This is a genomic window from Streptomyces sp. NPDC058326, assembly GCF_042879855.1.
Lineage (GTDB): Bacteria > Actinomycetota > Actinomycetes > Streptomycetales > Streptomycetaceae > Streptomyces.
Map to the genome: position 1 here is coordinate 67,845 of NZ_JBHVZO010000007.1, position 57,671 is coordinate 125,515.

Genomic DNA, 57,671 nt, shown 5'->3' on the forward strand with positions numbered 1-57,671 from the left:
TCTTCCAACCCCCGGCGTCAATTTTAACCCACCCGGGGGGGCGGCGGGGGGGGGGGGGGGGCCCCCCTGGGGGCCCCCCGCCCGCCGCCCTCGGCCATCACCTGCCCTTCGGACCTGGCGGCGGGTGGTGCGCCGGTGGAGCGGGTCGGATTACTTGACGACGCCGAGCGACGCGTAGTCGTAACGGCCGTTGTACGCGTCGGCCGTGTAGACGTTGGTCAGCCGGGAGCTGCGCCAGATGATGTTCTTCTCGTGGGTGAAGGGCAGGTAGACCGCGGCCTCCGAGACCTTCGTGTTGATCTGCTTGTAGAGCTCGCCGGCCTTGTCGGGGTCGGTCTCCTTCAGCGCCTGGTCGAAGAGGCCGTTGATGGCCTTGTCGTTCAGCTCGGAGAAGTTGTTGTTGCCGCTCTCGAGGATGAAGCGGCCGTCGACCAGCGGCTGCAGGAAGCCCTGGCCGGACGGGAAGTCGGCGCCCCAGCCCATGATGATGATGCCGTAGCCCTTGTCCTTGACCACCTTCGGCGAACCGATGATGCCGGAGGTCTGGGCGCCGTCGAACAGGTCGATCTGGGCGTCGATGCCGGCGGCCTTCAGCGACTGCTGGAGGGACTCGGCGGTCGCGATCTCGATCTTCTTGTTGTTGCGGACCGCGATGGTGGTCTTGAAGCCGTTCGGCTTACCGCACTTCTTCAGGGCCTCCTTCGCCTTGGCGAGGTCCGGCGCGCCGCCCAGCTTGCCGTACGGGTCGGCCTTCGGGTCGGCGCCCTTGATCGCCGGCGGCAGCATGTTGGAGGCGATGTCGCCACCGGCCTGCGGGCCGCCACGGGCGGTCTGGAGGGACTTGGAGTCGGCCGCGTAGATGATGGCCTTGCGGCACTCGATGTTGGGGATGACCGTCTGCGGGAAGACCGCGTAACGGATGAAGCCCGTCTGCGGGTTGTCGACGTTCCCCTTGTGCTGCTGGAGCGCCTTCTGGCGGGCGGCGGAGCCGATGCCCGTGGCGTTGATGTCGAGGTCGTACTCGCCCTCGATCAGACGGTTGTCCATGTCGTCGGCGTTCGTGGTGAACGTGACGCTGATCTTGTCCGGGAGCGCCTTGCGGATGGTGTCCGTCTTCGCGTCCCACTTGTCGTTGCGGACGAGCTTGATGGACTTGTTCGGCGTGTACGAGTCCCACTTGTACGGGCCGGAGGAGAAGGGCTTCAGGCCGTACTTGGCCTTGGTGTCCTTGTCCTGGCGGACCGGGGAGGCGGCGGGCATGGCCAGCATCTGCAGGAAGTCACCGTTGGCGACCGGCAGCTTGAAGATGATGGTCTTGTCGTCCGGGGTCTCGATCGCCTTCAGGCCGAGCTTGTCCGCGGAGGTGTCCTTGTACGGACCCTTGTACTCGCCCTTGGGGTCGAGGACCTGCTGGAGGTAGATCGGGCCGCCGGAGATGACGTCCTGGGCCCAGATGCGCTCGATGCCGTACTTGATGTCCTTGGAGGTGATCGGCTTGCCGTCCTCCCAGGTCACCCCGTCCTTCAGCGTGAAGGTGTACGTGAGGCCGTCGGCCGAGACCTTGCCGGCGTCGGTGGCGAGGTCCGGGACGAGCTCGGTGGAGGCGGCGCCCGGCTCGGCCTTGAAGGTGACCAGCTGGCGGGTGTAGTAGCGGGCGAAGTCCCACACGAAGCCGTAGTAGCCGCGCTGCGGGTCCCACGAGTCGGCCTCCTGCGAGCCGATGAACTTCAGCTCGCCACCCTTCTTGTCGGAGGGGTTGGCGACCTTGTTCACCGCGGCGTTGAAGCCGGCCGCGGCGCCCTTGCCCTTCTCACCGCCGTTGCCGGTGTCGCCGCCGCAGGCGGTGGTGACGACCATCGTGGCCGCCGCGAGCAGCGCGCCTGCGGCGATTCTGCGCCTCTGAGAGCTCATCAGACTCATGGGTCTCGCAACCTCCGGGTAGTGGCGGCCGATACGGCGGTCCGCCGATTGGGGTGAGCCTCCTGTCGCCAGCGGCAGGGGCGGGTCTTGCGTGTCGTCGGCGAACGGTCAGCGGGAGCCCTTCGGGTCGAGCGCGTCACGCACGCCGTCGCCGAAGAGGTTGAACGCCAGAACGGTGATGAAGATCGCGAGGCCGGGGATCACCATGAAGAGCGGGTCCGCCTCGTACGTGGTGATGGCCGTCGACAGCATCTGCCCCCAGGAAGCGGTGGGAGGCTTCACGCCCGCGCCGAGGAAGCTGAGGGCCGCTTCGGTGAGGATGTTGGTGGGGATCATGAGGGTCGCGTAGACCGTGATCGGGGCGATCAGGTTGGGCAGCAGCTCGCGGCGCAGGATGTAGAGCCGGCCGGCGCCCAGGCTCTGGGCGGCCTCGACGTACTCGCGGTTGCGCAGCGAGAGGGTCTGGCCGCGGACGATGCGGCCCACGTACGGCCAGCCGAAGAAGCCGATGACGAGGACGAGGGCGGCGATGCGGACGCCCGAGCCGTCGAGGCCGAGGAGTTCGTTCGGCAGGACGGAGACCAGGGCGATCGTGAAGAGCAGCTGCGGGAAGGCGAGCATCACGTCCATGACCCGGCTGAGGACCGCGTCGATCCAGCCGCCGAAGTAGCCCGCGATGATGCCGAGGACCGTGCCGAGGACGACGGCGAAGACCGCCGCGAGGAAGGCGACGAGCAGCGAGATCTGGGCGCCGTAGACGATCCGGCTGAAGACGTCGCGGCCGTTGACGGGCTCGACGCCGAGGAGAAACTCGGAGCTGATGCCGCCCCAGGAGCCGATCGGGGTGCCGAAGAGCGGGTCGATCTGGTCCTCGTGGAACTCGTTCGGCGGGTGGCCGAGGAGGCCGACGATGACCGGCGCGAAGAGCGCGACCAGAACGAGGAAGAGGACGACGAAGGCGCCCGCGAGGGCCAGTTTGTCGCGCTTGAGGCGGGTCCAGGCGATCTTCCAGGGCGAGCGGCCCTCGATCGCCTTGCCGGAGTTGTCCGGAGTGCCGGGTGCGTCGGGCGTAGCGTCGACGGTGGCGGTCGACTCGCCCGCACTCGTCTCGCGCAGTGGTGCCGTCATCGTGGTGAGGACCCCTCTCGGCCGCCGGTAGCCGGCCCTTGCCCGCCGCGGGTAGCGGCTCGGTGGAACAACCTGCTGGGCACCTGCTCGAAAGGAGCCGAACGCCCGGTGTTCCGGGGAGTCTTCAATGCGTTTGTGATCACCCGCCAGCCCTGACGGGGAATGTTTGCTCAAACGTGATGCGGTGCTGTGACTTCCGTTATCCGGACGTCGCGATCACGTGAGCGGACCATCTCGGGGCCTCTTCCCCTCAATCGGACATGTCGCTCAACTGGGCGCTCGAGGTGGTTAATCAGGGCGAACGACGGCCTCCGGAGCGGACTCCGGAGGCCGGTGGGATGCGATGTGAGAAGAGAGGCGTCTCAGTATCCGGACGGAGCCGGGGGCGGGTAGCCGTATCCGGGGACGGGCGCGGAACCGCGCCCGGCGTGCGCCTCGCGGTCGTAGAAGGGCCGTCCGTTCGCCCGCAGCCAGAGCGCCACCGGGTCGTACGCGTCGGAGAGGGCGACCGTCGAGACGGGCAGCCCGTCGGGTACGGCGCCGATCGACTGGCGCATCATCGCGCGGACCGTGTCGACGGCCGCCGCGGAGGTGTCGTACAGATCGAGACCGATGACGAGGTACGGGGTGCCGAGCGCGGGCTGCACCCAGCCGCGGCGCAGCGCCCGGACCGCGGCCGTGCGGTGCGCGTTCTGCGTGAGCAGGGCGTAGAACTGCGGGATCTCCAGGCTGGGCTCGGTGACCCGCAGCGGCCCGGCGGGCATCCGGTCGAGGCCGGTGGCGATCCGGCGCAGATCGGCCCAGGGGATGCCGACGCCGCCGCCGGGGGCGTGCGGATTCAGCCAGACGCCCCAGCGGTCGGGGTAGAGGGCCCGGGCGATCTCCCGGCCGGTGACGAGCTCGTGGGCGCGGTTCCAGCCGGACGCGGCGAGTTCCTGGGCGGAGGTGACGCAGGGCGCGTAGCCGAAGCCGTCGACCTCCATGTTCCCGTACTGGGCGTCGGACGAGCCGGGAGCGCCGTCCCAGAGCAGCATCCAGAGCTCGCCGTCGGCGAGGGCGTGCAGGAGCTGCTCGTACGCGTCGTAGCGTCCGGGTGCCACCTGGCGCAGCATGTGCTCGACCTGTCCTGGCGCAGCGGTGCCTGACGCACTCACCCTGGGTCCCGCCCCTCTTCCGTTCACCACGTTCGTCCAGCTACCGATTCAGTTCAGCTTAAGCAGGGGGCCGGTCACACGGCGGCGCGCTGGTAGAAGGGTCGCACCCGCTCCAGCATCCAGTCGCCGACCGGGTCCTGGGCCATGTCGAGCAGGATGAGGTTGACCGGCCAGGCGACCTCGACCCGGCCGAGGGCGCGGCCCAGGGCGTCCAGGGGCGCGTTGCGGTCGACGCCGTCCCAGGCGGCCAGCTGGACGCCGATGAAGAGGGCGGGTTCGGTGCCCTCGACGCTGGCGAGGGCGCGGCGGGCGGTGGTCACGACGCCGGTGGCGTCGAACTCGGCGGAGGCGGCGGCGAGGAAGTCGACGGGGTCGTCCTGCCAGTCGGGCTCGAAGAGGCGGACGCGGCCGCCGCTCGCGGGGCCGTCGAGCGGGGTGCGGCCGACGCGGCAGAGTTCGGCGACGGCGGGCGGGGGCAGCGGGACGCCGACGGTGCCGCCGGGGTTCACGGCGATGCCGAGCTGCGGGGGCAGGCCGCGGGCGAAGTCGCGGGCGGGCGCGACGGTGAACGACATGTGACTGCCGACACAGGCGAGGAACTGCTGCTCGGAGCTGAAGACGGGGACGTAGGCCGCGCCGTCGATCTCCATGGTGGGGAGGTCGAGGTCGGGGCTTTCGGGTCCGCCGCCGTTGGGCAGGGGCACCCAGATCGGGCTGCGGCCGAGCGTCTCGACCAGGCGGGCGCCGGCCGCGGGGTTGCCGAGGGATGCGGCAAGGACCTCTTCCAGTTCGTTGCCCGGCCACGTCACGTCCACGGTCCCGTTTCCCCTTCTCGCACGGCCTGCCGCACCGGCCGCCCGGCAGCACCCTAACGCCGCCTCGGCGCCGTCGTGGCCAAAAGGGTACGGAACGAAGGCGGGCCGGGGTCGGGGGGTCCGTCAGCAGGTCTCCCGGAATCCGATCTTCCGAAGCGCGTCCGCCGCGTCCCGGTCGAGCAGGGTGGCCGAGGCGCAGCCGTGCGGGAGGCGGCCGGACTCGGCGGCCTCGACGAGCCTGCCGACGGCCCGCCGGTGCCGGGCGAAGGCGTAGGCGGAGACGCCCCGGCCACGGGCGCGCTGCCCCTCGCGGGCGGTGTCGGGGGAGACGTCGAGGAGGAGCAGGTGCAGGGACCGGCCGCGGCGGCGGGCCTCGCGGGCCAGCCAGCCGCGCACCCAGGACTGGGTACCGCAGTCGTGCACGACCACTCCGGCGCCGGTACGCAGGGCGCGGCGCAGCCCCGCGTAGTGCGCGAGCCGGACCAGGGGGCGGTAGACGGCGTACGGCAGGAGGCCGGGCATCCGGGCCTCCCAGCGCTCGCGGGCGTCCTGGGAGTCGATGCCGGTGCCCTCGGCGGCGCGCTTCATCAGGGTCGACTTGCCGCTGCCGGGGAGCCCGGAGACGACCACGAGGTCGCCGGCCGCGAAGGTGAGGGCGCGGGGGGCGCGGCCGCCGCGCTCGCGCAGGTCGCGGAGGAGCCGGCCGCGGCCGCGGGTCCTGGCGCGGGCGCGCTGTGACGGTATGCCGGTACTCGGCGCGCACGCGCCGCTGTGCTGGATCCTCATCGCTTCTCCCCCTGCCGGGCCTTGGGAGACCCTTGCCCACAAAGTGTAAAGAAACGGTAATGGGACACAAGCGATATGCCCCGCCGAGCTCGCGTGCAATGATGTGCCCGCCAGGCGCGCACAGTCGCCACACAATCGCATACCGGCCGCTCGAATCCGCGCGGGAGAGTTCCGGACCGCACCGCGTGTCCGGACGCCGAAGGAGCAAGACCCTCCCTTGAATCTCTCAGGCCCCGTACCGCGCGGATGAGGCAGATCTGAAAAGCGGGACACCCTGCTGTGTCCCCACCCAAGGTGCAAGCCGATCTCTCGGTGACGAGATGCTCTCGGTGAACCTCTCAGGTTCCATGACAGATGGGGAGGACGTCCTCGCCCGTCATGTGTTTCGTCACCGATCACGCCCTTGGGACCCGGGAGCCACCCCATGAGCACTGCCCCCCGCCTCACCGCCCTCGATGCCCTGCATCGTTCCCTGGGCGCGACCATGACCGACTTCGCCGGCTGGGACATGCCGCTGCGGTACGGCAGCGAGCGCGACGAGCACAACGCCGTCCGCACGAAGGCGGGCCTCTTCGACCTCTCCCACATGGGCGAGATCACCGTCACGGGCCCGCAGGCGGTCGAGCTCCTCGACCACGCCCTCGTCGGCAACATCTCCACCGTGGGCAACGGCCGTGCCCGCTACACGATGATCTGCCAGGAGGACGGCGGCATCCTCGACGACCTGATCGTCTACCGCCTCGGCGAGACGGAGTACATGGTCGTCGCCAACGCCTCCAACGCGCAGATCGTCCTGGACGCCCTGGTGGCCCGCTCGGGCGGCTTCGACGCCGAGGTCCGCGACGACCGTGACGCGTACGCCCTGATCGCCGTCCAGGGCCCGGAGTCCCCCGGCATCCTGAAGTCGATCACCGACGCCGACCTGGACGGCCTGAAGTACTACGCGGGCCTGCCCGGCACGGTCGCCGGTGTGCCCGCCCTGATCGCCCGTACCGGCTACACCGGCGAGGACGGCTTCGAGCTGTTCCTGAAGCCCGAGCACGCCGAGGGCGTCTGGAAGGCGCTGACCGAGGCGGGCGCGCCGGTCGGTCTGATCCCCTGCGGTCTCTCCTGCCGCGACACGCTCCGCCTGGAGGCGGGCATGCCGCTGTACGGCCACGAGCTGACCACCGCGCTCACCCCCTTCGACGCCGGTCTCGGCAGGGTCGTGAAGTTCGAGAAGACGACCAACGACGGTCGCTTCGTCAGCCGTGAGGCGCTGGAGAAGGCCGCCGAACGCGCCGAGACCGCCCCGCCGCGCAAGCTCGTCGGTCTGGTCGCCGAGGGCCGCCGGGTCCCCCGCGCGGGCTTCCCCGTCGTCAAGGACGGCGTGGTCATCGGCGAGGTCACGTCCGGCGCGCCGTCGCCGACGCTCGGAAAGCCGATCGCGATGGCGTACGTGGACGCGGCGCACGCCGAGCCCGGCACCCAGGGTGTAGGTGTGGACATCCGCGGCACCCACGAGCCGTACGAGGTCGTGGCGCTGCCGTTCTACAAGCGCCAGAAGTGACGCAGTCGTCTCATCCCCGGTCTCATCCCGCGAGACCCCCGTTCATCAGCACTCCCCCGATCCAGGAGAATCAGGTCATGAGCAACCCCCAGCAGCTGCGGTACAGCAAGGAGCACGAGTGGCTGTCGGCCGTCGAGGACGGTGTCGCCACGATCGGCATCACGGAGCACGCGGCGAACGCCCTCGGCGACGTCGTCTACGTGCAGCTCCCGGAGGTCGGTGAAACGGTGACCGCGGGCGAGTCCTGTGGCGAGCTGGAGTCCACCAAGTCCGTCAGCGATCTGTACGCGCCGGTGACCGGTGAGGTCGTCGAGGCCAACCAGGACGTCGTGGACGACCCCTCCCTGGTGAACACGGCTCCGTTCGCGGGTGGCTGGCTGTTCAAGGTGCGCCTCGCCGGTGAGCCGGAGGACCTGCTCACCGCCGACGAGTACACCGCCTTCACCGCCGGCTAAACGAGACCCTTAGGGATCGATTCATGTCGCTTCTGAACACTCCCCTCCACGAGCTGGACCCGGACGTCGCCGCCGCCGTCGACGCCGAGCTCCGCCGCCAGCAGTCCACCCTCGAGATGATCGCCTCGGAGAACTTCGCTCCGGTCGCCGTCATGGAGGCGCAGGGCTCCGTCCTCACCAACAAGTACGCCGAGGGCTACCCGGGCCGCCGCTACTACGGTGGCTGCGAGCACGTCGACGTGGCCGAGCAGATCGCGATCGACCGGATCAAGGACCTGTTCGGCGCCGAGTACGCCAACGTCCAGCCGCACTCCGGTGCCTCCGCGAACCAGGCCGCCCTCTTCGCCATCGCCCAGCCCGGCGACACGATCCTGGGTCTCGACCTGGCTCACGGCGGTCACCTCACCCACGGCATGCGCCTGAACTTCTCCGGCAAGCAGTTCAACGTGGTCGCGTACCACGTGGACGAGGCCGGTCTGGTCGACATGGCCGAGGTCGAGCGCCTCGCCAAGGAGCACCGCCCCAAGGTGATCATCGCGGGCTGGTCCGCCTACCCGCGCCAGCTGGACTTCGCCGAGTTCCGCCGGATCGCCGACGAGGTCGAGGCCAAGCTGTGGGTCGACATGGCCCACTTCGCGGGCCTGGTCGCCGCCGGTCTGCACCCGAACCCGGTCGAGTACGCGGACGTGGTGACCTCCACCACGCACAAGACGCTCGGCGGCCCCCGCGGCGGCATCATCCTGGCGAAAAAGGAGTTCGCGAAGAAGCTGAACTCCTCGGTCTTCCCCGGTTTCCAGGGCGGCCCGCTGGAGCACGTGATCGCGGCCAAGGCCGTCTCCTTCAAGGTCGCGGCCTCGGAGGAGTTCAAGGAGCGCCAGCAGCGCACCCTGGACGGCGCCCGCATCATCGCCGAGCGCCTGGTCCAGGACGACGTCACCGCCCACGGTGTCTCGGTCCTGTCCGGCGGCACCGACGTCCACCTGCTCCTCGTCGACCTGCGCGACAGCGAGCTGGACGGCCAGCAGGCCGAGGACCGTCTCCACGAGGTCGGCATCACGGTCAACCGGAACGCCGTTCCGAACGACCCGCGCCCGCCGATGGTCACCTCGGGTCTGCGCATCGGCACGCCGGCGCTCGCGACCCGCGGCTTCCAGGCCGAGGACTTCACCGAGGTCGGCGACATCATCGCGGAGACCCTGAAGCCCGGCTTCGACGCCGAGAAGGCCGCGTCGCTGAAGGCCCGGGTGACGGCGCTCGCCGACAAGCACCCGCTGTACCCCGGCCTGAAGTAGTTTCGTACCCTTTTGTTCGTACGAACGTCCGGGGCATCGCGCACACTGAAAGGTGAGCGCGGTGCCCCACCCCATGTCGTGCCCGTTCCCGATCTTCCTGCTCCGTTCTGCACCACCCCGGCAGACAACGGCGTCTAGCCCCCCACAAGGAGTCCCCCGTGGCCATCTCGGTCTTCGACCTGTTCTCGATCGGCATCGGCCCGTCGAGCTCCCACACGGTGGGACCGATGCGCGCGGCACGGATGTTCGCCCGCCGGCTGAAGAACGAGGGCCTGCTCGCCGGCACCGCGAAGATACGAGCGGAGCTGTACGGCTCGCTCGGCGCCACGGGCCACGGCCACGGCACCCCGAAGGCGGTCCTGCTCGGCCTGGAGGGCAGCTCGCCCCGCACGGTGAACGTGGAGACCGCCGACGACGAGGTCGAGCGGATCAAGTCCAGCGGCCGGCTCAACCTCCTCGGCGCGCACGAGATCCCCTTCGACTTCGACGCCGACCTGATCCTGCACCGGCGCAAGGCACTCCCGTACCACGCCAACGGGATGACGATCTTCGCGTACGACACGGACGGCGGCCTCGTCCTGGAGAAGACGTACTACTCGGTCGGCGGCGGCTTCGTCGTCGACGAGGACGCCGTGGCGGGCGAGAACCCGATCGTCCCCGACGACACCGTCCTGAAGTACCCCTTCCGCACCGGTGACGAGCTGCTCCGCCTCGCCAAGGAGACCGGCCTGTCCATCTCCGCGATGATGCTGGAGAACGAGAAGGCCTGGCGCACCGAGGACGAGATCCGCGCGGGCCTCCTGGAGATCTGGCGGGTCATGCAGTCCTGCGTCTCGCGCGGCATGTCCCGCGAGGGCATCCTGCCCGGCGGTCTCAAGGTGCGCCGCCGCGCCGCGAACTCCGCCCGCAAGCTCCGCTCCGAGGGCAACCCGGCGGCGCACTCGATGGAGTGGATCACCCTCTACGCGATGGCCGTGAACGAGGAGAACGCGGCGGGCGGCCGTGTGGTCACGGCTCCGACGAACGGCGCGGCCGGCATCATCCCGGCGGTCCTGCACTACTACATGAACTTCGTGCCCGGCGCCGACGACGACGGTGTCGTGCGCTTCCTCCTCGCCGCCGGCGCGATCGGCATGCTCTTCAAGGAGAACGCCTCCATCTCCGGCGCCGAGGTCGGCTGCCAGGGCGAGGTCGGCTCGGCCTGCTCGATGGCGGCGGGCGCGCTCGCCGAGGTCCTGGGCGGCAGCCCCGAGCAGGTGGAGAACGCGGCCGAGATCGGCATGGAGCACAACCTGGGCCTGACCTGCGACCCGGTCGGCGGTCTGGTCCAGATCCCGTGCATCGAACGCAACGGCATGGCGGCGGTCAAGGCCGTCACGGCGGCGAAGATGTCGATGCGCGGCGACGGCAGCCACCTGGTCTCCCTCGACAAGGTCATCAAGACCATGAAGGAGACCGGCGCGGACATGAGCGTCAAGTACAAGGAGACCGCGCGCGGCGGGCTCGCGGTGAACATCATCGAGTGCTGAGGGCGGTCACAGGGGGCCGCCCGCGAGGACTCGCGCTCCGGGTGGTCCCGGCCTGCCGGGGCGCCGCCGGGCCGGTGCCCCGGACCGTGCGGCGGCCCGCGAGGGGGAACCGTCAGGGCCCGAGGGCGACCGGGTCCGGCACCACGGTCAGCAGCGCCGAGACGACCATGATCGCCGCGAGCACGGACACCTCCACGCGCGCGGGTGCCTGGGCGTTCCCGCCGGCCAGCATCCGCCCCCGGGCGGCGAGCGCCAGCAGGCTCGCCCCGCCGAACAGCACCAGTTTCACGAGCAGCACCCGGCCGTAGCCGGTGCTCAGGACCGCGTCGAGGGGCAGCTTGCGCAGCGTCGAGACGGTGCCGGTCACCGCGAGTGCGGCGTACACCCATGCGGCCATCCGGGCGTACCGGACGAGGACGTCCCGCCCGCCGCCGCGCAGTCTCATGGTGCGGAGCACGTACAGGAGGCTGCCGGCCCAGAGCGAGGCGGCGGTGAGGTGGACCAGGGTGAGACAGGTCCCGAGGAGGGGCTGGTACGTCTCCGGATGGGCCCGCATCGCCTCGGCCCCGACGGCGAGGGCGAGCGGCAGGGCGGCGAGCGCGGGGCGCCGGGAGGCGGCGCAGAGGGCCGCCAGGACGAAGGCGTTGGCCGTGACGAGCAGGAGACGGCCCTCGCGGAGCCCGTAGACGACGGTCGGGCTCAGTCCGCTGACGGCGGTGAAGAGGATCAGGAGCCCGGCCGAGGCGGCCGCGGCGAGGAGGGCGGCGGGGGCGGACCAGGCGCGGGGCCGTGGCCCCTGGCCCGAGAGCCGGCTGCCGGCGAGTTCACCGACGTGCACGGCCAGACCGGTGAGTACGAGGAGCCGCAGCACCGTGGTGGTGCCGGCGGCGGGTATCCGGAGCTCGCCCGTCCCCGTCTGGGCTATGCCGCCGCCCAGCAGGGCGACGACGAGGACGGCGACAGCGGCGAGGACCGCCGCTGTCAGACGGCTCGGGGTACCGGGTGGTCCGGGAAGCGTCACCGGACGATCGTCACCGAGCCCCGGGCGGGCGGCAACTCAGGGTTGCCCGGCCCGCCCGGGCGGCGGGTCAGGCCTTGCTGAGGTGGGACCAGAACTCGTCCCAGGACAGCTTGCCGTCGCTGTTGGCGTCACGCTGCTTGATGAGGGCCTCGGCGACCGTCTCGGTGACGTTGAAGTCGCCCAGCTGCGCCATGACGCTCTTGTACTCCGCGGCGGTGATGAAGCCGTCCCCGTCCACGTCGTACCGGTTGAATGCCGTGCGTGCCGACTCGATGTCCGCCACTGCTTCCGCCCCTTCTTGGTGCTTCTCTGACGGTGGTCAGATTAGCTGGCGCGGCGGTGCCGGATGATGGGGGTATGAGCAACGAGGTGGCACGGATCCTGGCAGCGGCGGCGGACGGGGAGTTCCCGCCTCCGGACGGGTCGACGACGGTGGTCCCGCAGCCGAACCCGCGGGACGCGGGTGTGCTCGCCTTCACCGCCCACTCGGTGGTGTTCACGGACGCCGACCCGGAGTGGATACGGGCCGAGCTGGCGGCCACGTCGAGCGACCCGCTCGCGGCGAGCATGAACCCGGTCTTCCTGGCCGCCCTCATGGCCCGTACCGGCCGCCGGATGCACACGATCGACCTGCTCACGGTGGCGGGCGCCCTGCCGGGTCCTCCCCCGCTGGAGCTCCGCGAGATCGAGGACCCGGAGCACCCGAGGGTGGCGCGGGCGCTGAAGTTCCGCGACGAGGTACGGGTGTGGGCGGCCGACGGCGGGGTGCTGATCCTGGGCCGGGGTGTCGCGGGCCGCTGGGAGGCGGCGATCGAGGTGGACGAGGAGGTACGCCACCGGGGTCTTGGCCGCGCGCTCGCGACGGCGGCGCGGCATCTCACCCCCGGCGGCGTGGTGTGGGCGCAGCAGTCGCCGGGCAACGCCCGCAGCGTGCGGGTCTTCCAGGCGGCGGGCTTCCGTCCGGTGGCGTCCGAGGCGCTGCTCGTGGCCCACTGATCAGGGCCTGTCCGGACGGTCCCGCCCGGCGACTGCTCGCGGCCGACCGGGCTACCGGAAGATGCCGGTGTGGCCGAGGGAGTAGCGGCCCGGCTGGGGATAGACGGCGAGGCCGTGGGGGCCGCCGCCGACCGGGATGCGGGCGAGCTGCTTTCCGGTGGTGGTGTCGATCGCGTAGACCTCGGAGTCGTAGCGGCCGGAGAGCCAAAGGACCTTGCCGTCGGCGGAGACGCCTCCCATGTCGGGGGAGCCGCCGTCCGGGAGCCACCACTTCTTGGTGAGCTTGTTCTTCGCGAAGTCGAAGACGGAGACCGAGCCCTCGCCTCGGTTGGGCACGTACATCTCGCGCGAGTCCCGGCTGATGTAGAGGCCGTGGCAGCCCTTGCCGGTCGGCATCAGGGTGGGGGTGGTGAACTTCTCGCCGTCCAGGACCCACATGCCGTGGGCCATCATGTCGGCGACGTAGAAGGTCTTGCCGTCGGGGGAGATCTTCACGTCCTGCGGCATGGCGCCCTCGAGGGGCAGTTTCTGCTGGCCGATGACCTCCATCTTCTCCGTGTCGACCTTGAGCAGTTCGCCGGAGAACTCGCAGGAGACGACGAAGTAGCGTCCGTCGGCGGAGAAGTCGGCGTGGTTGACGCCGTAGCAGCTGACCGGGACGGTCTTCTTCCGTTCCATGGTGTGCGGGTCGCGGAAGACGAGTTCGCGGTCGAGCGAGGCCATCACGATCGCGTACTTGCCGTTGGGCGTGAAGTAGAGGTTGTACGGGTCGTGGACCTCGACGGGCTTGCCGGCGACGCCGGTGGCGGGGTCGATGGGGGTGAGGGTGTGGCCCCGGTTGTTGTTGACCCAGAGGGTCTTCATGTCCCAGGAGGGCACGACGTGCTGGGGCTGGATGCCGACGGGGATGGTCTCGATGACCTGGTAGGTGGCCGGGTCGATGACGGAGACGGTGTTGGAGTTGGTGTTGGGGACGTAGACGCGGGAGGGGAAGTCCTTGACGACCGGGGAGAGGCGGCCGGGCCGGTCGGCGGCGTAGACGTCGTTCGGGTCGAGGAGCGGCGGCATGCCGGGGAGCCCGGCCGGGGCGGCGGGGGCCTTCTTGACGGGGGCGGCCTTCTTCGCGGCGGCGGCTCCGTCACCCGGGCCTCCGGTGCCGCAGCCGGCGAGGAGAGCGAGGACGGCGGCGGCGAGGAGGGTTCTCGTGCGCTTCGTGAAGTGTCTCTGCGTGGGGTGTGCCATCAGGTCAGCAGCTCCGTGGTGGTGACCGCGCGGAGCCCCCGGCGGTCGAGTTCGGCGAGGAGGAGGGGCAGGGCGGCGGCGGTGCCGGGGTAGCCGAAGTGCAGGCTGACGACGGATCCGGCGCGGGCCGTGCCGGTGACGTTGCGCACGACGGCGGCGGCGCCTGGCGAGGTGTGGTCGAGGGAGTCGACGTCGTACGAGAGGACGTGCGGGTATCCGGCGCGGTGGGCGGCGCGCAGGACGGCAGGGGTGGCGTGCTGGGTGCGGGAGGGCCGGAACCAGGTGCCGATGGAGCCGGTGAGCCGGCGCAGCCGGGTGGCGCAGGCCTCGATCTCGGCGAGGGCCTCGGCTTCGGTCAGGGCGTTGACGTCGGTGTGGTGCTGGGTGTGGTTGCCGAGGTCGTGTCCGCCGTCGACGATCCGCCGGGCGAGGCCGGGGTGGGCGTCGAGCCAGCTGCCGACGGCGAGGACGGTGAGGCGGGCGCCGGCGTCCTCGGCCTGGGTGAGGAGCATCCGGGCGAGGGCGGGGTCGCCCTCGCCGTGGAAGGTGAGGGCGACCCGGGGCCGGTCTCGGGGGCCGTGGGTGATCTCTGCGGGCTGTCCGGGGAGCCGCCGCGGGGCGGGGGCCGCGTGGGGCGCGGGGGCGGGAGGCCGTGGGGTGGGTGCGGCGGGACCCCGTGGGGTGGGAGCGGTGGGTCGGGGGGCCGTGCCGCAGGCGGTGGCGAGGGCTCCCGCGAGGGCGGCGGCCGCTCCCGCGCGGAGGGCTCCGCGGCGGTCGGTCGGCTTCACGCGACCATTTAAAGGCGAGAGTGCCCGATTTATTACGATTACGCCGATTCAGGACGTTTGCGTACCCCGGAGGTGTGTCCACCATGCGGACGAGCCCCGGAAACAATCGATGAACCGCATAGCCATTCACTGTTTGCAAGGCGAGTGCTGCATGTCACCAAGGATTCATCATGAAACTGTCACGGTTTGCCCCTCATTGCACCAGTAGGCGCCTTTGGCGGCAAGGCCCCTTGTCTGCCATAGTCGGAGACACCGACCCCCATTGACCCGGGCCAGGTCGACATAGCGGCCGTGGATACACCCCCCCGTCCACGGCGCACCACACGGAAGCCCCCACGCACCCCACCACGGCGCACGGGGGCTTCCGTGCGTGCGGGGGCGCCGGACGCGCCGGCGGGGAGTCAGCGGTCGGAGACCCGCATCTCGAACCAGGTCGTCTTGCCGCGCGGCGCCAGGTCCACGCCCCAGCGGTCCGAGAGCTTGTCGACGAGGAAGAGCCCCCGCCCGCTCGTGTCGAGCTCGTGCACCGGCATCAGACAGGGCAGTCCGCGCGAGGGATCCCGCACCTCGACCCGGATCCAGCCACGCCGCCGCTGTAACCGCAGCGCGAAGACCCTGGCGCCGGTGTGCCGGACGGCGTTCCCGACGAGCTCCGAGACCAGGAGCACGGCGTGCTCGGCGATCTGCGGGCCGAGACCCCACTGCCGCAGCACGACGTGATGGGTGAGCCTGCGGGCCACCCACGCGGATTCCGGGCGGGACGGCAGCCGGACGTCCTCGTCCGCCGGATTGCCGTACAACTCCACTGCTCCGGCGGCCTGTTCGTCGTCCGCGGCCGGTGACCACCGCGCTGCGGCCGCGCTGCCGCGCTGCCGCGGTTGTTCCCTACCCTCCAGGCCCGCCATGCCCCCCATCATGGCCGTACGGAGCCGTCCGCGGGGGCCGTTCCGACGGATCGGCCCCCGGGACACGCCCGTCAGGCGAACTTCGCCTTCCCGGGGCCCTCCTCGACGAAGCTGCGCATCCCGCGCTCGCGGTCCTCGGTCGCGAACAGGCCCGCGAACCAGGTGCGCTCGATGGCGAGACCGGTGTCGATGTCGGCCTCCAGACCCTGGTCGATCGCCTCCTTGGCGGCCCGCAGGGCGACCGCCGGGCCCTGCGCCAGCTTCGCGGCCCAGGCGTGCGCCTGCTCGTACACCTCGGCGGCCGGGACGACCCGGTCGACCAGACCGAGCGTCAGGGCCTCGTCGGCCTTGACCATCCGGCCGGTGAAGATGAGGTCCTTGGCCTTGGAGGGGCCGACCAGGCGGGACAGGCGCTGGGTGCCGCCGGCGCCCGGGATCAGGCCGAGCAGGATCTCCGGCTGGCCCAGCTTCGCGTTGTCGGCGGCGATCCGGTAGTCGGCGCAGAGCGCGAGCTCGCAGCCGCCCCCGAGGGCGTATCCGGTGATCGCGGCGACGACCGGCTTGGGGATGCGGGCGACGGCGGTGAAGGCGTCCTGGAGGGCGCGGGAGCGCTTGACCATGGCCACGTGGTCCATGACCTGCATCTCCTTGATGTCCGCGCCGGCCGCGAACACCTTCTCCCCGCCGTACAGGACCACGGCCCGCACGTCGTCGCGGTCGGTCGCCTCCTGGGCCAGTTCACGCAGCCGGTCCTGGGTGGCGACGTCCAGGGCGTTCATCGGGGGGCGGTCGAGGCGGATCGTGCCGACGCCTTCGGCGACTTCGAGGTTCACAGTCATGGGAGGAAGGTTAGTGTCCGTTAACGCGGAAGGGCCCGGTGCTGTTGCTCACAGCACCGGGCCCGCACTCCGTCGCGTACAGCTACGCGATCCACTCCGACCAGTCCATGTTCCAGCCGTTGAGGCCGTTGTCCGGCTTGATCTGCTTGTCCTTGGAGTTCTTCACGACGACCACGTCACCGATGATCGAGCGGTCGTAGAACCAGGCCGCCGGCATGGAGCTGTTGCCCGCGCCCCGGGCGTCCTGGAGACCGACGCAGCCGTGGCTGACGTTGGCGGAACCGAAGGTGCCCGCCGCGGCCCAGTAGTTGCCGTGCACGAAGGTGCCCGAGGTGGACAGACGCATCGCGTGCGGCACGTCCTTGATGTCGTACTCGCCGCCGAAGCCGACCGTGGCCCCGTTCATGCGGGTCACCTTGTACTTCTCGCTGATGACCATCTGACCGTTGTACGTGGTCGTGGACGGGGCGCCCGCGGTGATCGGGATCGTCTTGATGATCTTCCCGTCGCGCTCGACCTTCATCGTCTTGGCGCTGGCGTCGACCGTGGAGACCTGACGGCGGCCGATGGTGAAGGAGACCTTCTTCTTCTGCTTGCCGTAGACACCCGGGCGGCCCTCGACGCCGTCCAGGTTGAGCTCGACGGTCACCTTGGTGCCCGCGGCCCAGTAGTTCTCCGGGCGGAAGTCGAGGCGGTCGTTGCCGAACCAGTGGCCCTCGATCCGTACGGCCGGCTCGGCCGTCACCTTGATGGCCTTCTCGACCGCGTCGGGGTCGGTGATGCCCCGGGTGAAGTTGATGGACACCGGCATGCCGACGCCGACGGTCGAACCGTCCTCCGGCGTGTAGTGGCCGATGAAGGTGTTCTTCGGGACCAGGGTGGTGAAGGTGATGTCCTTCGCCGACTCGCGGCCCTCGGCGTCCTTCGCGATCGCGTGGACCTTGTACTGGGTGGCCGCGGCCAGATGGGCGCTCGGCGACCAGCTGGAGCCGTCCGCCGCGATCTCGCCCTCGACCGCCGTGCCCTTGGAGTCGGCGACCGTGACCGTGGTCAGCTTGCCCTGGGCCGCGGTGACCTTGAGGGCCCCGCTGGTGGCGACCGATTCGGCGCCGTCCTTCGGAAGGATCGTCACGACCGCCTGAGAGGCCGCGTTCTCCTGCTTGCCGCCGCCCTGCGCCGCCGGTCCCTGTCCCCCCGTACCGCCCGCTCCGGGCGTCTCACCGCCGCCGCAGGCCGTGAGCACCAGGAGCATCGCTCCCGTCGCGAGGGCCGCCATCCGGACGCCCCCGCGTCGTCGGCCGCGCCGCCCCTTCGCCCCTACCGATGTCCCCGATATCGGCTGCCCGTTCACTGTTTTCTTCTCCCCTCGCACGGCCCGGCACCGCCAAGGCCCCACCCCCGTGCGCATCCACTCGCGCACACGGCGCAAGATAATCACACCGCAGGACACGAAAGATCCTCGTGAATGTCACCGTTCCGTCCCGATCGACCTGCTAAGGGCACGGAAGTGCCGGGCGGTGCGGGAGCGACGGGGGTCGGGTTCCTGAACTGCGGTGCGCGGGCGACCCGGGGTCAGTGCAGAGCGGAGCCGGCCTTCCACCGGTTCCACTCCATGTTCCAGCCTCCGAGGCCGTTGTCGGGAGCGACCTTTCGGTCACGCGAGTTGACCACTTCCACCACGTCGCCGATGAGCGTCCGCTCGAAGAACCAGCCCGCCGGTGACTCGGCGCTGCCGCCCTTCTCGTCCCGCAGCCCGACGCAGCCGTGGCTGACGTTGGCGGAGCCGAAGGTGTCCGGCGAGGCCCAGTAGTTGCCGTGCAGGAACGTCCCCGACTCGGTGAGCCGCATCGCGTGCGGCACGTCCTTGATGTCGTACTCGCCGCCGAAGCCGACCGTGCGCCCGTCCATCCGCGTCACGTCGTACAGCTCGGTGACGACCATCTTCCCGTTGTACGTGGTGGTCTTCGGCGCCCCCGCGGTGATCGGCAGCGTCGCCAGCACCTCGCCGTCCCTCCTGACCTCCATGGTGTGCGCGGCGGCGTCCACCAAGGACACCTGGGAGCGGCCGACGGTGAAGCCGACCGTCTTGCGCTGGATGCCGTACACGCCGGGAGCCCCCTCGACGTCCCGCAGTCCGAGCTCGACGGTGACCTTCGTGCCCGGCTGCCAGTACGCGGCCGGGCGGAAGTCGAGCCGCTCCTTCCCGAACCAGTGGCCGACGACCTCCACCGGCGGCACCGAGGTGATCCGGATGGCCCGCTCGACCTGGGCGCGGTTCTCGATCGGCCTGTTGAAGCCGAAGGAAACGATCATGCCGGTGCCGACAGTGGAACGGTTCTCCGGTTTGAAGTAGCCGATGAAGCGGCTCTCCGGCACGGCGGTGGTGAAGGTGGTGTGCCGGGCCGAGCGGCGGCCGTGCGCGTCGAGCGCGACCGCGTCCACGCTGTACTTCGCGGCCAGCGCGAGCCGGGCCTCCGGCCGGGGCCGCCAGCGCAGCCCGTCGGCGGAGATCTCCCCCGCGACCTCGGTCCGCTGGGCGTCCTCCACCTGGACGACGGTCACCCGTTCGAGCCGTCCGCTGTCCACCCTCACCTCGACCGGCCCGTCGGCCCTCACCCCGCGGCTGCCGTCCTCCGGGCTGACCCGGATGACGTCACCGGGGGCCCTCGCCTTGCCCGGCAAGGACAGGTCGATGCCCCGTTCGCCGCCGTTGCCCGTGCAGCCCACGAGGCCCGCCATCAGTCCCGCCACCGCGAGGGCGTACCTCGCCCGCTTCCATACAAGTGTCACGCTCGGCCCAACGACGGCCACCCTCCAGGGGAAACGTGCGTGCGGGTCATGTTGGGAGCGGGGCGGTGCGGGCAGAACAGGAGGAGGACACGCGCGGGAGCGGCGGCCGGGACGCCGTCGCTCCCCGGTCGTGGGGCCCGACGAGCCGCGGGAGGCCGGGACGGTGGCGAGCGCAGCCGAGCAGGAGGCGGTATCCGAGCATGCCCCGGAGCGGGCCGGCCCCCCGGTGTGGCCGGGTGCGCCGACGCCGCTCGGCGCGCGCTGCCGGGTCGGGCCCGACGGGGTGGCGGGCACGAACTTCGCCCTGTGGGCGGGCGGGGCGGAGGCCGTGGAGCTGTGCCTCTTCGCCCCGGACGGTACGGAGCGGCGGCTGCCGCTGACCGAGCTGACCCATGAGATCTGGCACGGCTTCGTGCCCGGGGTCGGGGCCGGGCAGCGGTACGGCTACCGCGTGCACGGCCGCTGGGACCCGTGGACGGGCGCCCGGTGGAACCCGGCGAAACTGCTCCTCGACCCGTACGCGCGGGCCGTAGACGGCGACTTCACGCTGCCGCCCGAGGTGTACGGGCACGTCCGGGACTGGCCGCAGCAGCACATCGCCGACACCGTCCGCGACGAGCGGGACTCCGCCCCGTTCGTCCCCAAGGGGGTCGTCGTCCTGGACGACGACGACTGGTCCGACGACCGCAGGCCCAAGACGCCCTGGCAGGACTCGGTCATCTACGAACTGCACGTCAAGGGCTTCACCCGGCTGCATCCCGGCATCCCCGAGCGGCTGCGCGGCACGTACGCCGGTCTGGCCCATCCGGCGGCGATCGAGCACCTCGTACGGCTCGGGGTGACGGCGGTGGAGCTGCTGCCGGTCCATCAGTTCGCGCACGAGGACCATCTGCTCCGGCGCGGCCTGCGCAACCACTGGGGCTACAACTCGATCGGCTACTTCGCCCCGCACGCCGGCTACTCGTCCTCCGGGACGACCGGGCAGCAGGTCGGCGAGTTCAAGCGGATGGTGCGGGCCCTGCACGAGGCCGGGATCGAGGTCATCCTCGACGTCGTCTACAACCACACGGCGGAGGCGGGCGAACTCGGCCCCACCCTCTCCCTCAAGGGCATCGACAACCGCGGCTACTACCGCCTCCAGTCCGACGCCCGCCGGTACGCCGACTACACGGGCTGCGGCAACACCCTGCACGTCGTGCAGCCGCAGGTGCTGCGGCTGATCACCGACTCCCTGCGCTACTGGGTCACGGAGATGGGCGTGGACGGCTTCCGCTTCGACCTGGCCGCGGCACTGGCCCGCTCGATGCACGACGTCGACATGCTCTCGCCCTTCCTCGCGGTGATCGCCCAGGACCCGGTCCTGCGCCGGGTCAAGCTGATCGCCGAACCGTGGGACGTGGGCAACGGCGGCTACCAGGTCGGTGCCTTCCCGCCCCTCTGGACCGAGTGGAACGACCGCTACCGGGACGCCGTACGGGACTTCTGGCGCGGGGCGCTGCCGGACGTGCGGGACCTCGGCTACCGGCTCTCCGGCTCCAGCGACCTGTACGCCTGGGGCGGGCGCCGGCCGTACGCCTCCGTCAACTTCGTCACCGCCCACGACGGCTTCACCCTGCGGGACCTCGTCACGTACGAGCGGAAGCACAACGAGGCCAACGGCGAGGGCAACCGGGACGGCACCCACGACAACCGGTCCTGGAACTGCGGGGTCGAGGGCGAGACCGACGACCCCGGGGTCAACTCCCTCCGCCTGCGACAGCTGCGCAACCTCCTCACCACCCTGCTCCTCTCCACCGGGGTCCCGATGCTCGTCGCGGGCGACGAGATGGGCCGCACCCAGGGCGGCAACAACAACGCCTACTGCCAGGACAACGAGACCGGCTGGCTCGACTGGTCCCTGCCCGACGATCCCGGCCGCGCCCAGCTCCTCGCCCTCACCCGGCGGCTGCTCGACCTGCGCCACCGCCACCCGGTGCTGCGCCGCCGGGCCTTCTTCTCCGGCCGGCCGCAGGGCGCGGACGGGCTGCGGGACCTGGCCTGGTTCGGCGCCGACGGCACGGAGATGACCGAGGGGGACTGGTACGCCCCCACGGCCACGCTCGCCCTCTACCTGTCGGGCCGTGACATACCGGGCCGGGACGGCCGCGGCGAGCAGATCACCGACGACAGCTTCCTCGCCGTCCTCCACGCGGGCCCGGACCCCCTGGACTTCCGCCTCCCGGGCCCGCCCTGGGCGGAGTCGTACGAGCTGGTCGTCGACACGGCCGACGAGGACCAGTCCGGGGCCCCCGGCACGATCCACCGGGGCGGGGGGACGCTCACGGTGGGGGCCCGGTCGGTGGTACTGCTGCGGGTCGCGACCTGAGGGCAGGGGGCGGCGGTCGGACTCGGTGGGAGCGGCCGGAAAACGGGGTGAGGGGTGTCAGTGGTGAACCGTAGGGTCGGGCCTGATGTCCGAGAAACCTGTCGCCCCAGAGCCCTCCGCGCCCGCCGCGCCCCTCTCGCCCGCCCCTTCCGCGGCCGGCGGCGCTCCCACCCGGTCCGCCGTACGTGCGCTGCTCCGTCTCTGGCCGTACGTACGGCCCGTGCGGGGGCGGCTGTTCGCGGCCGCGTTCGTCGCGGTCGTGGCCTCCTGTCTGTCACTCGTCATCCCGCTCGTCCTGAAGTGGATGGTGGACGGGCCCGTCGCGGACCGGGACCCGGGCGGGGTGTGGCTGGGGGCCCTGTATCTGCTGCTGCTCGGCATCGCCGAGGCCGTGCTCTTCGGGTTCCGGCGGTGGCTGGTGGCACGGCCGCTGTCCGGCGTCGAGGCGCGGATGCGGGCCGAGCTGTACGGCAGGCTCCAGCGGCTGCCGATCGCCTTCCATGACCGGTGGGCGTCCGGACAGCTGCTCTCGCGCGGCACGACCGATCTGATGCTGGTCCGGATGTTCCTGGCCTTCCCGCTGACGTTCCTGCTGGTCAACGGCGTGACGATCATCGCGGGTTACGTCCTGCTGCTCGCCCAGGACTGGTCGCTCGGCCTGGTGCTGCTCACCCCGGTCGTCCCGCTGGTGATCGTCTGCTCGCTCTTCGAGCGCCGGTACGGGGTGGTCGCGCGCCGCGCCCAGGACCAGGTGGGCGATCTGACGACGGTCGTGGAGGAGAGCGTCCTCGGCATCCGGATCGTGAAGGGCTTCGGCCGGCACCGCAGCCAGGCCCGCGCCTTCCGGGAGCTCGCGGGCGAGCTGCGCGGCACGGAGCTGGCCAAGGCCCGTCTCCTCGCCATGATCTGGGCGGTCATCACCTTCGTACCCGAACTGGCCATCGGGGCGGCCCTGGTGCTCGGCACGGTGCAGGTCGCGGACGGGGACCTGTCGGCGGGCACGCTCGTCGCGTTCCTGTCGACGGCCCTCGCGCTGCGCTGGCCCGTGGAGTCGATCGGCTTCCTGCTCGCGATGAGCCAGGAGGCGGCGACCGCGACGGAACGGTACTTCGAGGTGATGGACGCCGAGGAGGAACCGGACACCGCCGGGACGGGCGTGCCTGCGGACGGCCCCGGCGGGGTGCGCTTCGAGGGGGTGTCGTTCCGCTACCCGGACGCCCCGGAGGACTCCCCGCCCGTCCTGGACGGGATCGACCTGCACATCCGCCCCGGCGAGACCCTCGCCCTCGTCGGCGGCACGGGGTCCGGCAAGACCACCCTCACCGCGCTCGTACCGAGGCTGCACGAGGCGTCCGGGGGCCGCATCCTCCTCGACGGCGAGGACATCGCCCTGATGGAACGGGGACGGCTGCGGTCCCTGGTGTCGATGGCCTTCGAGGAGCCGACGCTGTTCTCGGCGAGCGTCGGCGAGAACGTCCTGATGGGCGCCGGTGACGGCGCCGGCGAGCCGGAGCTGCGGCGCGCGCTCGGCGTGGCGCAGGCGGACGGCTTCGTGGACCGGCTGCCCGAGGGCACCGCGACCCAGGTCGGCGAGCAGGGCCTGAGCCTCTCCGGCGGTCAGCGGCAGCGGCTCGCGCTCGCCCGGGCGGTCGTCGGCCGCCCCCGCTTCCTGGTTCTCGACGACCCGCTGTCGGCGCTCGACGTGCATACGGAGGCACGGGTCGAGGCGGCCCTGCGGGAGGTACTGCGGGAGACGACCGCCCTGGTCGTGGCGCACCGCCCGTCGACGGTGATGCTGGCCGACCGGGTCGCGCTGCTGTCGCGGGGCCGGATCACGGCCGTGGGCACGCACCAGGAACTGCTGCGGACCAGCGAGGAGTACGCCTGGCTGATGTCCGGCGAGGGCAAGGAGGAGGACCGATGACGGACACGATGCTCACCGCGCCGGCCGAGCGGAAGACCGCCGCGGGACCGGCCCCTGCCGGAGACCCCTTCGACCGGGACGACCTGCCCGCCCCGCCCGGGGCGACGGGCACGCTGCTCCGTTCGCTGCTCGCCGCGCACCGCGCGCGGGTCGCGTTCGCCGCCCTCGTCCTCCTCGTCAAGGAAGGAGCGGTCCAGGCGGGCCCGCTGCTCGTCGCGTACGCCATCGACAGGGGGGTCCCGGCCTTCCGGGACGGGAACCACGGCCCGGTCGTCGCGGTGGCGCTGGGCTATCTCCTCTGCGCCGCGCTGTCCGGGCTCCTCCAGTACGTCTTCGTGCGGGGAGCGGCCCGCGTCAACCAGGACGTCCTCCTGGAGCTGCGCGGCCGGATCTTCCGCCACGCCCAGGTCCTCAGCGTCGACTTCCACGAGCGCTACACCTCGGGCCGGCTGATCTCCCGCTCGACCACGGACGTCGAATCGCTCCAGGAGCTGCTCTCCGAGGGCCTCCAGGAACTGATCGGTGTCGTCCTCTCCTTCCTGTCGATCTCCGTCCTCCTGCTCTGGCTCGACCTGGGCATCGGCGCGGTGGCCGTCGCCTCCTTCCTCCCCCTGTACCTCCTCGTGCGCCTCTACCGGAAGCGCGCGGGAGCGGTCTACGCCGAGCGGTCCACGGCCATCGCGGGCGTGATCGTGAAGTTCGCGGAGACGATGAACGGCATCCGGCCGGTACGGGCGTTCCGCCGGGAGCGGGCCAACGACGCCGAGTTCGCGGCGCTCAACGTCCGGCACGAGCGCAGCAACGGCGACGCGCTCCTGGAGATGGCCCGCTATGTCGTCGGCTCACGCCTCGTGGCCAACACAGCCGTCGCCGGCATGTGTCTGTGGGGCGCCTATCGAGTGGCCTCGGGCTCCCTGGAACTGGGCGTCCTCGCGGCGGCGGTCCTCTACATGCGGCGCCTGTACGACCCGATCGACCGCCTGGGCATGTTCCTCAACTCCTACGAGTCGGCCGCCGCGTCCCTCACCAAGATCGCGGGTCTGCTGGCCCAGGAACCGGGCGTACCGGAGACGACGGCGCCCCGGGAGCTGCCCGCCCGTACCGGCACCCCCGGCCGTGAAGTCGTCTTCGACCAGGTCCGCTTCGCCTACCGCACGGGCGGCGAGGTCCTCCCCGCCTTCGACCTGACGATCCCGCCCGGCCAGACGGTGGCGGTCGTCGGGGCGACCGGCGCGGGCAAGTCGACGCTGGCCAAGCTCCTGGCCCGCTTCTACGACCCCACCGACGGGGCGGTACGGCTCGACGGCGTGGACCTCCGCGACCTGGCGACCCCGGAGCTCCGCCGAGGCGTCGTCATGGTGACGCAGGAGGCGTTCCTCTTCTCGGGCACGGTCGCCGAGAACATCGCGATCGGCCGCCCGGACGCGACCCGCGAGGAGATCGAGCAGGCCGCCCGCGCCATCGGGGCGCACGAGTTCATCGTCGGCCTCCCGGACGGCTACGACACGGACGTGCGCAAGCGGGGCGGCCGGATCTCGGCGGGCCAGCGGCAGCTGGTGGCCTTCGCCCGCGCGCTCCTGGCGGACCCGGCGGTCCTGATCCTCGACGAGGCGACCAGCTCCCTCGACGTGCCGGGCGAGCGGGCGGTGCAGCGGGCCATGGACACGGTCCTGGCGGGCCGTACGGCGGTGGTCATCGCCCACCGCCTGTCCACGGTCGAGGTGGCGGACCGGGTCCTGGTGATGGAGTCGGGCCGGATCGTCGAGGACGGCACGCCGTCGGACCTGGTCACGGGCGAGGGCCGCTACGCGGGCCTGCACCGGGCGTGGCGGGAGAGCCTGGTGGGCTGACGGACGACGACGGGCTCTCCGCCGCGCGCGCCGCAGGACGCCCGGCCTCTCCGTCGGCCGCACCCCGCAGGTCGACGGCCTCTCCGTCGCGCGCACCCCGCAGGAGGACGACCGACAGGGCGGCCGCGCCCGCCATCAGCACCGCCGCCGCGACGGCCGCCCCGGCCATCGCCTCGACGAAGGCGTCACGGGCCGCTTCGAGCACCGGCCCGGGGAAGCCCAGCGCACCCCCCAGGGTCTCGCGCGCCGCGGCGGGCGCGGAGGGGGGCATCGCGGCGGTGTAGACGGCGGCGCCGACCGATCCGAGGACCGCCATCCCGAGCGCCCCGCCCAGCTCCTGCCCCGATTCGAGGACGGCGGCGGCGGACCCGGCGCGTTCGGGCGGGGCGGCGCCGAGGGCGAGTTCGTTGGCGAGGGTCATCGCGGCGACGAGCCCGGCGGCGTACACGCAGCCGCCGGCCATCACGACCCACAGGGGCGTGGCGCGGTCGACTCCGGCGAGGCAGGCGAAGCCCGTGGCGGAGACGAGGAACCCGCCGCCCATGACGTACCCCCGGGCGACCCGCCGGGCGAGCGCCGCGGCCGTCGGCGCGGCGACGAGGACGCCACCGGTGGGGACGAGGCTCCAGAGGGCGGCCTCGAAGGGGCTCTGGCCCAGGACGGACTGCAGGTACTGGGTGAGGAAGACGGCGAAGCCGACGGTCGCGACCATGGCGAGCATGTTGACGAGGACCGAGCCGCCGTAGGCCCGCCGGCGCAGGAGGCCGAGGTCGACCATGGGGTGGGCGAGGCGGGTCTGCCTGCGGACGAAGACGACGGCGAGGAGCAGGCCCGTGGTGATGCCGAGGGCGGGCAGGGGTGCCCAGCCGTCCTCGGCGAGCTCCTTGATGCCGTGGATGAGGGGCAGCAGCGCGGCCAGGGAGAGGGCGGCGGAGGCGAGGTCGAAGCGGCCGCCGCCGGTGGCGCCCCTGGACTCCGGGAGCAGCATCGGGCCGAGGACCAGGAGCAGGGCCATGGCGGGGAGGTTGAGCAGGAAGACGCTGCCCCACCAGAAGTGTTCGAGGAGCGCTCCGCTGACGACGGGCCCGAGGGAGATGCCGCTCGCCATGACGGCGGTCCACAGGGTGACGGCCCTGGCGCGCTGGGCCGGGTCGTGGAAGAGGGTGCGGATGAGGGCGAGCGTGGACGGCATGAGGCAGGCGCCCGCGACGCCGAGGAGGGCGCGGGCGGCGATGAGGGTGCCGGGGCTGTGGGCGTAGGCGGCGGCGACGGAGGCGAGCCCGAAGAGGGCGGCGCCGCCGAGGAGGAGCCTGCGGCGGCCGACGCGGTCGCCGAGTGCGCCCATGGTGATGAGGAGTCCGGCGAGCACGAAGCCGTACATGTCGAGGATCCACAGCTGCTCGGTGGCGCCGGGACGCAGGTCGGCGGCGATGGAGGGGATCGCGAAGTAGAGGACGGAGACGTCCATGGAGACGAGGAGGAGGGGCAGCATCAGGACCCCGAGGGCGGCCCATTCGCGGCGGCCGGCGCGGGCGGGGGCGGCTTCGGGGGAGCCGTCGGAGCGGGGTTCGGGCGGGCCGCCGGGGCCGGGTTCGGGGTTCTTCGTGAGTGTCATGCGGGGAGAAGAACAGGCGTTGTGTGTACACCGCCACGCGTGCCCTAGTGCGCCTGGGCTGTGCACCCTCGAACGCCCGTGTCACCGACGTGTACGCCGTCCAGGTGCACTAGTACGCTCGCCGCCGTGACGAACGTGCCGCCCTACCTCGCCATCGCAGCCGAACTCCGCCGCCGTGTCCGGTCGGGGGAGTTCGCCCCGGGTGACCGGGTGCCGTCGACGCGGGCCATCACCCGGGAGTGGGGCGTGGCGATGGCCACGGCCACGAAGGCGCTGGGAGTGCTGCGTCAGGAGGGCCTGGTTCGGGTCGAGCCGGGGGTGGGCACAGTGGTCGTGACCACGGCGGGCACGGCGGGCGCTGACGGCGGGCCGCTGTCGCGGGAGCGGCTGGTGGAGGCGGCGCTCGAACTCGCCGACTCCGAGGGGCTGCACGCGCTGACGATGCGCCGGCTGGCTACGGTGCTCGGGGCGTCGACGATGGCGCTGTACCGCCATGTGCCGGGCAAGGCGGAGCTGGTGCGGCTGATGACGGACGCGGCCTGTGCGGAGGTGCCGCTGGGGCCGGTGCCGGCGGAGTGGCGGGCGGGTCTGGAGCAGGGGGCTCGCTGGCTGCGGGGGGTGTACGCGCGGCACCGGTGGATGGCGCACGCGATGGCCTCGTTCACGCGTCCGGTCGCGACGCCGCACGCGATGGCGTATCTGGAGTGGATGCTGCGGTCGCTGCGGGGGACTCCGCTGACGTACGCGGAGAAGCTCCACACGCATCTGCTGATCTTCGCCTACGTCCAGGGCCTGTCGATGGCCGACGATCTGGAGGAGCAGGCGCGCCAGGACACGGGGGTCTCCGGCAGCGAGTGGATGGAACAGAATGAGCCACGGCTGGACGCGATCCAGGCGAGCGGCTCGTACCCCGAGCTGAACTCGCTGACCAGCGGCGCCGATTTCGATCTGGACCTGGACGCGCTCTTCGAATTCGGGCTCCGGCGAACGCTGGACGGCGTCGCGTCCATGATCGGCGAAACGTCCGGTTAACGAACATCGACGCACGGCCATCGAACGAATTCCGGCCAACTTCCCTCCACCCTCCTGACAGGTCCCCGTCATTCCTGTCACTCTCTCCCCGGCTCTTCGCATCACCGTTCGCCGTATCACCCGAACGAGTACCGCGGTCATCCGCACGCCGGAACCGCGTCATCCGAACGTGCTCCACAGCTCTGCTTGCTCCGCCCGGACGGGCCCACCCAGTCCGCCGGTACCCCCCTCGCAAGAAGGAGTCTGCGTGAGATCCACGCCCAGCCGCCGCGCCACCGCGACCGGCGCTCTGATCGCCGCCGCCGCCATGCTCGCCGTGAGCGTCCAGACCGGATCCGCCACCGCGGCCGACGATCCCTGGACGATCGCCCCCAAGGCCCAGCAGGGCACCTCGGCGAACCCCGGCAAGCTCCCTGCCGACCTCACCCCCGCCGAGCGCACCGCGCTCATCAAGGCGGCCGACGCCGACAAGGCCGCCACGGCCAAGTCCCTCGGCCTCGGCGCCCAGGAGAAGCTGGTCGTCCGCGACGTCGTGCAGGACCGCGACGGCACGACCCACACGCGCTACGAGCGCACCTACGCCGGGCTGCCCGTCCTGGGCGGTGACCTGATCGTCGCCGAGTCCAAGGCCGGCGCGACCACCGGGGTCACCAAGTCCTCCCGCGCGGAGCTGAAGAACGTCGACCTCGCGGCCACCGTCGCCCCGGCCGCCGCCGAGAAGCAGGCCGTCGGCCTCGCCAAGGCGGAGGGCTCGAAGGAGACGGACGCCGAGCGCGCCCCGCGCAAGGTCGTCTGGATGGCGTCGGGCGCCCCCGTCCTCGCGTACGAGACCGTCGTCGGCGGCCTCCAGCACGACGGCACCCCGAACGAGCTGCACGTCGTGACGGACGCGAAGACCGGCGCGAAGCTGTACGAGTGGCAGGCCGTGCACAACGGCACCGGCAACACGCAGTACAGCGGCACGGTCACCCTCGGCACCGCGCCCTCGTACACGCTCACCGACACGACCCGCGGCAACCACAAGACGTACAACCTCAACCGGGGTACGTCCGGCACCGGGACGCTCTTCTCCGGCAGCGACGACGTCTGGGGCAACGGCAGCCCGTCGAACCTGGAGACGGCCGGCGCCGACGCCCACTACGGCGCCGCGCTCACCTGGGACTACTACAAGAACGTGCACGGCCGCGCCGGCATCCGCGGCGACGGCGTCGGCGCGTACTCCCGGGTCCACTACGGCAACGCGTACGTCAACGCCTTCTGGCAGGACTCCTGCTTCTGCATGACGTACGGCGACGGCGCGAACAACGCCAAGCCGCTCACCTCCATCGACGTGGCCGCGCACGAGATGACCCACGGCCTGACCTCCGTCACCGCCGGTCTGGTCTACAGCGGCGAGTCCGGCGGCCTCAACGAGGCCACCTCGGACATCTTCGCGGCGGCCGTCGAGTTCTACGCCAACAACGCCCAGGACCAGGGCGACTACCTCGTCGGCGAGAAGATCGACATCCGCGGCAACGGCACGCCGCTGCGGTACATGGACAAGCCCAGCAAGGACGGCTCGTCCAAGGACTACTGGTACTCCGGCATCGGCAACGTCGACGTCCACTACTCCTCGGGCCCGGCCAACCACTGGTACTACCTGCTCTCCGAGGGCAGCGGCACCAAGACCGTCAACGGCGTGACCTACGACTCGCCGACCTCCGACGGCCTGCCCGTCACCGGCATCGGCCGCGACAAGGCCTCGCTGATCTGGTTCAAGGCGCTCACCACCAAGTTCAACTCCTCCACCAACTACGCCGGCGCCCGCACGGGCACCGTCGCGGTGGCCACGGAGCTGTACGGCGCCGGCAGCCCCGAGGTGCTCGCGGTCCAGCACGCCTGGGCCGGCGTCAACGTCGGTACCCGCCCCGGCGGCACCGAGCCGCCCGTGGGCAAGGTCTTCGAGAACGCGGCCGACGTGTCCATCCCGGACAACGGCGCCGCGGTGACCTCCACGGTCAACGTCACCGGCATCGCCGGCAACGCCCCCTCGACCCTCAAGGTCGACGTGGACATCGTCCACACCTACCGCGGTGACCTCGTCGTCGACCTCGTCGCCCCCGACGGCTCGGCCTACAGCCTCAGCAACCGCTCCGGCGGCAGCGCCGACAACATCGTCCAGACCTACACCGTGAACGCCTCCTCGGAGGTCGCCAACGGCGCCTGGAAGCTCCGTGTCCAGGACAAGGCCTCGATCGACACCGGCTACATCAACAACTTCAAGCTGACCTTCCCGTAACCGGGAGGTACGCGGGGGGGCGGGCGCCCGGAGGGAACATCTCCCTCCGGGCGCCCGCGCGTCCGTGCCTCTCCGTAGGCTGGACCGCATGATCAGGGTGCTGCTGGCCGACGACGAGACGATGATCAGGGCCGGGGTGCGGGCCATTCTCGCCACCGACCCCGGGATCGAGGTGGTCGCCGAGGCCGGCGACGGCCACGAGGCCGTCGGACTCGCCCGCGAGCACCGGCCCGACGTCGTCCTCCTGGACATCCGGATGCCCCGGCTCGACGGACTCGGCGCGGCCCGGGAGCTGCGCAGGACCGTGCCCGACGCGGCCGTCGTCATGCTCACCACCTTCTCCGAGGACAGCTACATCGCCCGTGCGCTCGGCAGCGGGGTCAGCGGCTTCCTGCTGAAGTCCGGGGACCCCCGCGAACTCATCGCCGGGGTCCGGGCCGTGGCCGGGGGCGGCGCCGCCCTCTCCCCCACCGTCGCCCGCCGGGTCATCGACACCCTCGGCGGCGAACGCCTCACCCGCGCCGACGAGGCACGGACCCGCCTCGAACCGCTCACCGGCCGGGAGCGGGAGGTCGTCGCCCTCCTCGGCGCGGGACTCTCCAACCAGGAGATCGCGGACCGTCTGTACGTCGTCGAGGGCACCGTCAAGGCCCACGTGAGCGCCGTCCTCGCCCGCCTCGGCCTGCGCAACCGGGTCCAGCTCGCGGTCCTCGCGTACGAGGCGGGCCTGGTCCCCGATGCGTGAGCGCGTCTTCGACCTCCTGCTGTGGCTGCTGCTCTGCGTACCCGTCCTGCTGAGGTCGGACCCGAACGACGGCGGCAGCTGGACCCAGGTCGCCGTGGGGCTCGTGGTGCTCGCGGGCTGCGTCGCGGTCAGCCGCCGGTGGCCGCTCGTGCCGCTCGCGGTCACGGTCGCGGCGAGCCTGCCCGCCACCCTGGAGCTCTTCACCCCCTCGTACAGCCTGGCGCTCGTCGCCTTCGGGTACCTGGCGGGGCGGCGCCAGGAGCACACCCGGGCGGCCCTCTGGCTGTTCGGCGCGATCGCGGCGACGGGCCTGGTCCTCACCGCGGTCACCCACACCTCGTTCGGGCAGTGGTTCACGCTGCTGCTCGCGCTCGCCCTCGCGGTCGTCGCGCCCTGGCTGATCGGCCGTTACGTACGCCAGTACGACCGGCTCGTGCGCAGCGGCTGGGAGCTGGCCGACCGGATGGAGCGCGAACAGGCCGCCGTCGCCGACCGGGAGCGGCTGCGGGAACGCTCGCGGATCGCGGGCGACATGCACGACTCCCTCGGCCACGACCTGGCCCTGATCGCGATCCGCGCGGGCGCCCTGGAAGTCTCCCCCGACCTCGGCCCCGACCAGCAGCGGGCGGCGGGCGAGCTGCGCCGCGCGGCGGCGGACGCGACGGCCCGGCTGCGGGACATCATCGGCGTGCTGCGCGAGGACGACGCCGCCGCCCCGACGAGCCCGCCCGGCGAGACCGTCGAGGAGCTGACGGCCCGCGCCCGCGCCTCGGGTCTCGCGGTCACGCTCGACCCGACCCCCGTGCCCACCTTGCCGGGGATGTCGGGGCTCGCGCTGCACCGGGTCGTCCAGGAGGGGCTCACCAACGCGGCCAAGCACGCGCCCGGCTCCGCCGTCTCGGTGACCGTCGCCCAGGACTCGACCGACGTCCGGGTCCGGGTGATCAGCGGCCCCGGCACCGTCGAAGGCCGCCGGGGCGGGGCGCCCGCACCGGGCTCCGGCCTGGTCGGGCTCGGCGAGCGGGTGCGGCTCGCGGGCGGCACCCTCACCCACCGGGCCACCGAGGACGGCGGATTCGCCCTGACCGCGGCCCTCCCCCGCCACCCTCCCGCACCGGCGCCGCCCGCCGCGCCCACCTCGGCCCGGGAACTGGACCGGGCCCGCCGCGAGGTCCGCAAGGGCCTGGCGCGGGCGATCTGGATCCCGCTCGCGCTCCTCGCGGCGCTCGCCCTGCTGATGGCGGGGGTCGCCCTGTGGACCCAGTCCCGGTCGTACCTGGAACCGGCGGACTACGACCGGATCCGCGTCGGGCAGACGCTCACGGAGATCGACGAGGCCGCCGAGGACTGGCCCGACCACCCGCTGGACGGCCCTCCGCAGGTCGTACCGGCGGAGCCGCCCGGCATGGACGAGTGCCGGTACTACCGGTCGACGCTGCTCGCCGCGATCCCGGTGTACCGCCTCTGCTTCGTCGACGGGCACCTCGCCGACAAGGCCGAGGTGCCGTGAGCCGGCCGATCGAGGGGCCCCGAGCCGAGGGGCCGAGGCACCCCTGACGGACGCGGGGCCGAGGCGCCCCGTGGACCCCGGAGCCCCTATCTGAGCAGGACCCCCGCCCCCTCCCCCGTCGTCTCCTCCGGCACGGCCACCAGGCCCAGTTCCGCCGGGTGGGCGAGGAGCGGGTGGGCGGGGCGGACGCGGACCGTGCACCCGAAGGAGCCGGTGCGGTCGAGTTCCAGGGTGCCCTCGTACGGCTGCCGGCCCTCCAGGTCCGGGCGGCCCGCCGGCTTCAGCGGGACGGTACGGGTGTCGGTGAGGGTGTCGTCGGCGTCGACCCGGCCGGTGACGGCCTGTACCTCGACGTCGTCGGTCCGCAGCCCGTCGAGGGAGACCTTGACCCGGACGACCGGTGTCGCGCCGAGCTCCGCGTCGGCGAGGTCGTCCGCGAGGCCGTCGCCGATCTCGACATGGTCGACGGTCACCTTGGGCCAGGCCTCCCGGACCCGGGCCTTCCAGCCGGCGAGGTCCCGGGCACGGTCCGGGGTGAGCGCCCTGCGGGAGGTGGCGGCGGGCACGTAGAGCCGTTCGACGTACTCGCGGACCATCCGGTCGGCGAGCACCTTCGGGCCGAGGTCGGCGAGGGTGCGCCGGACCATCGCCGTCCAGTCGGCGGGCACGCCGTCGGGACCCCGGTCGTAGAAGCGGGGGGCGACCCGGCGTTCGATCAGCTCGTAGAGGGCGGAGGCCTCCAGGTCGTCGCGGCGGTCCTCGTCCTCGGCGGCCGCGCCGTCGGCCGTCGGGATGGCCCAGCCGAAGTCGGGCTCGAACCACTCGTCCCACCAGCCGTCGAGGACGGAGAGGTTGAGACAGCCGTTGAGCGCCGCCTTCATGCCGCTGGTGCCGCAGGCCTCCAGGGGGCGCAGGGGGTTGTTGAGCCAGACGTCGCAGCCGGGGTAGAGACCGCGGGCCATCGCCATGCCGTAGTCGGGCAGGAAGACGATCCGGTGCCGCACCCGGGGGTCGTCGGCGAACCGGACGAGTTCCCGCACGAGCCGCTTCCCGCCGTCGTCGGCGGGGTGGGCCTTGCCGGCGACGACGAGCTGCACGGGCCGCTCGGGGTGCAGGAGCAGGGCCCGCAGCCGGTCCTTGTCGCGGAGCATCAGGGTGAGCCGCTTGTACGAGGGGACCCGGCGGGCGAAGCCGATGGTGAGGACGTCGGGGTCGAGGACGGACTCGGTCCAGCCGAGTTCCGCGGCGGCGGCCCCGCGCTGGCGCCAGGAGGCCCGGAGCCTCTCCCGTACGTCGGTCACGAGCCGTTCGCGGAGGGTGCGGCGCAGCTCCCACAGCTCACGGTCGGTGGCGTCGGGGCCGAGCCGGCCGACCTCGGGGGCGACCCAGGTGGGGGCGTGGACGCCGTTGGTGATCGAGGTGATCGGCACCTCGTCGGCGTCGAAGCCCGGCCAGAGACCGGCGAACATGGCCCGGCTGACGGCCCCGTGGAGGGTGGAGACGCCGTTGGCCCGCTGGGCGAGGCGCAGGCCCATGGCGGCCATGTTGAAGACGCCGGGTTCGCCGCCGAGCGGGGTCTCGTCGCCGAGGGCGAGGATCCGCGCGGTGTCGACGCCGGGGAGTTCCCCGTCCTCGCCGAGGTGGCGGGCGACCAGGCTCCGGTCGAAGCGGTCGATGCCGGCGGGGACGGGGGTGTGGGTGGTGAAGACCGTCCCGGCCCTGACGGTCTCCAGGGCGCTGTCGAAGTCGAGTCCCTGGCCCTGGAGTTCACGGATGCGTTCGAGGCCGAGGAAGCCGGCGTGGCCCTCGTTGCTGTGGAAGACCTCGGGGTCCGGGGTGCCGGTGAGCCGGGTGTACGTACGGACGGCGCGGACGCCGCCGATGCCGAGCAGCATCTCCTGGAGCAGCCGGTGCTCGCTGCCGCCGCCGTACAGCCGGTCGGTGACGCCCCGTTCGCCGGGGGCGTTCTCCTCGACGTCGGAGTCGAGCATGAGGAGCGGGACACGGCCGACCCGGGCGATCCAGAGGTGGGCGTGGAGGCTGCGGCCGCCGGGCAGGGCGAGGGTGATCCGGGCGGGGGTGCCGTCGGCCTCGCGGAGCAGGGTGACCGGCAGCTCGCCGGGGTCGAGGACGGGGTACTGCTCCTGCTGCCAGCCGTCCCGGCCGAGGGACTGCCGGAAGTAGCCGTGCCGGTAGAGCAGGCCGACGCCGATCAGGGGGACGCCGAGGTCGCTGGCGGACTTGAGGTGGTCGCCGGCGAGGATGCCGAGGCCGCCGGAGTACTGGGGCAGGGCGGCGGTGACGCCGAACTCGGGCGAGAAGTAGGCGAGGGCGGCGGGGGCCCCGGACCGCTGCTGGTACCAGCGGGGGGCATGCAGATAGGCGTCGAGGTCGTCGGCGGCGGCCCGCAGCCGGGCCAGGAACTCCTGGTCGGCGGCGAGCGCGGCGAGCCGGGAGGCTTCGAGGGTGCCGAGGATCCGCACGGGGTCGGCGCCGGACGGGCCCTCGGGGATGAGGGAGTCGAAGAGGGCCCGGGTGGGTTCGTGCCAGGACCAGCGCAGGTTGTGCGCGAGGTCGGCGAGGGGTCGGAGGGTGTCGGGGAGGACGGGACGCACGGTGAATCGACGGATTGCCTTCACGCTGTCCACCTTGGCAGGCGAGTACGGAGCGGAGTGGACGCACCACGCTGTGCGTCCGTCGTTCCGCACCGACGTTAGGGCAGGGGGCCCCGCGCGGCCACGGCGCGCGGGGGGCGGTGCGGAGCTCGGGCCGCGGCGCGGAGGGGCACCTCGTACGGGGAGCCCTGGTTGACGGTCGACGGGTCGAAGGCGCCCGTGGCGGCGTACCGGCCGGAGATGGCGGCGAGTTCCTCGGCGGGGATGACCTCGTGGATGTCGGTGAAGCCCTGGGGGGCGCGCGCGTGCGCGAGGTCGATGACGACCTCGGGGCCGAGCTCCCGGTTGGCACGCTGGAGCGCGGTGGTGACGGGCCGGCGTTCGCTCTCGTACGCGGCGAGGCCCTCGGCGGGGTCGGAGTGCCGGGCGAGGGCGTGGGCGAGGGCGCGCGCGTCGACGATCGACTGGGTGGCCCCGTTGGAGCCGATGGGGTACATGGCGTGGGCGGCGTCGCCGATGAGGGTGGTGCGGCCGTGGGTCCAGCGGTCCAGGGGGTCGCGGTCGACCATCGGGTAGACGTGCGCGGAGTCGGCGGCGCGCAGGACGTCGGGGACGCTGACGCCGTCGAACTCCCAGCCCGCGTAGTACGGGAGGAACGTCTCCACGGGGACGGCCCGGTCCCAGTCGCCCCGGAGCCGTTCCTCGGTCGAGGCGCAGGTGGGCTCCGCGGGCCGCGCGAGCGCCCAGTTCACCAGGACCTCCCGGCTCTGGCCGGTCGGCCGGCTCATCGGGTACACCACGGCCTTCTGCCGGTCGTCGCCCGCGATGAGCATGAACGAACCCACCGCCCGCGCCGGCATCCGGGACACCCCGCGCCACACCAGCTTCCCGTTCCACGGCGGCCCGCCCTCCCCCGGGGAGAGGGCCGCCCGCACCACCGAACGGATGCCGTCCGCGCCCACGAGGACGTCCGGTTCGAGCGAGGCCCGGCCGCGGACGGCGCCCTCCCGGTGTTCGAGACGCAGCCGCGGCCGCCCGTCGGGCAGCAGCTCCACGCCGGTCACCCGGACCCCGGTGACGAGGGCCGCGGCACCGAGCCTGGCCCGTACCGCCCCCGCGAGGACCTGCTGGAGGTGCCCTCGGTGGACCGAGAGCTGCGGCCAGCGGTAGCCGGCCGCGATCCCGCGCGGCTCCCTCGATATCAGCCCGCCCGAGCGGTGGTAGTAGCGCAGCTCGCGGGTGCGCAGGGCGCCCGCCTCCAGGGCGTCGAGCAGGCCGAGCGCGTCCAGTTCGCGGACCGCGTTCGGCATCAGGTTGAGTCCGGCGCCCGCCGGGCGGATCGCGGGTGCCGCCTCGACGACGGTCACCCGCTCGAAGCCGGCGGCGTGCAGGGCGAGGGCGGCGGTGAGGCCGGCGATGCCGCCGCCGGCGATCACCACGTGCGGGCTCTGCCCGTAGCCGGGCGTGAAGCCCGGTCCGTACGGGCCGGGGGTACGGGGGGACGGGGTGCGGGCGAACATCTCGTCTGCTCCTTCGGCGCCGCTACGCGGCCGACGGCCCGACAGGGGCCACTGCGGGACGGCGCCGCACGGTCGCGCGGCGCACCATGGTCTCGTTCTCCCTGGTCAGGTCCAGGATCGAGCGCAGCAGCGCGACCGGGGCCCCGCCGCTGCCCTCCTCGTACAGGCGCACGTCCTCGCTGTACGCCTTGCGGGCGATGCCGAGGTGCCGGGCCCGGAAGGTCTTGAGGAGGCGCAGCACCCGGCCCAGCGCCTCCGCGGACGCGGTGAGCGAGGGCGGCAGCCGGTCCGCGCCCTCCCAGCTCACCGCGGCCGACAGTTTGCTCACCGCCGACACCCCGCCCCGGTGCCGGTCGTGGAAGGCACGCCAGGCCGGCAGCGCGTACGGCACCGACTCGTCGAGGAAGGCGTCGTAGGCCGGGTCGGGGCGGTCGCACTGCCAGAGCGTCAGGTCGACCAGCCAGAGCGGCACCTGCGCGGCGGCCGGGCCCAGGTAGTCACGGCCTCCGACCTCGATCTCCTCGAAGTACGGGCGCAGTGTCACGGCGAAGTACTCGGGTGACACCCGCGCCACGGTGAGGTCGATCGAGTCGACGATCGCCGCCACGTGGCGCGCCACCCGGTCGAGAGCGGCGGCGAAGCCCGGGTCGTACGGTTCCAGGCGGGCGACACGGCCGCAGTCGTCGAGCGCCGCGACCAGGCCGGGGAACACCATCCGTACCGCTTCCTGGAGCACCGCCTCCGTCGGATGGCCGGTGTACGAGCGGCGGCGGGCTCCCACGGGGTTCCACGTCGTGTAGTGGTGGACGGTGTCGCGGGGCACCATGTCGGTGCGGCGGCCGAGGAGTTCGAGGACGGGGAGCGCCTCGGGTACGGCGGTGAGCGGCTGCACGCCGTGCCGCTTCAGTGAGCCCAGCAGGATGCCGAGGTCCCGCATCGCCGCGAGGGCGCCGCCGACGCACCACTCGGCCGCCCGGTCCAGGTCGGGCACCAGGGCGCGCAGGGCGACGGTCAGCGCGGCCACGTCGCCGTCCGCGTTCATCGCGGGCACCGCGGCGAGCACGGCGTCGGCGCCGAGCGGGTCTGCGGCGCGTATGTCTTCGGTCCGATGGCGCCGGTCGCCGAACACGACGGCACTCCTTTCGTTCGGGGCTCGGTTCGCCGGAAACACAGCTCACTCGCCGGTGATGGTGGACATCGTGCGGAGGGGTGCCGGCCGGTCGTCAGCGCGGGTGCGCGATCCGGTCCTCCGGCGCCGGGGCCGGTCTCGGCAGGTGGAGGCGGAGGGAGAGGAGGGCGGCCGCTGCGGCGAAGACCGCGCCCGTGAGCAGGGCGGCGCGGTGGCCGGCCGTCTCGGCGGCGGCGCGGGCCGCGTCGACGGCTCCGGTGCGGGTGGTGGCGACGGCCACCAGGACGGCGAGGCCGAGGACGGAACCGAACTGCTGGCTGGTGTTGACGAGTCCGGAGGCGAGTCCGGTCTCCTCGGCCGTGGCCTCCGCCGTGGCCGCCACGTTGGTGGTGACCATGACCAGTGGCAGGGCGGCGCCGAGCAGGAGGCTGGGGGCGAGGACGGTGCTCGCGAACGAGCCGTCCGGGGTGAGCGCGAGGCCCAGCCACAGGGTGCCGGCACAGAGCAGGACGAAGCCGAGGGTCATGGCCCGGTGCAGGCCGATCCGGTGGATGATCCGGCCGGTCTGCGGGGCGACCGCGACGACGACGAGCGACAGGGGAAGCAGTCCGAGGCCGCCGCCGAGGGGCGCGTATCCGAGAACGCTCTGGAGGTAGAGGCTGACCAGGAAGAACATCGGGAACAGCGTCGTCTGGGCGAGCGCGGCCAGGACGTTGGCCAGGCGGAGCGCCGGCCTGGCGAGCACGGAGGGCGGGACGAGCGGCGCGGCGGCCCGGGTCTCGACGGCGGCGAAGGCGAGCAGCAGCACGGCGCCCGCCGCCCCGGCGACGAGGGTACGGGCGGACAGCCACCCGGTCTCCGCGGCGCCGACGAGCGCGTAGGCGACGAGTCCGAGTCCGGCGGTCGCGGTGAGCGCGCCGGCGAGGTCGAAGCCGGTGTGGCGGAGGCGGCCGGTGCGGGCGTCGAGGACCCGGAGGGCGAGGACGGCGAGCACCGCCGCGAGCAGCACGTTCAGCCAGAACGTGGAGCGCCAGCCGAGGAGGTCGGTGAGGACGCCGCCGAGGACCGTGCCGAGGACGCCGCCGAGGCCGCCCATGGCGGCGAACACGCCGAGTGCCCTGTGCCGGGCGGGGCCGTCGGGGAAGAGCAGGAGCAGCAGGGCGAAGGCGGCGGCCGCGGCGAGGGCGGCGCCGATGCCCTGGGCGGCGCGGGCGGCGACGAGGGTGTCGGCGCCCGGGGCGAGGCCGCCGAGGGCGGAGGCGGTGGCGAGCAGGCCGAGGCCGCCGAGGAAGACCCGCCGGTGGCCGAGGAGGTCGGCGACCCGGCCGCCGAGGAGGAGCAGTCCACCGAAGGTGATGAGGTAGGCGTTGGCGACCCAGGAGAGGCCCGCGGAGCCGGAGCCGAGGTCCTCTCCGACGGAGGGCAGTGCGACGTTGACGATCGCGGTGTCCATGATCAGCAGCAGCTGGGTGGAGGCGAGCAGGGCGAGCGCCCCGCGTCGGGGCCCCGGTGGTGGTGCCGTCACCGGGCCGTCCCCAGGCCGTAGCCGTCGAGGCAGGCCTGGGCGAGGCTTTCGCACTGCCCGGCGGCCCCGGCCCAGGTCTGCATGGTCAGGTAGACGTGCGGGGCTCCGTGGTAGAAGCGCTCGTACTGCTCGTGGCGGCCGGCGAACTCCGAACCGAGGGCGTCCCAGGCGAGCTTGAGGAGTTTGACGCGGTCCTCCGCGGGGTGCCCGGGGGTGCCGAAGTAGCGGCGGACCAGCGGTCCGAGTTCGGGGTGGAGGAGGTCCCGGCCGCTCGCGGGGAGCTGGACGAGGGCGCCACCGGCGAGGAGCTTGATGTCCTGGACGGCGCGCGGATAGAGCTCGCCGGCCATGATCCGCTGGGCGAAGGAGATCTCCTGCCCGGGGCGTACGCCGCCGCGCCCGCCGTCGACCTCCTCGTACGAGGCCTCGGCGGCGAGGACGAAGGCCTTGGCCTGGGCGACCATGCCGAGGAGGCGGCCGACGGCCTGGGTGACCGGTGGCAGCTTCTCGGTTCCGTGGGAGCGGGTGATGAGGATCGCGAGTCCGGTGAGGAACTCCAGCTTGGTCCAGAAGCGGGTGGCGGACTGGTGGACGAAGTTCAGATAGGCGGGGGTCCGCCACCAGACGGCGCCGGCGGTGGCCGGGTCGCGGTAGGTGAGGACGCGTTCCCAGGGCACGAAGACGTCCTCGCAGACGAGCATCGCGTCGTTCTCGTCGTACCGGCTGGAGAGCGGGTGGTCGAAGACGGAGCGGGAGCGTTCCTCGTAGGAGGTGCGGGAGATCAGTCTGAGGCCGGGGGTGTCGAGCCGTAAGGAGAAGGTCAGGGCGTGCTCGGTGTCGTCGGCCGCGAGCGGCTCGATGGTGCCGACGAGAATCTCGTCGGCGAAGACGGCGCCGGTGCCGATGGTCTTGGCGCCGCTGACGACGATCCCGCCGTCCCGTTCCGCGACGACCCGCAGGGTGAGGTCGTCGCCGTCGTGGCCGGCAGCGGGGTTCGTGAGGGTGAACGCGGTGTGCAGGTCGCCCTCGGCGAGCCGGCGGTGGAAGGCGAGGGCGTGCTCGGCGCCGTCGAAGGTCTCGCCGGTGAAGACGGCGGGCGCGGCGGCGAACCCGGCCGCTCCGGCGGCCATGTAGTCGGGGGTACGGCCGAGGAAGCCGTAACTCGCCTCGGCGGTCGTCCGGAAGGCGCGGCGGCGGGCGACGAGGTCCTGGTAGGAGCGGGGCACGGCGTAGACGCGGCGCACCCCGCCCCGGACGAGGACGGGGTGGTGCACGGGGTCGTCGGCGAGGTCGTAGAGCCCGGCGAAGGAGGCCGCGGTGGACCGGAAGGCGGGGTGGGCGGTGACGTCCTTGACCCGTTCCCCGTCGATCCAGATCTCGCGCCCGTCGCGCAGCCCCTCCAGATACTCCTGCCCGGACCTCGTCACCGGTGTATCGCCTCTCCTCGGGTGTCACGGCTCTGCCGGTCCCGAGCCTGTCCGGGGCGGCCCGGCCGGACAATGAACGTCCGGCCAGGGGTCCTTAAGAACCGTCCAGGGGCCCCCGAAGATGTCAGGTCGGCCGGGACCGCGCGGTCCGGGCCGTCCGGGCCGCCGCCGCTCAGGCCGCCCGGACGGCTCCCGAGCGGTACTCCCCCGGGGTCACCCCGAACCATTTGCGGAAGGCGAGGTGGAAGCCGACGGCGCTCTGGTAGCCGACGCGGGCGGGCACGGCCGACTGCGGGAGCGAGGTCTCGGTGAGCAGCCGGCCGGCCTCCTGCATCCGGCGGGCGGCGAGGTACCGGGCCGGTGACTCGCCGACCAGGTCGCGGAAGGCGGCGGTGAACGCGGAGCGGGACATGCCGACCTCCCGGGCGAGGGAGTCGATCGTCCACGGTTCGGCGAAGCGGGTCGCCATCATGACGACGGCCCGGCTGATCGCCGGGTGCCCGAGCAGCGGCAGGGACGCCGGGTTCACGGCGAGTTCGCGGAGCAGCGGGCGGAGCGCGAGGACCAGGGCCATCTCGAAGGCCCGCAGGGTGATGAGCCGGTCGCCGGGGCCGACGGGCCGGTCGGGGGCGGCGAGCAGCCGGAGCGTGTCGCGGAGCAGCGGCTCGCGGTCGACCTGGGCGCCGTCGAGGACGAGCGCCCAGGGCAGGGAGGTGTAGAGGCCGGTGGCGGCGCTGGCGTCGTAGTGGAGTCCGGCGCAGAGCAGCCGGCCCTCGGCTCCGCTGCCGCCGATGACGATTTCGCCCGAGGTGCCGGGCTGCCGTTCGGGCAGGACGGCCTTGAGGGGGACGCCCTGGCGTTCGGGCCGGTCGGAGAGGCGGTGTGCGGCTCCGGTGGGGAAGACGACGAGGTCTCCGGCGTGCAGTTCGACGGGGGGTTCCTCGTCGGTGGTGATCCAGCAGTCGCCCTCGACGACGTAGTGGAGGACGGCGCAGCTGCGTTCGGCGTCGCCCTCGATGGCCCAGGGGGCGCGGACGTGCCAGCGGCTGTCGAAGACGCCGGTGAGGCGGAGGGGTTTGAGCAGTTCGCTCAGCAGGTCTTCCTGCTCGTCCTCCCGCTCGCCGTGCGGTACGGCGTGCGGTACGGCGAGCTGTGCGTGACGGTCGGTTCCCACGGTGTCCATGGACGATCCTTCAACTTCCGCCCCGGTTTGTTAATTGAACGGCCGAAGCCGCCGCGGCGAGCCTTGATGACGCCGGCACGGCAGCGGCCGAAGTCTATCGAAGGGCCTCAGACAGATATGTCCAGTGAGATTCCGATGCGGGTGGCGGTCGTGGGCGCGACCGGGTTCCAGGGCGGCGCGGTCTCCCGCCTGCTGGCCGAGCGGCACCATCGGGTGCGGGCCCTGACCCGGCGCGCCGCGGCCGACCGGCCGCCGCTGCCCGGTGCCCATTTCCTCGCCGGTGAGCTGGGCCGGCCGGAGGACGTGCGGCGGCTCTTCGAGGGGACGACGCACGCGTTCGTCACGATGCCGCTGGTGTACGAGGCCGAGCGGGTCGCGGCGTACGCGCGGAACGTGGCGGAGGCGGCCCTGGAGGCGGGGACGGTCCGTCTGGTCTTCAACGCCAACACGCGGATCCCGCTGGACCTGACGGACGTCCCCGCGTTCGAGACGCGGCGGCTCGTGGAGAGGGTGCTGCGGGAGAGCGGGGTGCCGCTGGTGGTGATCCGTCCGCCGGTGTACCTGGACAACCTGTTCTCGCCGTGGAACGGCCCGGCCCTGGTCGAGGACGGCGTGCTCGCCTATCCGCTGCCGGCGTCCGCGCGCACGGCGTGGCTCTCGCACCGGGGTCTGGCTGAGGCGGCGCTCGCGGCGCTGACCGGGGAGGGACTGGAGGGGCGGACCTTCGACATCGGGGGCGAACGCTCCCTGACGGGCGGTGAACTCGCGGCGGCGTTCGGCCGGGGTCTCGGCCGGCCGGTGCGGTACGAGGAGCTGGATCCGGCCGCTTTCGAGCGCGGGCTGGCCCAGCTCCTCGGCCCGGAGACGGCAGCCGGGGTGGCCGGGATCTACCACTACATGGCGAGCGGGGCCGACCCGCTCCTGATGGCGGACGACGGGGTGTCGGTGGAGGTCCTGGCCCTCGAACCGGCCCCGGTGGAGGAGTGGGTGGCCCGCCAGCCCTGGCAGATCTGGTCGACGGACGCGGACGAACCGGACGCCATGCCTCGCCCCTGACCGACGGAATCAGGCCTCGCCCCCAAGGGCGGGGCCGTTTTCTTGTCCGGGTCCCGTGCTTGCCGGTGCGGCTACGCCCTAGTAGTTAACAAAGCGTCTGGATTGCCCACCCGGGGACCGTGGGAAGGCTCCTCCGGTACGTCCCCCGAACCCGTCTGCCCGTACCCCTCTTCATCCCTGTGGACCCCCCATCCGAGTGAACGCGGACAGGAGCGGCCATGCCCGCAACCCGCCGGCCGTCGTCGGAGCTAGAAAGAGCGCACCACCACCCGCACCCCCGTAACCCGTCAGGTGATGCTGTGAATCCGCTCATGGGACGCATTCCCGTACTGGACGTCCGCCCGCTGGTCGACTGCGGCCGGCGCCCCGCGAAGGCGGTGGCCGGAGAGACCTTCGAGGTGACGGCGACCGTCTTCCGCGAGGGCCACGACGCGGTCGCCGCCAATGTCGTGCTACGCGGCCCCTCGGGCCGCCCAGGCCCCTGGACCCCGATGCGCGAACTGGCTCCGGGCACCGACCGGTGGGGTGCCGAGGTCACCCCCAACGCCGAGGGGCTGTGGACGTACACCGTCGAGGCGTGGAGCGACCCGGTGGCCACCTGGCGCCACACGGCGAGGATCAAGATCCCGGCCGGGATCGACTCAGAACTGGTCCTCGCCGAGGGCGCCGAGCTGCACGAGCGCGCCGCGAAGGGCGTCCCGAAGAAGGGCGGCGGCCGGGAGTCCGTGCTCGCCGCCGCCGACGCGCTGCGCGACACGTCCCGGCCGGCCGCCGCCCGGCTCGCGGCGGCGCTCACGCCCCGGGTCGTCGAGGTCCTCGACCGTCACCCGCTGCGCGAACTCCTGTCGGCCTCACCGGCGTTGCCGCTCCAGGTGGAACGGGAGCGCGCCCTGTTCGGCTCCTGGTACGAGTTCTTCCCGCGCTCGGAGGGCGTACGGAAGGTGAAGGGCCGTACGGTCCCGGGCAACTTCCGCACCGCCGCCGAGCGGCTTCCGGCGATCGCGGCGATGGGCTTCGACGTGGTGTACCTGCCGCCGGTGCACCCGATCGGCGAGACCCACCGCAAGGGCCCCAACAACTCGCTCTCGGCGTCGCCGAACGACGTCGGCGTGCCGTGGGCGATCGGCTCCCCGGAGGGCGGGCACGACGCGCTCCACCCGGACCTGGGCACCTTCGAGGACTTCGACGCCTTCGTGGCGCGGGCCCGGGAGCTGCGTCTGGAGATCGCCCTGGACTTCGCGCTCCAGTGCTCCCCCGACCATCCGTGGGTGGAGAAGCACCCGGAGTGGTTCCACCACCGTCCGGACGGTTCGATCGCGTACGCGGAGAACCCGCCGAAGAAGTACCAGGACATCTATCCCCTCGCGTTCGACACCGACATGGACGGGATCGTCGCGGAGACCGTGCGGGTGCTTCGGCACTGGATGGGCCACGGGGTCAGGATCTTCCGCGTCGACAACCCGCACACCAAGCCGGTGGTGTTCTGGGAGCGGGTGATCGGCGAGATCAACCGGGCCGACCCGGACGTGATCTTCCTGGCGGAGGCCTTCACCCGGCCGGCGATGATGCGCACGCTCGGCGCGATCGGCTTCCAGCAGTCGTACACGTACTTCACCTGGCGGAACACGAAGGACGAGCTCACGGAGTACCTGACGGAGCTGTCCGGGGAGACGGCGGCGCAGATGCGGCCGAACTTCTTCGTGAACACCCCGGACATCCTGCACGCCTACCTCCAGGAGGGCGGGCGTCCGGCGTTCGAGGTGCGGGCGGTGCTCGCCGCGACGCTCTCGCCGACCTGGGGCGTGTACGCCGGGTACGAGCTGTGCGAGAACACCCCGCTGCGGGACGGCAGCGAGGAGTACCTGGACTCGGAGAAGTACCAACTGAAGCCGCGAGACTGGGAGTCGGCGGAGCGGTCGGGGGCGACGATCACCCCTCTGATCACGGCCCTGAACCGGATCAGGCGCCGCCACCCGGCCCTGCGCCGGCTGCGGAACCTGAGCTTCCACGACACCGACAACCCGCAGGTGATCGCGTACAGCAAGCGCTCCGGTTCGAACACCGTTCTGGTGGTCGTCAACCTCGACCCGCACCACACCCAGGAGGCGACGGTCTCGTTGAACATGCCGGAACTCGGCCTCGACTGGCACGAGACCGTGCCGGTGCGCGACGAGCTCACCGGCGAGACCTATCACTGGGGCAGGGCCGGCTACGTGCGTCTGGAACCGGGTGTCACGCCCGCGCACGTCCTCGTCCTGCGACCGTCCCCGCAGACCGGAGGGTCACCCACATCATGACTGTCAACGAGCCCGTCCCCGACACCTTCGAGGACACCCCCGCCAAGGACCGTGATCCCGACTGGTTCAAGCGGGCCGTCTTCTACGAGGTCCTCGTCCGGTCCTTCCAGGACAGCAACGGGGACGGCGTCGGCGACCTGAAGGGCATCACGTCCAAACTGGACTACCTCCAGTGGCTGGGCGTGGACTGCCTCTGGCTGCCGCCGTTCTTCAAGTCCCCGCTGAGGGACGGCGGCTACGACGTCGCCGACTACACGTCGGTGCTGCCCGAGTTCGGCGACCTGGCCGACTTCGTCGAGTTCGTCGACTCGGCCCACCAGCGCGGGATGCGCGTGGTCATCGACTTCGTCATGAACCACACGAGCGACCAGCACCCCTGGTTCCAGGAGTCGCGTCGCGACCCGGACGGACCGTACGGCGACTACTACGTCTGGGCGGACGACGACAAGCAGTACCCGGACGCCCGGATCATCTTCGTCGACACCGAGTCCTCCAACTGGACCTTCGACCCGGTCCGCAAGCAGTACTACTGGCACCGCTTCTTCTCGCACCAGCCCGACCTCAACTACGAGAACCCGGCCGTGCAGGAGGAGATCCTCTCCGCGCTGAAGTTCTGGCTGGACCTCGGGATCGACGGCTTCCGGCTCGACGCGGTGCCGTACCTGTACCAGCAGGAGGGCACCAACTGCGAGAACCTCCCCGCCACCCACGCCTTCCTCAAGCGGGTCCGCAAGGAGATCGACGACCACTACCCGGACACGGTGCTGCTCGCCGAGGCCAACCAGTGGCCTGAGGACGTCGTCGACTACTTCGGCGACTTCAGCTCGGGCGGCGACGAGTGCCACATGGCCTTCCATTTCCCGGTCATGCCCCGCATCTTCATGGCCGTACGGCGGGAGTCGCGGTACCCGGTCTCGGAGATCCTCGCCAAGACCCCGGCGATCCCCTCCGGCTGCCAGTGGGGCATCTTCCTGCGCAACCACGACGAGCTCACGCTCGAGATGGTCACGGACGAGGAACGCGACTACATGTACGCCGAGTACGCCAAGGACCCGCGCATGCGGGCCAACATCGGCATCCGGCGCCGGCTCGCCCCGCTCCTCGACAACGACCGCAACCAGATGGAGCTGTTCACCGCCCTGCTCTTCTCGCTGCCCGGCTCGCCGGTGCTGTACTACGGCGACGAGATCGGCATGGGCGACAACATCTGGCTCGGTGACCGGGACGGCGTCCGCACCCCGATGCAGTGGACGCCCGACCGGAACGCGGGCTTCTCCTCCTGCGACCCGGGGCGGCTCTACCTGCCGGCCATCATGGACCCCGTCCACGGCTACCAGGTGACCAACGTCGAGGCGGGCATGGCCTCACCGTCCTCGCTGCTCCACTGGACGAAGCGGATGATCGAGATCCGTAAGCAGAACCGGGCGTTCGGCACGGGCAGGTACACCGAACTCCCGGCGTCCAACCCGGCGGTGCTCGCCTTCCTCCGCGAGGACGGCGACGATCAGGTGCTCTGTGTGAACAACTTCTCGCGGTTCGCGCAGCCGACCGAACTCGACCTGCGCCGCTTCGACGGCACGCACCCGGTGGAACTCATCGGCGGCGTGAAGTTCCCGGCCATCGGCCAGCTGCCGTACCTCCTGACCCTTGCGGGACACGGCTTCTACTGGTTCCGTCTCAAGAAGGGCTGACCGCCGGTCAGTTCGGTTCCCGTCCGGCGTGGGGCGGTTTCCCCCGTCCCACCCTGGGCACTGTGACCCACACACGATTCAGGTCCATCCGGGCCTTCTTGCCGGGCCCATACGGATCTTCCCCTCCGACACGTCCCGCACATCCGGACAGCCCTAGCCGCCATCCGGGACACTCTGCGCATTTGAACGCATACGACAGCCAACTGCGCGCCCCGGGGAAAGGACGCGATGCCATGCTGGAGACCGCATCCACCACCCGGGCCCCGGACGCCCTCCTTCCGTCCCTCGCCCCCCTGCTCCACGAATGGCTGCCACGGCAGCGCTGGTTCGCGGGCAAGGGCCGCCGGGTCACCGGATTCACGCTGGACGCGGCCACCGAGCTGCTGCCCGTGGACGGCGCGGGGCCCGGCCTTCTGCATCTGCTCGTACGGGTCGAACAGCCGAGCCGCCCGCCCGGCACACCCACCGACTGCTACCAACTGCTCCTGGGCGTACGGAGCCAGCTCCCGCCCCGACTCGCCCCCGCCCTGATCGGGCGGATCCGGCAGGGACCGCTCGCCGGCCGCGCCGTCTACGAAGGGCTGCGCGACCCGCGGCTCGCCGGCCTCCTCTACGAGCGGCTGCGCACCCCGGGCCGGACCGGCCCCCTGCGCTTCCACGCCACCACCGCCCTGCCCGCCGCGCTCGCACCCCGCGTGCTGGACGCCGAGCAGTCCAACTCGTCTCTCGTCTACGGAGATTCGTTCATCCTCAAGATCTTCCGCAGGGTCAGCCCCGGGGCCAACCCCGATCTGGAGCTGCCCCTCGCCCTGGCCGGGGCCGGCTGCGCGCGAGTCCCGGCCCCGGTCGCCTGGTTCGAGTCGGGGGCCGCCACCCTCGGAGTCCTCCAGCCCTATCTGCGGGACTCCCGGGACGGCTGGCGGCTCGCGCTCGACGCGCTCGCCGAGGGGCGGGAGTTCACCTCCGAGGCGCACGACCTCGGCCGGGCCACGGCCGAGGTGCACCTCGCCCTCGCCGAGGCCCTGCCGACCCGGCGGCTCACCCGTGCCGAGACCGAGCAGCTGGCGGCGGCGATGGACCGGCGGCTGCACTCGGCCGCGCAGGCAGTGCCCGCGCTCCTGCCGCACGTGCCGGGCCTGCGGGCCGTCTTCGCGGCGGCGAGCGGCGCGGCCGGCGGCGACGCCGTCCAGCGCATCCACGGCGACCTGCACCTGGGGCAGACCCTGCGGGGGGCCGACGGCGGCTGGGCCGTCATCGACTTCGAGGGCGAGCCGGCGAAGCCGCTGGACGAACGGCGCAGCCCCCAGCCGACGGTCCGCGACGTGGCCGGCATGCTCCGCTCCTTCGACTACGCGGCCCGCACGCACCGGCCGTGGAACGCGGAGTGGGCGGCGCGGTGCCGGGCGGCGTACTGCACGGGGTACGCGGAGGTGGCGGGGGCGGATCCTCGGGCGGATCCCGCGCTGCTGCACGCGTACGAGACGGACAAGGCGGTGTACGAGGTCGTGTACGAGGCGCGGCACCGGCCGGACTGGCTGCCGGTCCCGATGTCCGCGATCGAACGCCTGGCGGCTCCACGATGACGCCCCCGTCCCCCACCCGCCGCGCCCCACCGGCCCGGGGCCCCCTGCCACCGGGCCGCGACCCTGCCCCACGGCCGTGCGGGCAACCACCCACCCCCGCGCGGGCAACCACCCGGCCCCTGCCCACTCCCACCCCCGTGTGGGCAACCACCCGCCCCCTGCCCACCCGCGCGTGGGCAACCGCACTCCGCCCACCCCCGCGCGGGCACCCGAACCCCGCCCACCCCCACCCCCGTGTGGGCACCCGAACCCCGCCACCCCCGTGTCGGCAACGCACTCCGCCCTCCCCACCCCCGTGTGGGCAACCGCACTCCGCCCTCCCCACCCCCGTGTGGGCAATCGTCCCGCTGGGGCGGGACGGGTGGGCACACGGGACGGCGCCCTTCGGCGGGCGCCTCGCCCCTTGTGCCTGGACCCGCGCCAAACAGGCGCGGCGCACAAGGGGTGCGGGTTCAGGCCCGGAAGCCTGGGCCCGGCAAGGGGCGCCGTTCCGTTGTGCCCACCCGTTCCGCCCTTGCGGAACAGATGCCCACAACGCGGCACGGCGGGGGGCGGCACGGGTGGGCCCGCCCCGGCGGAACTCACGCCCGCGACGGGGGGCGGCGCCGCTCCGGCGGAGCCCGCGCCCGCATCCGGGGCCCGAGGCGGCGGCCCGGCAGGAGCCCGAGGCCGCGGCCCGGCAGGAGCCCGAGGCGGCGGCCCGGCACGGGCCCGGGGCGGCGGCCCCGGCACGGGCCCGGGGCGGCGGCCCCGGCACGGGCTACCCGTTCGGAGCAATTCCGGGGTGGCCGTCCAAGCCGCCCCGCCTGCGCGAACCCCACCCGCCCCCGTTCGGCCGAGTGTCCCGCCCCCGTACCCCACCGTTGCGCATCCGTACCCCGTACCCCTTAGGAGGCACCCCCGGTGACCGCCCGCCCCGCAGGCAAGACGGCCCGCAGCACCACCAAGTCCCCCGCGCCCCGCAAGGCGCCACCGCTCCATCCGGGTGACCGGGCCCGGCTGCTCGCCGGGGAGCACCACGACCCGCACGGCGTGCTCGGCGCGCATCCGGTGCGCGGCGGGGTGGTGGTACGGGTGTTGCGCCCGTGGGCGAAGGAGGTCACCGTTCTCGCCAAGGGCAAGCGGATCCCGCTGCACGACGAGGGCGACGGCCTCTTCACGGGGCTCCTGCCGCTGCTCCGCAAGGTGCCCGCGTACGAGTTGCGGGTCCGCTACGACGGGGACGAGATCGCCGTCCAGGATCCGTACCGCTTCCTGCCCTCCCTGGGTGAGCTGGACCTGCATCTCATCGGCGAGGGCCGGCACGAGGAGCTGTGGACGGCGCTCGGCTCCCATCCGATGACGCACGAGGGCGTGACGGGCACCCGTTTCGCGGTCTGGGCGCCGAACGCGCGCGGGGTGCGGGTCACCGGTGACTTCACGCACTGGGACGGCACCGGCCTTCCGATGCGCTCACTGGGTTCGACGGGCGTGTGGGAGCTGTTCGTGCCGGGGATCGGGGAGGGCGCGGTCTACAAGTACGACATCACGCGGCCCGACGGTACGCACACCCTCCGGGCGGACCCGATGGCCCGCCGCACCGAGTGCCCGCCGAACACCGCGTCGATCGTCACGGCCTCGCACTACAGCTGGGACGACGCGGAGTGGATGGAGCGGCGTGGGGCGCGTCCGCACCACGAGGCGCCGCTGTCGGTCTACGAGGTGCACCTGCCGTCGTGGCGGCCCGGACTCACGTACCGCCAGCTGGCCGAGCAGCTGCCCGCGTACGTCCGCGATCTCGGTTTCACGCATGTGGAGCTGATGCCGGTCACCGAGCACCCCTTCGGCGGTTCCTGGGGTTACCAGGTCACCGGGTTCTACGCGCCGACGGCCCGGATGGGCACCCCGGACGACTTCAGGTTCCTGGTCGACGCGCTGCACCGGGCGGGCATCGGCGTCCTGATGGACTGGGTCCCCGCGCACTTCCCGAAGGACGACTGGGCACTGGCCGAGTTCGACGGGCGCCCGCTGTACGAGCACGAGGACCCGCGCCGCTCGCACCACCCGGACTGGGGGACCCTGGAGTTCGACTACGGACGCAAGGAGGTGCGGAACTTCCTGGTGGCGAACGCCGTCTACTGGTGCCAGGAGTTCCACATCGACGGTCTGCGGGTGGACGCGGTGGCGTCGATGCTCTACCTGGACTACTCGCGGGAGCACGGCGAGTGGCTGCCGAACGAGTTCGGCGGCCGGGAGAACCTGGACGCGGTCGCCTTCCTCCAGGAGATGAACGCGACCGTGTACCGGCGCTGCCCGGGGATCATCACGTTCGCCGAGGAGTCGACGGCCTGGGACGGGGTGACGCGGGCGACGGACCAGGTGGGTCCCGGCGGCTTCGGCGGTCTGGGATTCGGCATGAAGTGGAACATGGGCTGGATGCACGACTCGCTCCAGTACGTGCAGAAGGAGCCGGTGCACCGCAAGTACCACCACAACGAGATGACCTTCTCGATGGTGTACGCGTACAGCGAGAACTACATCCTGCCGATCTCCCACGACGAGGTGGTGCACGGCAAGCGGGCCCTGGTGTCGAAGATGCCGGGCGACTGGTGGCAGCAGCGCGCCAACCACCGCGCCTACCTCGGCTTCATGTGGGCGCATCCGGGCAAGCAACTGCTCTACATGGGGCAGGAGTTCGCGCAGGGCGCGGAGTGGTCGGCGGACCACGGGCCGGACTGGTGGCTGCTCGACCCGGCGTACGGGGCGGAGCCGGACCACCGGGGGGTGCGGGATCTCGTCCGCGACCTGAACACGGTCTACACGGCGACGCCCTCGCTCTGGGAGCGGGACACCGCTCCCGAGGGCTTCCAGTGGGTGGTCGGGGACGCCGCCGAGGACAACGTCTTCGCCTTCCTGCGCTTCGACGCGATCGGTTCGCCGCTGCTCGCCGTCTCGAACTTCTCCCCGGTCGTCCGGCACGACTACCGGCTCGGGGTGCCGGACGCGGTGGTCGCCTGGACGGAGGTCCTGAACACGGACGCGGGCCGGTACGGCGGTGGGGACGTGGTGGGGCGCGACCCGGTGAAGACGGAGTCGGTGCCGCACCACGGGCGCTCGGCGAGCATCCGCATGACGCTCCCGCCGCTGGCGACGGTCTGGCTGCGGCCCGCGTGAGCCCCGGGCGCCCCCGCCCCCGCCCGCCTCGTGCGGGGGCGGGGGCGTCCGTGGTCACGGACCGGGTCGCGCCGCCGTCGTCCGGATGATCCCGAGCCGCTGCGTCGCCCGGGTCAGCGCCACGTACAGGTCGTTGGTCCCGTGCGTGGCGCCGGCGACGATGGCGTCGGGGTCGACGACCAGGACCGTGTCGAACTCCAGGCCCTTCGCCTGCCGGGGGTCGAGCAGGACCACCGGCCGGGTGAGGTCGGGGGCCGGGCCGTGGGCGGCGTCCGGGAGGGCCGCGACCAGGCCCGGGTGCAGCTCCGGCGGGGCGATGACGGCGATCCGGCCCTCGGTGCGCAGCTCCGCCACCACCGCGTCGGCGGCCTCCTTGACCGGGTCGTCGACCGTCCGGTCCCAGGGCTCCACGCCCGTGGAGCGCACGGAACTCGGCGGTTCGAAGCCTGGGTCGTCGGCCCTCCGCACCTCGGCGGCGACGGCCATGATCTCGGCCGGCGTACGGTAGTTGACGCCGAGCCGCACCAGCTCCCAGCGCTCCTGCACGTACGGGGCGAGGATCCGCTCCCAGGCGCCGACGCCCGCCGGGTCGCCGGTCTGCGCGGGGTCGCCGACCAGGGTCATCGAGCGGGTGGGGCTGCGGCGCATGAGGAGCCGCCAGGCCATCGCGGAGAGCTCCTGGGCCTCGTCGACGATGATGTGTCCGAAGGCCCACGTCCGGTCGGCGGCGGCGCGTTCGGCGGCGGTGCGGTGGTCGGCCTCCTCGTGGCGCTCGGCGAAGCGTTCGGCGTCGATGATGTCGTGGGCCGAGAGGACCTCGGACGCGTCCTTGTCCTGCTCCTCCTTGTCCTCGAACTCATAGGTGCGGGAGGCGTAGGAGACGTCGAGGACGCCCTGCGCGTACTGGATCTGCTTCTGCCGTTCGGCCTCCTCGGCGGCGCGGGCGGCGGAGTCGTCCTCGCCGAGGAGTTCGGCGGCCTCGTCGAGCAGCGGTACGTCGGCGGGGGTCCACGGCCCGCCCTCGCGCCGGATCTCGGCGGCGTCCGCCTCGGGCAGGTGGGTGGGCTCGGCCAGGTAACCGGCGAGGAACTGCTGCGGGGTGAGCGCGGGCCAGAGGGTCTCGATCGTGGCGTGCACCTCGGGGTTGGCGGCGATGCCCTTGGCGAGCAGCGCGATGTCGTCGGGGCCGAGGAAGTTGGGGCCGCCGTAGGGGTCGGCGCCGATGCGGTCGGCGAGCTGTTCGGCGAGCGCGTCCAGGATCCGGAAGACGAAGTAGGGGCGGGCCAGGTTGTGCGGGAGGGCCGTCTCCCGGGCCTTGTGGCGGGCCTCGAGGGCCATGTCCCAGTCGATGACGAGGTCGCCGTCCTCGTGCGGGACGATCAGCGGTTCACCGCGCTCGGGGACCTGCTGGCGGTCGCGTACGGCGGCGGCGAGGGCGTCCGCCATGGCGGCGGAGCCCTTGACGGCGGCGGCGCGGGGGGTGTCGGTGCCGGTGGCGCGGACGCCGGGGAAGAGCTCGGCGGGGGTGGCGAGGAGGACGCCGGTCTCGCCGAGGGAGGGCAGGACGTTGCCGATGTAGCCGAGGAAGGCCGGGTTGGGTCCGACGATGAGGACGGCCCGCTTGGCCAGCTGCTCGCGGTGCGCGTAGAGGAGGTACGCGGCCCGGTGCAGGGCGACGGCCGTCTTGCCGGTGCCGGGGCCGCCCTCGACGACGAGCACGCCCCGGTGCGGGGAGCGGATGATGGCGTCCTGTTCGGCCTGGATGGTCTGCACGATGTCGTGCATCCGGCCGGTGCGGGCGGCGTCGAGCGCGGCGAGCAGCACCTCGTCGGCGTCGCGGCTCTCGTACCCGGTGCGGGTGGCGTCGGCGAGGTCGAGCACCTCGTCGTGGAGGGCGGTGACGGTGCGGCCGCGGGTGCTGATGTGCCGGCGGCGGGAGAGCCCCATCGGCTCGTATCCGGTGGCGAGGTAGAAGGGGCGGGCGACCTCGGCGCGCCAGTCGACGACGAGCGGGGTGCGGTTCGGGTCGTCCTCGCGGATGCCGAGCCGGCCGATGTGGTGGTCGCGCCCGTCGCGGAAGACGAGACGGCCGAAACAGAGGCCGCTCTCGCCCGCGTCGAGTGCGGCGAGCAGTCCGGACTGTTCGGCGACCATCACGTCCCGTTCGAGCCGGCCCTGGTTGCTGCCGACGCCCGGGGTGCGCAGGGCGCGCGCGACGGCGGCCTCGGCCTCGTCCCGCAGGTCGTCGAGGCGTGCGTAGAGATCGGTGATGAATTGCTGCTCGTTCCGAAATTCCTCGGTTGACAATTCGACTCCCGGCGCGATACAGTGCGTTTATTGAACTTCTTTGTGTCTGTGTTGATTCCAGACACGAATCCCCCAATATACGCGATGAAATACCCCGACTGTCAATTCTAGTCGGGGTATTTCCGTATGCCCTGCGGAAGCGCCGGCCTGGCTCCCGCTAGGCGAGTACGTCCCGCAGGTCCTCCAGGAGACGGCGCTTCGGGCGGGCACCGACGATCGACCTCACCGGCTCCCCCGCCCGGAACACCATCATGGTCGGGGTCGCGAGCACCCCGTACCTCACCGTGGTCTCCGGGTTCCGGTCCACGTCGATCTCGACGATCCGCAGCCGCCCCGCCTCCTCCGCGGCGATCGCGGCGAGCACCGGCTTCAGCTGCCGGCACGGGCCGCACCACTCCGCGGTGAACTTCACCAGGACCGGCAGTCCGGCCTCCAGCACCTCCGTGCCGAAGTCCGCGTCCGTGACCTCGGCCACGCCCTCCGTGTACGTCGTCATCTCCGTCACCCCTCCGTCATCGTGTCCGTGCCGAGTGCGCACCGGGGCTCCGGGCCGTGCGGCAGCTCCGCCTCGGCCCGCAGCAGCTGGGCGCCCACCTGGGCGCGTACCGCCTGGAGCTGTTCGATCAGCCCGTCGAGCTCGGCGACCTTCCGCCGGTAGACGGCGATCGACGCGGGACAGGAGTCCCCGGCCGGATGCCCGGCGCGGAGGCAGTCGACGAACGGCCGCGTCTCCTCCAGCTCGAACCCGAAGTCCTGCAGGGTCCTGATCTGCTGGAGGAGCCGCAGGTCGTCCTCGTCGTACGTGCGGTACCCCTGCTCCGTGCGCCGGGCGGTCAGGAGACCACGGGACTCGTAGTACCGCAGGGTCCGTGTGGTGGTCCCGGCCCGCTCGGCCAGCTCTCCGATGCGCATGTCCCCGACCGTAAGCCTTGACGCCGACGTCAAGGCAAGGAGCTTCGAGGCGGGATGGCGTCAGCCGGGCGGCAGCAGGGGCTTCCGTTCCACCGGGGACGACAGGACGATCGAGGTGGTGGTCCGGCCGAGGGCCGTCGTCTGCTCCAGGATCTCCTCCAGGTGGCCGGTGTCGGTGACGGCGACCTTGAGGATCCAGCAGTCCTCGCCGACCACGTGGTGGACCTCCAGGACCTCCGGGCGGGCGGTCAGCTCCAGGGTCCTCGGGTGCTTCAGGGTGTAGCCGCCGTGGGGGTTCACGCGGATGAAGGCCTGGATGCCGTAGCCCAGCCGGGCCGGGGAGACATGGGCGCCGTAGCCGGTGACCGCGCCGCTCGCCTCAAGACGGCGGACCCGCTCGGTGACGGCCGCGGGGCTGAGGCGGACACGGCGGCCGAGCTCGCTGAGCTTGATGCGGCCGTCGCCCTGCAGGAGGTCCAGGATCTGCCGGTCGACGGGGTCGAAAGCGGCCACCGAGGTTTCGACGGTGGCGGGGCGCGAAGGCCGTGGTTCCTTCGGTGCGACGGCCCGGACTCCCATGTTCTCCCCTTCAGACGGCGGCGGATCAACGTAACACTTGGGCTCCGGGACAAGGGAGGGGAATGTGATGGACGTTCTGGTCATCGGCGGCAATCGCTATTTCGGAAAGCGCCTCGTGGCACTGCTGAGGGAATCCGGGCATCGGATCACTCTGCTCAACCGGGGTTCTTCCGGCGCCCCGGAAGGAATCGAGCACCTCGTCGCCGACCGCGACGACGAGACCGCTCTGGAATCCGTCCTCGCGGGCCGTTCCTTCGATGTCGTGGTGGACCAGGTCTGCTACACCCCGCGTCAGGCGGAGATCTCCCGGCGCGTGTTCGGGACGCGCACCCGGCGCTATGTGATGACCTCGACGGTCGAGGTGTACGCGGACGAGGACTCGGCCGTACCGGTCGCCGAGGACGTCGTCGACCTCGGCGCCGTCGCCGTCGACACGGCCCTCGCCTGGGACGACCCCGAGTTCCGCGAGACGCACTACGGGGAGGGGAAGCGGCAGGCCGAGGCCGTCTTCGCGGCGGAGCCGCCCTTCGCGTGGACGTCGGTGCGGGTGGCCCATGTGCTGGGCGGCGAGGACGACTTCACCGGCCGGCTCGACCACTACGCGCGGCGCGTCCGGGCGGGCGAACCGATCGCCGTCCCCGTGGGGAACCGTCCGGCGACCTATGTGTACGTGGAGGAGATCGCCGCTTTCCTCGCCTGGGCGGTCGAGGCCGCGTTCACCGGCCCGGTGAACGCCCACTCCCACGGCCCGCTCACCACCGCCGACCTCTGCGCGGAGGTCGAGAAGCGGGTGGGCGGCCGGACGGTCTTCCACGAGGTGGCGGCCGGCGAGGTCTCACCGCTCTCCTTCGCCCGCTCGTACGCGATGGACAACTCCCGTGCCACCCGGCTCGGTTACTCCTTCTCGCATTCCTCCGAATGGCTCGCGCGGGCCGTGGCCGAGACGGTCGGAGAGGTGCGCTGATGCGGTTCAGGACGCTGGGAGACGTACGGGTCGGGGCGGTCGGGTTCGGCACGATGCCGCTCTCCATCGAGGGCCGGCCGGACGCGGCGCGGGCCGTCGCCACCGTGCACGCCGCCCTCGACGCGGGGGTGACCCTGCTCGACACCGCCGACTCGTACCACCCGCCGGGCGGCGCGCCCGGCGAGGGCGAACTGCTCGTGGCCGGCGCCCTGGCCTCGTACGGCGGCCGTACGGACGACGTCCTGGTGGCGACGAAGGGCGGCCGGGGCCGTACGGCGGACGGCGGCTGGACCGTGGACGGGCGCCCCTGGCACCTGCGGCGGGCGGCGGAGGCCTCGGCGCGGCGGCTCGGGTCGACCCCGATCGGCCTCTACCAGCTGCACAAGCCGGACCCGGCCGTCCCGTACGCCGAATCCCTCGGAGCGGTACGGGAGTTGCTGGACGCCGGCACGGTCCGGCTCGCCGGGATCTCCAACGTCGACACGGCGCAGATCCTGCTGGCCCGCGAGATCCTGGGCGACCGGCTGGTCTCCGTACAGAACCGCTACTCGCCCGCGGTACGGGAGAGCGAGCCCGAGCTGCGGCTCTGCGCCGGCCTCGGGCTCGCCTTCCTGCCGTGGAGTCCGCTGGGCGGGATCTCGCGCAGCTCTCTGGACGGCGCCTCCAGCCAGGAGGAGGACGGAGGCTTCGGGGCCTTCCACCGGGTGGCACGGGCCCGTGGGGTCAGCCCGCAGCGGGTGGCGCTCGCCTGGCTGCTGACCCGCTCGGAGACGGTGCTGCCGATCCCGGGGGCGAGCCGGCCCGCGTCGGTACGGGACTCGGCCGCGGCGGCCGATCTCGACCTGGGGGCGGGGGAACTGGCGGAGCTGAACGGGCGGTGAGGTCGGTCGGGGGCGGGGGGCGGGGGGCGGGGGTGCCAGCGGGGCCGTGGCAGTGCCGGGGCGGGGGGTGGGCAGTGGTGGGGCGGGGCGGTGGCAGGACAGAGCGGCGCCGGGCCGGGCGGTGGCGGGCCGGGCAGTGGCGGGCCGGGCGGGGGCGGGCGTGGGGCGTGGCGCTAGCGGGCGTCGCGCAGGGTGAGGACGTAGGTCGCGGTGAGTGCGACGGCCCGGTCCTCGTCGTGGGCCAGGTCCGCGAGGGCACGCGTGGCCGCGTCCCCCGGGATGTCCGCGAGCGCCTGTGTCAACCGTCGGCGTGCGGGCTGC

General features: G+C 72.4%; 44 protein-coding genes and 1 riboswitch (1 of these 45 only partly in view). Of the genes, 19 read left to right on the forward strand and 25 right to left on the reverse strand.

Annotated features, from left to right (window positions below; genetic code table 11):
- Positions 1-150: 150 nt before the first annotated feature.
- The 5 genes from ACFVYX_RS15610 to ACFVYX_RS15630 form a co-directional block, all read right to left on the reverse strand.
- Positions 151-1,920, reverse strand: coding sequence for an ABC transporter substrate-binding protein (locus ACFVYX_RS15610; protein WP_389681895.1), 1,770 nt, complete (start codon positions 1,918-1,920; stop codon positions 151-153).
- Between the two features lie 108 nt (positions 1,921-2,028).
- Positions 2,029-3,048, reverse strand: a complete 1,020-nt coding sequence (locus ACFVYX_RS15615) for an ABC transporter permease (RefSeq protein ID WP_389681896.1) — start codon at positions 3,046-3,048, stop codon at positions 2,029-2,031.
- A gap of 362 nt (positions 3,049-3,410) precedes the next feature.
- Positions 3,411-4,202, reverse strand: a complete 792-nt coding sequence (locus ACFVYX_RS15620; protein WP_389681897.1) for an enhanced serine sensitivity protein SseB C-terminal domain-containing protein — start codon at positions 4,200-4,202, stop codon at positions 3,411-3,413.
- 74 nt (positions 4,203-4,276) lie between these two features.
- A complete protein-coding gene (locus tag ACFVYX_RS15625; RefSeq protein ID WP_389681898.1) occupies positions 4,277-5,017 on the reverse strand; it encodes an enhanced serine sensitivity protein SseB in 741 nt (246 codons plus the stop codon).
- Between the two features lie 123 nt (positions 5,018-5,140).
- Positions 5,141-5,803: an AAA family ATPase gene (locus ACFVYX_RS15630; protein WP_389681899.1), complete on the reverse strand. Its 663-nt coding sequence runs from the start codon at positions 5,801-5,803 to the stop codon at positions 5,141-5,143.
- 151 nt (positions 5,804-5,954) lie between these two features.
- A riboswitch (glycine riboswitch) is annotated at positions 5,955-6,054 on the forward strand.
- 173 nt (positions 6,055-6,227) lie between these two features.
- On the opposite strand from ACFVYX_RS15630, the gene gcvT reads away from it, so the two are divergent.
- The 4 genes from gcvT (at position 6,228) to ACFVYX_RS15650 (ending at position 10,628) form a co-directional block, all read left to right on the forward strand.
- Entirely contained in the window at positions 6,228-7,352 is a 1,125-nt protein-coding gene (gene gcvT, locus ACFVYX_RS15635) for a glycine cleavage system aminomethyltransferase GcvT (RefSeq protein ID WP_389681900.1), read from the forward strand.
- Between the two features lie 77 nt (positions 7,353-7,429).
- On the forward strand, positions 7,430-7,807 hold the full coding sequence (gcvH, locus tag ACFVYX_RS15640) for a glycine cleavage system protein GcvH (protein ID WP_389681901.1): 378 nt from the start codon (positions 7,430-7,432) through the stop codon (positions 7,805-7,807).
- Between the two features lie 23 nt (positions 7,808-7,830).
- The gene (gene glyA, locus ACFVYX_RS15645) at positions 7,831-9,099 is read left to right on the forward strand and encodes a serine hydroxymethyltransferase (RefSeq protein WP_389681902.1); all 1,269 of its coding nucleotides are present in this window, start codon (positions 7,831-7,833) and stop codon (positions 9,097-9,099) included.
- A 158-nt stretch (positions 9,100-9,257) separates the two neighbouring features.
- The gene (locus ACFVYX_RS15650; RefSeq protein ID WP_389681903.1) at positions 9,258-10,628 is read left to right on the forward strand and encodes an L-serine ammonia-lyase; all 1,371 of its coding nucleotides are present in this window, start codon (positions 9,258-9,260) and stop codon (positions 10,626-10,628) included.
- Positions 10,629-10,740: 112 nt separating this feature from the next.
- On the opposite strand, the gene ACFVYX_RS15655 is transcribed toward ACFVYX_RS15650, so the two are convergent.
- Both ACFVYX_RS15655 and ACFVYX_RS15660 read right to left on the reverse strand, forming a co-directional pair.
- Positions 10,741-11,649, reverse strand: coding sequence for a CopD family protein (locus ACFVYX_RS15655; protein WP_389681904.1), 909 nt, complete (start codon positions 11,647-11,649; stop codon positions 10,741-10,743).
- A 67-nt stretch (positions 11,650-11,716) separates the two neighbouring features.
- Positions 11,717-11,932, reverse strand: a complete 216-nt coding sequence (locus ACFVYX_RS15660; RefSeq protein ID WP_389681905.1) for an EF-hand domain-containing protein — start codon at positions 11,930-11,932, stop codon at positions 11,717-11,719.
- 74 nt (positions 11,933-12,006) lie between these two features.
- Between ACFVYX_RS15660 and ACFVYX_RS15665 the strand changes: the two genes are divergently transcribed.
- Positions 12,007-12,645, forward strand: coding sequence for a GNAT family N-acetyltransferase (locus tag ACFVYX_RS15665; RefSeq protein WP_389681906.1), 639 nt, complete (start codon positions 12,007-12,009; stop codon positions 12,643-12,645).
- Between the two features lie 51 nt (positions 12,646-12,696).
- On the opposite strand, the gene ACFVYX_RS15670 is transcribed toward ACFVYX_RS15665, so the two are convergent.
- From ACFVYX_RS15670 to ACFVYX_RS15695, 6 genes are all read right to left on the reverse strand, one after another.
- A complete protein-coding gene (locus ACFVYX_RS15670; RefSeq protein ID WP_389681907.1) occupies positions 12,697-13,887 on the reverse strand; it encodes a YncE family protein in 1,191 nt (396 codons plus the stop codon).
- Positions 13,887-14,675 (reverse strand): polysaccharide deacetylase family protein, encoded by a 789-nt coding sequence (locus ACFVYX_RS15675; RefSeq protein WP_389681908.1) that lies wholly within the window; start codon positions 14,673-14,675, stop codon positions 13,887-13,889. Before ACFVYX_RS15675 ends, ACFVYX_RS15670 begins: the two co-directional genes overlap by 1 nt.
- Positions 14,676-15,076: 401 nt before the next feature.
- The gene (locus tag ACFVYX_RS15680; protein ID WP_389681909.1) at positions 15,077-15,580 is read right to left on the reverse strand and encodes an ATP-binding protein; all 504 of its coding nucleotides are present in this window, start codon (positions 15,578-15,580) and stop codon (positions 15,077-15,079) included.
- A gap of 71 nt (positions 15,581-15,651) precedes the next feature.
- Positions 15,652-16,419, reverse strand: coding sequence for an enoyl-CoA hydratase/isomerase family protein (locus ACFVYX_RS15685; protein ID WP_389681910.1), 768 nt, complete (start codon positions 16,417-16,419; stop codon positions 15,652-15,654).
- A gap of 82 nt (positions 16,420-16,501) precedes the next feature.
- Positions 16,502-17,770, reverse strand: a complete 1,269-nt coding sequence (locus tag ACFVYX_RS15690; RefSeq protein WP_389681911.1) for an Ig-like domain-containing protein — start codon at positions 17,768-17,770, stop codon at positions 16,502-16,504.
- Between the two features lie 221 nt (positions 17,771-17,991).
- Complete coding sequence (locus ACFVYX_RS15695; protein WP_389681912.1) at positions 17,992-19,209, reverse strand: Ig-like domain-containing protein; 1,218 nt, start codon at positions 19,207-19,209, stop codon at positions 17,992-17,994.
- A 163-nt stretch (positions 19,210-19,372) separates the two neighbouring features.
- On the opposite strand from ACFVYX_RS15695, the gene glgX reads away from it, so the two are divergent.
- From glgX to ACFVYX_RS15710, 3 genes are all read left to right on the forward strand, one after another.
- Positions 19,373-21,574 (forward strand): glycogen debranching protein GlgX, encoded by a 2,202-nt coding sequence (gene glgX / locus ACFVYX_RS15700; RefSeq protein ID WP_389681913.1) that lies wholly within the window; start codon positions 19,373-19,375, stop codon positions 21,572-21,574.
- 85 nt (positions 21,575-21,659) lie between these two features.
- The gene (locus ACFVYX_RS15705; protein ID WP_389681914.1) at positions 21,660-23,498 is read left to right on the forward strand and encodes an ABC transporter ATP-binding protein; all 1,839 of its coding nucleotides are present in this window, start codon (positions 21,660-21,662) and stop codon (positions 23,496-23,498) included.
- The gene (locus ACFVYX_RS15710) at positions 23,495-25,348 is read left to right on the forward strand and encodes an ABC transporter ATP-binding protein (protein WP_389681916.1); all 1,854 of its coding nucleotides are present in this window, start codon (positions 23,495-23,497) and stop codon (positions 25,346-25,348) included. The genes ACFVYX_RS15705 and ACFVYX_RS15710 overlap by 4 nt, the downstream gene beginning before the upstream one ends.
- On the opposite strand, the gene ACFVYX_RS15715 is transcribed toward ACFVYX_RS15710, so the two are convergent.
- Complete coding sequence (locus ACFVYX_RS15715) at positions 25,287-26,840, reverse strand: MFS transporter (RefSeq protein ID WP_389682095.1); 1,554 nt, start codon at positions 26,838-26,840, stop codon at positions 25,287-25,289. The two genes, ACFVYX_RS15710 and ACFVYX_RS15715, sit on opposite strands and share 62 nt — an antisense overlap.
- Before the next feature lie 249 nt (positions 26,841-27,089).
- Between ACFVYX_RS15715 and ACFVYX_RS15720 the strand changes: the two genes are divergently transcribed.
- From ACFVYX_RS15720 to ACFVYX_RS15735, 4 genes are all read left to right on the forward strand, one after another.
- Complete coding sequence (locus ACFVYX_RS15720; RefSeq protein WP_389681917.1) at positions 27,090-27,995, forward strand: TetR/AcrR family transcriptional regulator C-terminal domain-containing protein; 906 nt, start codon at positions 27,090-27,092, stop codon at positions 27,993-27,995.
- 247 nt (positions 27,996-28,242) lie between these two features.
- Complete coding sequence (locus tag ACFVYX_RS15725; RefSeq protein WP_389681918.1) at positions 28,243-30,273, forward strand: M4 family metallopeptidase; 2,031 nt, start codon at positions 28,243-28,245, stop codon at positions 30,271-30,273.
- Positions 30,274-30,361: 88 nt separating this feature from the next.
- The gene (locus ACFVYX_RS15730) at positions 30,362-31,018 is read left to right on the forward strand and encodes a response regulator (RefSeq protein ID WP_389681919.1); all 657 of its coding nucleotides are present in this window, start codon (positions 30,362-30,364) and stop codon (positions 31,016-31,018) included.
- Positions 31,011-32,528: a sensor histidine kinase gene (locus tag ACFVYX_RS15735; RefSeq protein WP_389681920.1), complete on the forward strand. Its 1,518-nt coding sequence runs from the start codon at positions 31,011-31,013 to the stop codon at positions 32,526-32,528. Before ACFVYX_RS15730 ends, ACFVYX_RS15735 begins: the two co-directional genes overlap by 8 nt.
- A gap of 86 nt (positions 32,529-32,614) precedes the next feature.
- Here ACFVYX_RS15735 and glgP read toward each other — a convergent pair whose 3' ends face one another.
- The 6 genes from glgP to ACFVYX_RS15765 all read right to left on the reverse strand — a co-directional run bounded on the left by glgP (position 32,615) and on the right by ACFVYX_RS15765 (position 41,927).
- Complete coding sequence (glgP, locus tag ACFVYX_RS15740) at positions 32,615-35,167, reverse strand: alpha-glucan family phosphorylase (RefSeq protein WP_389681921.1); 2,553 nt, start codon at positions 35,165-35,167, stop codon at positions 32,615-32,617.
- 74 nt (positions 35,168-35,241) lie between these two features.
- Positions 35,242-36,663, reverse strand: a complete 1,422-nt coding sequence (locus ACFVYX_RS15745; RefSeq protein WP_389681922.1) for an FAD-dependent monooxygenase — start codon at positions 36,661-36,663, stop codon at positions 35,242-35,244.
- Positions 36,664-36,685: 22 nt separating this feature from the next.
- Entirely contained in the window at positions 36,686-37,792 is a 1,107-nt protein-coding gene (locus ACFVYX_RS15750; protein ID WP_389681923.1) for a monodechloroaminopyrrolnitrin synthase PrnB family protein, read from the reverse strand.
- Positions 37,793-37,886: 94 nt separating this feature from the next.
- Entirely contained in the window at positions 37,887-39,317 is a 1,431-nt protein-coding gene (locus ACFVYX_RS15755; RefSeq protein ID WP_389681924.1) for an MFS transporter, read from the reverse strand.
- Positions 39,314-40,744, reverse strand: a complete 1,431-nt coding sequence (locus ACFVYX_RS15760; protein ID WP_389681925.1) for a 4-hydroxyphenylacetate 3-hydroxylase family protein — start codon at positions 40,742-40,744, stop codon at positions 39,314-39,316. Before ACFVYX_RS15760 ends, ACFVYX_RS15755 begins: the two co-directional genes overlap by 4 nt.
- Positions 40,745-40,916: 172 nt before the next feature.
- Positions 40,917-41,927, reverse strand: a complete 1,011-nt coding sequence (locus ACFVYX_RS15765) for an AraC family transcriptional regulator (RefSeq protein WP_389681926.1) — start codon at positions 41,925-41,927, stop codon at positions 40,917-40,919.
- Positions 41,928-42,044: 117 nt separating this feature from the next.
- On the opposite strand from ACFVYX_RS15765, the gene ACFVYX_RS15770 reads away from it, so the two are divergent.
- The 5 genes from ACFVYX_RS15770 to glgB all read left to right on the forward strand — a co-directional run bounded on the left by ACFVYX_RS15770 (position 42,045) and on the right by glgB (position 51,707).
- Positions 42,045-42,983: an SDR family oxidoreductase gene (locus tag ACFVYX_RS15770; protein ID WP_389681927.1), complete on the forward strand. Its 939-nt coding sequence runs from the start codon at positions 42,045-42,047 to the stop codon at positions 42,981-42,983.
- Positions 42,984-43,294: 311 nt separating this feature from the next.
- On the forward strand, positions 43,295-45,280 hold the full coding sequence (locus ACFVYX_RS15775; RefSeq protein WP_389681928.1) for an alpha-1,4-glucan--maltose-1-phosphate maltosyltransferase: 1,986 nt from the start codon (positions 43,295-43,297) through the stop codon (positions 45,278-45,280).
- Complete coding sequence (treS, locus tag ACFVYX_RS15780; protein ID WP_389681929.1) at positions 45,277-46,971, forward strand: maltose alpha-D-glucosyltransferase; 1,695 nt, start codon at positions 45,277-45,279, stop codon at positions 46,969-46,971. The genes ACFVYX_RS15775 and treS overlap by 4 nt, the downstream gene beginning before the upstream one ends.
- Before the next feature lie 233 nt (positions 46,972-47,204).
- Positions 47,205-48,554 carry a maltokinase gene (locus tag ACFVYX_RS15785; protein ID WP_389681930.1) on the forward strand — a complete coding sequence of 450 codons (1,350 nt, stop codon included), beginning with the start codon at positions 47,205-47,207 and terminating at the stop codon, positions 48,552-48,554.
- Between the two features lie 903 nt (positions 48,555-49,457).
- The gene (gene glgB / locus ACFVYX_RS15790; protein WP_389681931.1) at positions 49,458-51,707 is read left to right on the forward strand and encodes a 1,4-alpha-glucan branching enzyme; all 2,250 of its coding nucleotides are present in this window, start codon (positions 49,458-49,460) and stop codon (positions 51,705-51,707) included.
- Positions 51,708-51,761: 54 nt separating this feature from the next.
- Here the strand turns inward: glgB and ACFVYX_RS15795 are convergent, their stop codons facing one another.
- From ACFVYX_RS15795 to ACFVYX_RS15810, 4 genes are all read right to left on the reverse strand, one after another.
- The gene (locus ACFVYX_RS15795; protein WP_389681932.1) at positions 51,762-54,014 is read right to left on the reverse strand and encodes a HelD family protein; all 2,253 of its coding nucleotides are present in this window, start codon (positions 54,012-54,014) and stop codon (positions 51,762-51,764) included.
- 157 nt (positions 54,015-54,171) lie between these two features.
- Positions 54,172-54,510, reverse strand: a complete 339-nt coding sequence (locus tag ACFVYX_RS15800) for a thioredoxin family protein (RefSeq protein WP_389681933.1) — start codon at positions 54,508-54,510, stop codon at positions 54,172-54,174.
- 5 nt (positions 54,511-54,515) lie between these two features.
- A complete protein-coding gene (locus tag ACFVYX_RS15805; protein WP_389681934.1) occupies positions 54,516-54,926 on the reverse strand; it encodes a MerR family transcriptional regulator in 411 nt (136 codons plus the stop codon).
- Between the two features lie 60 nt (positions 54,927-54,986).
- On the reverse strand, positions 54,987-55,505 hold the full coding sequence (locus ACFVYX_RS15810; RefSeq protein WP_389681935.1) for an Lrp/AsnC family transcriptional regulator: 519 nt from the start codon (positions 55,503-55,505) through the stop codon (positions 54,987-54,989).
- 67 nt (positions 55,506-55,572) lie between these two features.
- Here ACFVYX_RS15810 and ACFVYX_RS15815 point away from each other — a divergent pair, with 67 nt between their 5' ends.
- A complete protein-coding gene (locus tag ACFVYX_RS15815) occupies positions 55,573-56,469 on the forward strand; it encodes an NAD-dependent epimerase/dehydratase family protein (RefSeq protein WP_389682096.1) in 897 nt (298 codons plus the stop codon).
- Complete coding sequence (locus ACFVYX_RS15820) at positions 56,469-57,350, forward strand: aldo/keto reductase (RefSeq protein WP_389681936.1); 882 nt, start codon at positions 56,469-56,471, stop codon at positions 57,348-57,350. Before ACFVYX_RS15815 ends, ACFVYX_RS15820 begins: the two co-directional genes overlap by 1 nt.
- A 173-nt stretch (positions 57,351-57,523) precedes the next feature.
- Here the strand turns inward: ACFVYX_RS15820 and ACFVYX_RS15825 are convergent, their stop codons facing one another.
- Positions 57,524-57,671: the end of a HEAT repeat domain-containing protein gene (locus ACFVYX_RS15825; RefSeq protein WP_389681937.1), read on the reverse strand. It continues 899 nt past the right edge of the window; 148 of the gene's 1,047 nt are visible here — the last part of the coding sequence; the start codon falls outside the window, past its right edge — the gene reads right to left on this strand; it ends in the stop codon at positions 57,524-57,526.

Bases quoted from the DNA above. Each gene is read 5' to 3' on its own strand.
- glyA (WP_389681902.1), top strand. From the start codon at position 7,831: ATGTCGCTTCTGAACACTCCCCTCCACGAGCTGGACCCGGACGTCGCC.
- ACFVYX_RS15715 (WP_389682095.1), bottom strand. From the start codon at position 26,840: ATGCTGCCCCTCCTCCTCGTCTCCATGGACGTCTCCGTCCTCTACTTC.
- ACFVYX_RS15765 (WP_389681926.1), bottom strand. From the start codon at position 41,927: ATGGACACCGTGGGAACCGACCGTCACGCACAGCTCGCCGTACCGCAC.
- ACFVYX_RS15680 (WP_389681909.1), bottom strand. From the start codon at position 15,580: ATGGCGGGCCTGGAGGGTAGGGAACAACCGCGGCAGCGCGGCAGCGCG.
- ACFVYX_RS15805 (WP_389681934.1), bottom strand. From the start codon at position 54,926: ATGCGCATCGGAGAGCTGGCCGAGCGGGCCGGGACCACCACACGGACC.
- ACFVYX_RS15665 (WP_389681906.1), top strand. From the start codon at position 12,007: ATGAGCAACGAGGTGGCACGGATCCTGGCAGCGGCGGCGGACGGGGAG.
- ACFVYX_RS15775 (WP_389681928.1), top strand. From the start codon at position 43,295: ATGGGACGCATTCCCGTACTGGACGTCCGCCCGCTGGTCGACTGCGGC.
- ACFVYX_RS15820 (WP_389681936.1), top strand. From the start codon at position 56,469: ATGCGGTTCAGGACGCTGGGAGACGTACGGGTCGGGGCGGTCGGGTTC.
- treS (WP_389681929.1), top strand. From the start codon at position 45,277: ATGACTGTCAACGAGCCCGTCCCCGACACCTTCGAGGACACCCCCGCC.
- ACFVYX_RS15670 (WP_389681907.1), bottom strand. From the start codon at position 13,887: ATGGCACACCCCACGCAGAGACACTTCACGAAGCGCACGAGAACCCTC.
- gcvT (WP_389681900.1), top strand. From the start codon at position 6,228: ATGAGCACTGCCCCCCGCCTCACCGCCCTCGATGCCCTGCATCGTTCC.
- ACFVYX_RS15685 (WP_389681910.1), bottom strand. From the start codon at position 16,419: ATGACTGTGAACCTCGAAGTCGCCGAAGGCGTCGGCACGATCCGCCTC.
- ACFVYX_RS15770 (WP_389681927.1), top strand. From the start codon at position 42,045: ATGTCCAGTGAGATTCCGATGCGGGTGGCGGTCGTGGGCGCGACCGGG.
- ACFVYX_RS15735 (WP_389681920.1), top strand. From the start codon at position 31,011: ATGCGTGAGCGCGTCTTCGACCTCCTGCTGTGGCTGCTGCTCTGCGTA.
- ACFVYX_RS15745 (WP_389681922.1), bottom strand. From the start codon at position 36,663: ATGTTCGCCCGCACCCCGTCCCCCCGTACCCCCGGCCCGTACGGACCG.
- ACFVYX_RS15815 (WP_389682096.1), top strand. From the start codon at position 55,573: ATGGACGTTCTGGTCATCGGCGGCAATCGCTATTTCGGAAAGCGCCTC.
- ACFVYX_RS15785 (WP_389681930.1), top strand. From the start codon at position 47,205: ATGCTGGAGACCGCATCCACCACCCGGGCCCCGGACGCCCTCCTTCCG.
- ACFVYX_RS15710 (WP_389681916.1), top strand. From the start codon at position 23,495: ATGACGGACACGATGCTCACCGCGCCGGCCGAGCGGAAGACCGCCGCG.
- ACFVYX_RS15705 (WP_389681914.1), top strand. From the start codon at position 21,660: ATGTCCGAGAAACCTGTCGCCCCAGAGCCCTCCGCGCCCGCCGCGCCC.
- ACFVYX_RS15615 (WP_389681896.1), bottom strand. From the start codon at position 3,048: ATGACGGCACCACTGCGCGAGACGAGTGCGGGCGAGTCGACCGCCACC.
- ACFVYX_RS15730 (WP_389681919.1), top strand. From the start codon at position 30,362: ATGATCAGGGTGCTGCTGGCCGACGACGAGACGATGATCAGGGCCGGG.
- ACFVYX_RS15800 (WP_389681933.1), bottom strand. From the start codon at position 54,510: ATGACGACGTACACGGAGGGCGTGGCCGAGGTCACGGACGCGGACTTC.
- ACFVYX_RS15630 (WP_389681899.1), bottom strand. From the start codon at position 5,803: ATGAGGATCCAGCACAGCGGCGCGTGCGCGCCGAGTACCGGCATACCG.
- ACFVYX_RS15810 (WP_389681935.1), bottom strand. From the start codon at position 55,505: ATGGGAGTCCGGGCCGTCGCACCGAAGGAACCACGGCCTTCGCGCCCC.
- gcvH (WP_389681901.1), top strand. From the start codon at position 7,430: ATGAGCAACCCCCAGCAGCTGCGGTACAGCAAGGAGCACGAGTGGCTG.
- ACFVYX_RS15610 (WP_389681895.1), bottom strand. From the start codon at position 1,920: ATGAGTCTGATGAGCTCTCAGAGGCGCAGAATCGCCGCAGGCGCGCTG.